Source organism: Hyphomicrobium sp., assembly GCF_036833075.1.
Classification (GTDB): Bacteria; Pseudomonadota; Alphaproteobacteria; order Rhizobiales; family Hyphomicrobiaceae; genus Hyphomicrobium_C.
On record NZ_DAITQL010000003.1, the window covers coordinates 1 to 53016 of the forward strand.

Here is a 53016-nt window from a genome sequence, read left to right on the forward strand (position 1 = left end):
GCACGCGCCGCCTGACTCAAACCAACCAGCCTCCGGCAAACCCGGGGCGGTTCAAACGAGAATTTCCTCAGGACGATGGGGTATTCGCTTGAGGAGGTGAAAGGGCGCCATCACCGGATGTTCGTTGAATCCGACTATGCGGAAGGACCGGAGTACGCCGCGTTCTGGGATGCACTGAGCCGTGGCGAGTTCCAGAGCGCGCAATACAGGCGCGTGGCGAAGGGCGGGCGCGAGGTCCACATCGAGGCGACGTACAACCCGATATTCGACAAGAGCGGGAAACCTTACATGGTGGTCAAGTTCGCCACCGACGTGACCACGAAGACCGTGAAGATGAAAGAGGCGCTGGATCGTCAGCAGGCGGTGATCAGCTTCAATCTCGACGGGACCGTCATCGAGGCCAACGAAAATTTCCTCGCGGCCGTGGGCTATTCGCTATCCGAGATCAAGGGCCAGCACCACCGGATGTTCGTCGATCCGGCTTTCGCGCAATCTGAAGACTACGCGGCGTTCTGGTCGGCGTTGAACCGTGGAGAGTACCAAGCAGGCGAATATAAGCGTTTCGGCAACGGCGGCCGAGAGATTTGGTTGCGGGCAAGCTACAACCCCGTCTACGGCAATGATGGCAAGCTGTTCCGCATCACCAAGTACGCAACCGACATCACCGAGGAAAAGGTCGACCGCGTCAAGCTGGGCGACATCGTCGCCTCCGTCACCACGGCGACGAACGAGCTGTCCACCAGCATTGCCGACATCGCGCAGAACATCGGAGCCACGCGCGATTCCGTGGATGTGGTGTCGCAGCAGACCGGCATTGCCGCCGCATCGGTGGGCGAGATGGAACAGGCGGCGGCAGGGATGAGCGGGATCACCGCCATCATCGACAAGATTTCGGGACAGATCAATCTGCTGGCCCTCAACGCAGCCATCGAGGCGGCACGCGCCGGAGATGCCGGACGCGGTTTCAGCGTGGTTGCCGACGAGGTCAAGAAGCTGGCGAGGCAGGTCAGCGAGTCCACCGGCAAGATCACGGCCGAAATCGGCAACTTGCAGTGCAAGAGCCGGGAGGTCTCCGTGTCGCTTTCTTCCATCGCGCAACTTGTTTCGGACCTGTCGCAGAACGCAAGCAGCGTGGCAGCGGCGACCGAAGAACAATCCACCGTGACGCAGGACATTTCGCGGAACATGATGTCTGTGCAGACTCTGTTGAACGCGCGTCGTTCGCTCACCTCCATCTGTGTCAGCTGATACACGGGCATGTCAGGGAGGTGCACGTAGCGTTGCGTGGTGCTGACCTGCGAATGACCAAGCGCGCGGCCGATGATTGGCAACGAGCCACCGACAGCCACGCTAATGTTTGCAAAAGGGTATGGTGCAGATCGTGAATGAACCGCCCCGTGATCTATCGCAGTTTCTTGAGGTCCGCCATGAATGACGCCATGCGGGACCGAAGCTCGGCAAGCTGGTTCTGGGAGCATTGTCCCAACTCTTCAGCCGCGCCCATCACTTGCTGGGAAGCGTCGTGGATGCGACCCATATGCCCGCCGATCACGCCGATGCGATCGGCAAGACCTGCGCCGCCGTCCTTTCCGTTGGCGAGGAGCACCTCGGAGATCTGATGGGTCGCGCCGGTGAGGTCCGATACCTTCTCCGCGATGCTTTCCGTTGATTTGGCGGTTTTCTCGGCGAGTTGCTTGATTTCGTTTGCCACCACAGCAAAACCGCGCCCGACGTCTCCGGCGCGAGCCGATTCAATCCCGGCATTGAGCGCCAGGAGGTTGGTCTGGGACGCGATGGTGCGGATGAGGCTCACCACATCGCCGATGGTGTGGCTGCTTTCCACGGCCGATGTAATGCGGTCTCGGGTGCTTTCCGCCGATTGGGCGATGCTGAGCGCCTCGCGCTTGGTCTCGTCGGCATAAGACACCATTTCGACGGCCGTCTGCTGCAGCATGGAGATGGCGGCATCCATCTCCCCGCTGACTTCGGTAAGCTTCTTTTCCAAGTCTTCCGCAAGGGCCGTGAAGGTTGCGATGCGCTGCGCTTCTTCCCCCATGGCGGTGTTGATGGCGACGGCGGTACGGCTGATGTCCCCCTGCATGCCCTGCGGGAGAATGCGCCTGAAGGAGCGGCCTTTGACGCTCGTCATGCTGGCGGCGGTTTCGCGCACGAAGGCATCCACGTGGTCGGTGTGATCGTTGACGGCGTTGGCGAGGTCCCGGAGTTCGGGTTGCGCTTGTGGCCGAACCAGCCGCACCTCGAAATTGCCCGTGCACAGACGGCGGCAGTCTGCGATGAGGCCGTGGAGGGTATTCAGGTGGCGTTCCGCGAACCATGCCATGCCGGCTACGCCCGCGATGCCGACGATCGTCCCCGCTGCGGCGAGGCCCGGCGCGACGGACGGCCACAGCGCGGCGCCTGCCATAAGACCCAGTCCGGCAAAGGACGCGCCTGCCCCAAGCCTATTTGCAGAGCGAAAAGATAAACTCGTCATAGTCCATTCCCTTGTGTTGGAGCATCGTCTGGAGGAAGGCCACGCCGGCCTCCGCTTTCTCCTTGGGGTTGGAGAACTTCGCCTCCGCGTCGCGCATGGATGCGTAGAGCGGCTCCACCACGTTTTTCCGTGCGTTTTCATCCACGACCCTGCGGTTGGAATGGTAGCCGATGATTTTTCCGTCGGCGTCGTAGGAGGGGGTTACGTGGGCGAAAACCCAATAGTGGTCGCCATTTTGGGAACGGTTCACGATGAAGGCGAACACTTCCTTGCCTTCACGCAGGGTGTCCCACAGCAGTCGGAACACTCCGTGCGGCATGTGAGGATGCCTGATCAGGCAATGCGGGGCGCCGATCACCTCTTTCTCGGGGTAGCCTGCGAGGCGCAGAAACACCTCGTTAGCGTAGTTGATGTGCCCCTTGAGGTCGGTCTTGCTGACGATCAGCTCGTTAACGCCGAACGGGCGTGCAACGCCTGTCAGGACCTGCATTGTGTCGCGGAAGTGCACGCGGGCCATCAGCGCGCTCCTCCTGAGCGCCCCGTTGCAGACGGTGCCGGGTTGCACAATGCGACTGTTTCCATGTACCCATGGTTTGGGATGCGCCGGCCACTGTCAATGAAACCCGCATCGGCCATGGAAGGGAGGGTGGCAGCGCCGCAACGTGTCGCGGATGAGCACCTTGCGGTCGGCGGTAGTCCTCAATTCCTGCGGCAACTCTCGAACAGCGCGAGGTTGGGACAGAAGGCCGGCTCCTCGCCCACGCTGCCGTCGCGCATCCATTGCAGGCATTCCTGCACGCATGAGCAGTGCAGGCATGTGACGCGGGCATCGGCGCAAGCCTGTCCCTTATCCTGCCGCACGAACTCCAGCGTATCGACATTGAGCCGTTCCATGAGCTGGGCCATGCGGGTGGCCCGTTGCTCGAGATGGCGGTCAGGCAACCGTTCCATCGCAACTCTCCCCTGGGCACTGCGCTTTCATGCGCATTCTGGTTTGGCGGGTATCGTCCCGCTTACGCTCACCCTTGCACGGCGGCGTCGCGGGGGCTTGATCGGTATCAATGCCGGTGAGACCTGCGGATACGGAGGGACGCGGTGTGCGCCGCAGCATGGCGTTGCTGCCGTGCGGCGCGCCAAGGCGCTACCTCTATTGCCCGTTGCCTATCTTCAGCACGGTCTTGGTGATGGTGTAGATGGCAGTTATGCGCTGGTATCAGTCCGCCGATTGACACTGAGCCTATCGGCGGGTCTGGCGCCGGTGGCTTGCGAAGTCCTTTCCTGTGAAGTCTGCGCTTGAGCGGGTGATGTCGGGCGGCATGGTCATGAAGGCGTGGGCAAGCCGATGGCCGTGCAGGTGAGGCGCCCTAAAGGGGTGCTTCCGCCACTCTCTAAGGTGGCTGGTATTGCCGCCTCGTCACGCGGCGTTTTCGATGACCTTCATGATGCGGAACGCTTGCCAGCCCTTCGGTCGCTTCAGGACTTGGCAACGGTACACGGCAGCTGTCGTCACCTTCTTGATGCCCGAGGCGTGAAGGGTTGATCCATGCACTAGGATTTGTTTGTCGCTGCCCACTTCGCGCAGGAAGCCATAGCGGCCGTTGAGATCCAGCCACTCAAACCTGCCGAGCGTCTCGAACACTTCGGCATCGTCGTCCATCGGGGTTCGACGAAGCACTTCACGTCGTGGCGTCGGGGATGCTGGTGATGCACTGTCCGCTTGCCTTGCCGCTGTCGTTCCGGCGAGCGATGGTTTGCTGCTTGCGATGGCGGCACCGCCGAGACCGCACATCAGCCCGAATAGTCCACGCCGCGATACGTTGACCACGTTCACACCTCCACCTTGCTTGCGTCAGACGTAGGCGGGGATTGTGGCGTTTTTCACGAGCGCTGCTGTCTCGCGGCGGAACTGCGCCCGGAGAAGTTTTGGGAAGCGGATGGTTCGGCCGGTTGCTTTGTCTCCGGGGGCCTCGTGAAGAAGGCATGAGCATAGGCTTGACGGCGCGGGGCGGGCGCGCGGCCATAGTCTGCCGGGTTTGTCGTGTGCAGCGCGGCGATGCATTCGAACGGCACGGTTTTGAGCGTTTCAGGTTCCGTGCCGATTTCGGCGGCGAGTTGCAAGAGAACTTGTTTGGCCCATCCGCGCATCGCCTCGTCAGGGAGGGGATAGGCTGTGGGTGCCGTGTCCATGTGGAATGACCACGCGATGCCATCGGCCGCCGGTTCAATCCAACACTCCACGCTGGCCTTGCCGCCGAGATAGACGCGGCGGTGGCCTTGGGCGTTCAGCGTGTGCGTGACGATCATGCGGCGATGATCGAACGGCCAGGGCGCGGTAGACAACCTCGGTTGATGATGCCTTGAGCGTTGCGATATCGCCGGATGCCGTTCAGGCAATGTGCTGTTGCATGGTTGCACGTCTAGCGGAGACCCCGCGCCTCGTCGGGTTGTTTCTTCGGAGCCGAGCCGTCGCGGGGGCCATACCCACCGGGGCGCGTCAGCGCGGCCCCCGCGCGGTCGGCGGAGAATTCAGCCCAATGGGGTGTTTCTTTGGTGAGAGCAGGAGCGACCTTGGATGGCTGGCCTTACTGCTTGGTGGCGAGTTTTCGCAGAAGCCGGGTGGACGCGGCTATCAGTCAGTAGCCCATGGCAAGGTGTTGGGCTTGGCGAACAAGCTCATCCATGGCCGCATCGGACGCTTTGTCAACGCGCTGTTTGTAGGCGAGTACGGCATCGATTGGGATGCGGCGGCGCGTGCCGACCATGCGATGAGGAAGTTCTCCGCTTTGGATCAGCTTGATTACAAACGGCCGAGACACGTTCAGTAGAACTGCCACCTGATGTGTGGTGAGCTCCGCATCGCCTTTCATCCTCGACGACGCGCGCGGCTGCACGGAAATGACCACATCCTGATTGAACGCGGTCAGGAAAGTGATGAGGCGGTCGATAGAGTATTCCCGGAAGTGGCCCTTGAACAGCCGGGACACTTCGGGTTGGGAGATGCCCATCACTTCGCCTGCACGGGTTTGACTGAGCTTGCGGGCCTGCGTCAGCCGGTAGAGCTCGGCGACAATCTGCGCCGTGAGCATGTGCGCGTTGGCGTCGGGCAGCTTGAGGTCGGCAAACACGTTGCCGCTTGACTGGCGGACTTTGGTTCTGGTGCGGCTCATGTGTGGGCCTCCTACTGTCCGATGACCTTGAATGGGAGTTGGCGCAGCACAGCCTCAATCGTCACCATCAGCTTGAAGGGCGAGATGGGCGAGGAGATGAACCCATATTGCTCATAGAAGGTTTTTGCCTGCTCATCGAGCGCATCGACGACGATGGCGCGCATGCCGATAACGTCTGATGCTTGGGCGACCCTGATAACCGCATCCTGCAGCAGGTGCTTGCCGATGCCTTGGCCCTGAACTGAGGCGTCCACGGCAAGGCGGCCGAGAAGGGCGACAGGAACCGGCTCGGGCATGTTGCGTCTGACACCTCCGATGGCATCGGCGTGGGCAATGGAACCGGCAGCAATGGCGTAATATGCAACCACCCGGCCGTCCACACACGCGACATAAGTCCGTGAGGCGCCGCGTTCTTGGTTGGCGAGGGCGTGACGCTTGAGCCAAGTATTGAGCGTTGCTTGGCCGCAGTCGAACGCATCGGTGCGATGTTCTGCGGTTAGGAGCGCGGGCGCTGTAAGCGTCATTTCGCCCAGGGTGCGCGGGTTGCGAACAGCTTTTTGAGTCCGGGATTATCGGCCGGTGACTTGTCCAGGGCAGCGGAGAAGGTGCGCCACGCCGCATCGTCGAGGTAGAATACGCTTTGATCGCGTAGGACGTCCTCAGCCCTCTGGCGGGCGGTTTCCATGACGAATTCCGAGCGCGATTTGCCGAGCCGGTCGGCAGCGGCGTCGATCACGTCAAGGTCGAGCGGCCGGGCACGGATTTGGAATTTTGCATCGCGGCTCATATCCGAGCGGTCCATTGGGTTAGCTTTCCTTATACTCACAGTATAGGGCGCTGTATGGACATTGTCCATACCTAAGCAGCGGCGTGCATGGTGGTGGTCAACCACCATAGCGCCGGTCGGCCAACGTGGCCGGGCTTCCAAACTGCCCAGCAATAGCGGTGTTCTGCGGCAAAGCCGCGTTCGATGCCGTTGGGCCAACACGTGAGGTCGTCCAAAATGTAGACGGCGGCTGGAGGGCGGCGCGTCCACTGGCGATGGCGCGCGGGATGAGCCAACGATGCGAGATTGAGCAGCATGGCGAGGGTGCCTCCGACCGGCGTTGTGAGCCGCAAGGCGTGCTGCACAAACGCGTCGGCAAAGGCCGCTATGTTTCGTCGCCGAACGGGATTTGCGCGATGTCGCGCGCCCCGTGAAGGATGCGCACGATGATCGTCTCGTCATCCGTGAGGCGGAAATAAATGCTGTAGTTGCCGAACACCGTGAGGCGCAGGCCGGGGCTAAGCGCTTCGCGGGAAACGCCCCCGTGTCCCAAGAGGGCAAGCTTGGCAAGTTCCGCATCGAGCGCGTCGGCGAACCGCTGCGCAGTGTCGTCGCCCGCTTCGCTGTCGATGTAGTCGATGATGTCGTCAAAATCGGCTTCCGCCTTATGGGTGAGGCGAAGCGACTTCGGGCCGAGGGGCGGCAGCTTGGTTGACATGCGCGCAGGCTAGGGGAGTCGCGGGGTTGGAGCGAGCGTGTTGCCGATTATTGCGGCAGCCCCGTTTGCGTTCACTAACGCACCTTCTTTGAGAGGCGACGTTTCGCGCGCTCCCCAAGCTGGCCCTGCTGGTAAGGGCGTGTCCGGCCTGCCTTGATGTCCGCGTCGCCCTCGGCGATGGCTTGGCGCAAAGCGGCGAGTTTCACCTGCTCTTGCTCAAGCAGGCGCAGTCCCGCGCGGACGACTTCGCTGGCATTGCCGTACTCCCCGGCTTCAATCTGGTTGGAGATGAAGGCGTCATCCTTCGAGGTCAGTGAGATGGTCTTTCGGTACTGCATGGTTACATTGTAGTGCGGTGCACGGTTTCGTGCAATATGTATGATGCTCGGTCAGCTAAGCGAACGACGACGCGGCAAGCCACCACAATGTAGGACGGCCGACATGACCCGGTCGCCAAATCGCCCAACAATACCGATGCTCCGCAGCAAATCCGCGTTCGATGCCGTTGGGCCAGCACGTCAGGTCGTCAAGCACATAAATCGACGCCGGAGGGCGGCGAACCCATTGGGCATGGCGCATGGGATGGGCCAGCGAGGCGAGGTTGAGCAGCATGGCAACGCTTCCGCCGGTGGGCTGGACGAGGCGGAGAGCATGGCGCACGAATGCATCCGCGAGTCCGCTGCCGTAGGGCGGATTGGTGACGATGTTGCGGGCGCGGCTTGTGGACTGGGCAAGGAAGTTGACGCCGCCGGTGCCGAAGCCGCGATCAATGAGATCGGTGGAGACCACCTGATAGCCGTGCGCGGTAAGCACTTTGCTGATGGCGCCTTGTCCGCAGGCCGGTTCCCAGATGGAGCCGCTGAAGCGTTCCACGGACAGCAGTGCGCGCATTCCCTCCGGCGGGGTCGGATAATAATCGTGCGGAGCGCGGAATGGTGAGGCGGTTCTGGTCATGATGCGATCACCGGCCAGCGTAGTCCTTCTTGTGCACGGGGGGGTGGTTGAGGCTTTGGAGGCGTTTTGGGCGTCGGAGAGGGGGTTGTTTCATTTTGCTTCCAAAACCGATTCCAGCGGCTTCCTGTGCGGGCTGGCGATGCGGAGAGGTAGAATCCGACGCTGCCGCATAGCTCAGCCAGCGCAATCGGCCACAGCGCGGTGGCGAGCAGCAGGGTCGCCATGTCGTATCCGGTCCATGCCGCCAGCAGCGTGATTTGCGGTGCCGGGTCGGCGGCGGGTGTCGCGGTGAGGATGGCGTCGGCTTCGCGAAGCGTTTTCTTTGCGAATGCATGGGAGCTGCACAGTGCGCGTTCGCGCGGTGTCTTCGGCAGGGCGCAGGCTGTGCTGGATTTGAACAGTGGGTTGGCTTCGAGTGTCTGCAACTCGGCGCCGGCGCGCTGGTGCGTTGCGGCAGCGCGCGTTCGGTTGCCGTCGTCGGATCTGAATTGTCCTTGTTCACTTGCCCGGTTGAACGCGACCTCGGACAGACCGCACCACAGCGAGTTCGCGAGCAGTGGCCAGAAGAGGAGAAACAGGAGGACGGCCGCGACCGGTTGCCCGGTTCGCCATGCGCGGCTTGCGCCAACGAGGCAGGCGCACTTCGCGATGTCCAACGCCGCGTTGAGGGCCGCGAACAGGATGGCGTATTGCAGAACGGCCGATGTCTTGAACCCATACGTTGCGTTGAGCGTGATGGTCACGGCCGCCGCGACGAGAGAGGCGAAGCGCAAAACCATCATCGCGGCATTCCCATGACCGGAAACTGTACGTGGCGGATCTCGCCGGTGATCCCGTTCTTGAGCAGTGCCCGGCCGCGCTGCAAATGGCGCGGGTCTGCGGGCAGGCTCTCCAACTGGCCGAAAAGCGCCGTGGCGTGGGCATCGATGGGCAGCTTGAAGCTGATGGTGTTGAGGCAATTCGCGCGAATGGTCGGCGGGATTTGTTCTGCAACCGGTTCCTGCGCGGTGACAAACAGGCGGATGCCCGTGGAGCGTCCTCGGCGCGCGACCATGGCCAGCTCATCCAGAAACCGCGCGTGGAGCTTGTTGTCGGGATGTTTCGCGTCGCCCGAAGGTTTGGCGGTGAACGTGGACATCTCATCAATGACTACGGCGACGAAGTTACCGGTGGCATTATCGATGTTACAGGCACGCTGATCGGCGTTGCGTGCGCGCATGAACTCGACCAGCTGTGTGGTGAGGTTCCAAAGATGCGGCTCCTCCCACAGCACGTGAACCTTCCCCGGCGCGATGCGCGCATACCGTTGCAGGGTGACGCCATCCTTGCCGTCCACCAGATAGACGGAAGAGAAGAAGCGGAGGTTAGCGAAGATGGATTGCAGGAGGATGTGGAGCGCGTTGCTTTTACCCGTGCCTGTCGCTCCGGCGAGGAGTGTCCCCGATGGCAGGTCGGCGAATGGCATGTGGACATGTCGTCGTGTCTTCACGTCCACACCGGCATAAAGATGTCCGGGTGCGAGGCTTCGGTTGTCGAATAGGAATGCGGCGGGAAGGGGTGTGCGCTGTTCCAGTTCGGCGACGCTCACGGTGTGGCGCATGAGTTCCCAATCGCCGCCGAGCCAATCGCGGATGGCGGGCAAATGGGTACGCCATGCGCCTTCTTCGCTCGGGCCATTCGGCGAAATGTAGACCAAGCGGCCGGATGCCGGGTTGGAGCCTTGCAGACAAAGGCGCGGGAACGCGTTGCCGAACGAGAGATTGAGGAACGGACCGAGAAGGTAGGGGCGCGCGTCCGGGCGTAGGGCCGCATAGTCGATGTGCTGGATGACCTTGCCTAGCGTTGTGGCGGAATGAAGGGCTTGCAGCAGGTGGTGGTAGCGGATCGGCGCGAGGCGCGCGGTCTCAGGATCGGTGGTGCGCAGTAGCTCCACCAATCCGGCGAGACGGTTTGGATCGAGATTGAAAAGAAGTCTCTCGAAGCGCGCCGTGTCGTGTGCCCGCCGGAGGATGTCGGCGTTTAGGATGAGCTGCTTGATGCCCGCGATCTCGTTTTGCAGCCGGTCGCACTCGCCAAGCAGCCCGCGGGCACGATGGCGTTGTTCCATCGTCCCTGTCATCGCCGGAACCTAACGAACGATTGCGTGACCGCCAGTTGGCGTTGGAGGTCGGCCTTCTCGGACCGCAGCGTGCGGACCCGGTTTTCCAGCCATTCGTTCAACTCCGGCCACGACCGGTAGCCGTCCTCGGCATCCAGCATGGCGAGCAAGCGCGCGTCGATGTCGTCCGTGCATGCCGCATGCGGCGGCAGCGGTGCCAGCATGTCCGGCCGGGGGAGCAGGTCTTGAGCGCGCGCGTGCTTCTTGTCTTGCAGCCAACGGAACATGACGGTCACTTTTTGCGGGTTGCGGATTCAATACGGTACGAAATGCCGGTTCCCTTCGCAGGCGTGATGGAAAGTACGGGCTTGTAGGTGTATCCGGCTGCTGCTGGCGGCAAGCTCGCCAGATAGCGGGCGACGGTGGGCGGCATGAACGACGGCTCGGAATCGTAGGACGGTGCCGTTGGAACTCGGGGCATGTCGATAAGTGCCGGTGGCATGGTGTCGGGCGAGAACGCGGGCTGCGGCCCGGCGTCCATGGTAAGACCGAGGCGGCGGCAGGCCGCAGCCAACTCGTTTTTGTCGGCGAGCGCCTGCGCGCTCCAGATGATGTAAAATCTTGGCGAGAGCGCGCGGCGCTTGAGGAGTTGCACGCTGTAGGCGACCGCCCCGGCAAACCCGGTGTCGAGGGCTTCCGTGGTGCTCTTGCCGTTGCTGAGGTCGAGCTGGATGGTGTCGTCCCGGCCGAGGGGATCGAAGCGGAGGATGAACCGTTCCTTGCCGATGTTGGCGCCGTTGACGCCGAGCACCATCAGCTCGGAGACGAGGCCCTCCGCAACGGCCTGCTGAATGTTGCGGATTTCGTTTTCGTCGGTGAGGCCCATGTTTTTGAGGAACTCACCTGCCACCGACACGCGCACGAGCGACTTCGGCACCGGCTGCAACGACAACTTGACCTTGGGCGTGGACATGGCGATTTGCTCCTAGCGGCGTGTGAACAGGTAATTGCGGATGCGGCTGCCGCTACGTTTGCGCGCGGCGCGCATAAGAACGGCTTCATCAATCGGCGCGCGTTGGGCCATGGCGGCGTCGATGACATGAGCAGAAGGCATGCCGTTGCCGAGCAGGTCGTCCAGGCGGGCAGCATCAAGGTCGAGGCGCAGCGCTTTCCAGAACGCCACCGGTTGGTTGGCGTGGCGCCGGATCAGCTTTTCAACGAGCGCGCGTTCCTGTGCCGTCTGCGGGTCCAATATGCGGAACGCGATATTGGCTTTCGTGACCCTGCAGGGGTCGTGCTCTACCCATGTGGCGCGCATGTCGCGCAGCAGGCTAGCCCGCAGCGGCTCGGCGTTGTTGATGGTGAAGATGAAGGCGAGGTTGGTCCCATCGGCGTTGCGGTAGACGTGCCGGTTGTCCGCGAGAAACTGCAATCGCTCGGTGAGCAGGTTGGTGTTGGAGGACACGCCGGTCTTGTCATCGCGGGCAACGATGGACAGATCAAAATCATCGAAGATGGCGAGGACGCGTTTTCTATGCTGGGCGGAATAGCCTTCGAACTCTTCCAGCATGGCGTTGAGGGTGCTGGTGGCGCCGCCTTCCACATCGGATGCAAACAAGCTGCATGAGACCGTTGCCACGTCGTAGCCGCACGACAGCGCCGCCTTGAGTGCGCCTTGCGATTTGCCCGCGCCCGGTGGCCCGGCAATCACCATGATGCGGGGGGCGACGTCGCGCGTGCTGGTGGCGATTTGCAAGGCGGCGAACTTGCGAATTTCGAGCGTGAGCGAAGGCACGTCGATATAATGGCGCACGGCGGCGTCATCGGCCGATCTGATCAATCCGGTGAGGCGCGTCTTAGCGGGAGGTACGGCGGCGAGGTCGGGAAATTTGGTGCTCATGGTCTGGCTCCTATTCCAATGTGCCTGCGTATTCGTCGGTTGAGACGTGCGTGACGGTGGTGTCGGCGTCCTTGTGCTGCGCGATGAAGGCGATCAGCTCGGCGAAAGCGGCGCGCTCGGTGGCCTGCTCCGCAGCGGTCATCGGTATTGGTGCAGACGTGTCGGCGTGCTGCTGTGGTGTCGTGTCCGCGTGAGGTGGTGTCGGTTCCGGCGGCCACACGGGCGGCGGCGGTTCGGTGCTCATTGCTTGTCTCCATGTATGTGTGGTGCCCGGCGGCTGTTGCCGCCGGGTGTTTCCGATCAGCCGATTTCGGGTGCAGGGAACGGCATCAGGTCTTGGCGGGCGTCCCACGAGATCTGTTGCCGCTTTTTGTTCAGGCGTGCCGACACCGGGAATCCGTACATCTCGCCGTTGTTCAGCGTTGGCATCCGGTAGTTCGGCGGAAGGGTGATGGACTCACGCGTCACCGTTCCGTCGCCGTGGGCGAGGAGCACCTTGAAGGAGTTGATCGGTTTAAGCGTGCCGGTTTGCGGATCGGTCCACTGGAAGGTGTCGATCTTTTCAAACGTGCCGAACAGAACGTGGCCTTGCAGGCGTGTGGACATGTCATTGCTCCTTTGTGTCCGTGCGTGGTTGTGGGGGCGTGCAGTCGTGAAGACACCGGCACGGGGGCGCCGGATGGTTGGTCGCGGTCATGGCCGCGAGAAAGTGTTGCGCGAGCTTGTGGGCCGCTGGTCGCTCGTTGAGCTGTGCGTGCACGATGCCGTGACGGACATGCGTGAGCGCGATGGGAATGCACACCGGCTTCAGGATCGCGGCGGCAGCCAGGTCGGCGTAAGCCGAAAGGTTTGTGGGGGCCGCAATTGCAAGATCAATCGCGCCTGAAGGTGTGTGATGGCGGAACGTGATGCCGTGCGTGATGCTTGTGGCGCCTGTGAGGTGTGCGGCATGGGCTGCGCCGGTCACGACCAGAAACACGGTCGCGTTGCCGTAGATCACGGGGTTCATACTGCCGTCCCCTCTGCGTTGGGGCGACGCGGCTTGCTGAACACGCCTGCCGTCCGGCACATGCGCCGTTTGTATAGCGCATTCGCGAGATGGGCCGCGACGAGCGGATCAACGCTGAAGCCGCCATTGTCACGTTCGAACAGTCGGTGAGGCGCCACCGCGTATTTGAGGCACTCGGTCAGGCTGGCGTGAGCCGCGTCGCTGTTCGGAATGGCCCTGATGTGGCAGATGGGCTTGTAATCGACGCGCAGCGCCGCGCGCCAAAGGTCAACAATGGCGCGCTGGCTGAGATAGATGGGCTTGGTGCGGTCGAAGTAACTGTCGCACAGCGCCGCGAGCGAATGGCTGTGCACACCAGCCTGCCAATTACCGTCTTCAGAGCGGATGGCGATTTCAATGCCGGTGACGTGGCCTTGCAGTGCGTTCCGCACGGCCTTCGCGCGGAAAAAGCGCGCCATGGCGGATTCTTGCAGGCGCAGCATGTCGGACACGGCCTCAATCGGCATGTTGCGCGACGTGAGCGTGAGCAGCGCAAAGCGCATGTCCGGGGAGGCGACGATCACGGCATCCAGAACGGCCGCGATGCGCTTGACGGTTTCCCAAGCGCGTTTGCGCGCGCAGGGTGGGCACAGGCCGCTTCGGCAGCGCCGTTTGTTTCGGTAGACGATGTGTGTGGCGTCTCCCGGTGGCGTAGCGATTTTCAGCGTGGTGCTGACTGCGCATTGGGTGATGCGCCGTGCCAGTGTCTGGATGCGGTTGTTGTCGGATGCGCTCGGGAATGGCGGGGCGCGATGGAGCGCGGCGCCGATGGCGTATGCGGCCGCGTGCTGCATTTTGTAGCGGCCGAACCGGCGGGAGATTGGCGAGCGTGTCATGTCATGTCTCCGGCATCGCCGGTGCTATGGCGGCGGTTCTGTGTGATGAACGCTTCGAGGTCGGCGAGGCGATAGGCGACACGCGCGCGTTTGCCGGAGCCGAGCTTGATGAAGGGAGGGCCTTCCCCGGTGCAGCGCAGGCGTTCCAGTGTCGGCGCGGAAAGCCGGAGGTATTGTGCGGCCTCCGAGGTGGTGAGCAGCGGGGAGGTGTTGGACATGGCGGGGTCGTTCGCAGCAAGCATGGCTTGTCTCCGTTGTAGAAGCGGGTGGATGGAACAGGTGTTCTGGGTGAAGAGAGGCTAACGTCTTCGCATGCCGCCGCCGAACGCGAGCAGTCGTCGGCCTTTAAGCGCCGTTTGAATGATCGCGAGCTTTTCGGGGCTGCAATGAATGCCGAGCGGCCCGGATTGGCTTAGGTTTGTCGGCCGTGCTCCGACCATGGCGGTCGCAAGTATGCGCTCGATCAGAAAATCATTTGGTCCACGTTCAAGCGGATTCCAGCTCTCCACCTTCGTAAGGTGGACGCGTTCCTTATGGTCGCTCAGTTGCCAAAGTCTTTTCCAACCGCCGCGGCGATCCGCGTGACCTAAAGGTCTCACCAGCGCCAGTACGGTTACGGATGAGCTGACGCTATCGTCATCGTGAAAGACATCGAGTTCAATTCCCCGAACGAAACCGGCTACTGTGCGTTGAAAGACCTTGCGGCGAGAAAAACTGTCCCATTGATTGAAGGTATCGTCGAGGCACTGGTCTGCGGACGAGAGCGGGTATTTGTGCCCCAAGAAGATCATGTAGTGAGCCGTCAGCGTGCATTCGTAGCTGGTCTCGATGTCATCGATGACCGTGTCAAAGAACGCGTTGGAAATCTTCTTCATGTTCTTGTGCATCCGCTCGTCTTGGCAGCGCGGACAAAGCAGGGATCGGCATCTGCGGTGGGCAAGTGCGTGTTTGTTGCCGGTTCCCGCTGTTGCCTGAGTGCGTTGCTGCCAGTTCTGGATGCACGCTTCCATCCGTTCGGCGGCGAGCTTTGCGGGAGCGCTGGCACGGTGCGCAGTAATGATGGCCCTATCGATCTGTACGGGGTCGTGACCGAAAAGTTCGTTTTTGAGGCGCATTGCTCAGTTTCTCTCTTCAGGAGCGACATCACCTGCGCGATGTCTTCCGTGCAGAGTGCACAAGGACAAGCGCAAGAAAAAGACCGGTGATTGCGGTGTTGTTTCTGGTTCGATGAAAAATTTGCGCCGGACTTGCTAGCGTCTCTAGTGAAGGGATGTGGCAGATTGCATTGCACGACCAACACGAGTGGCCAAAGGGCCGGATCAGTGACATGCCACGAAAGCTTTCCGAGATGCTGCACGTTCCTCATCACCCATCCTCCACGTCAAACAGCGACGGGGCTTTTGGATGACGTTGGCCATCTACTTCCTTGCGGCATCCGGGATGGTCGCGTGGGGCGTGATTGTTTGGCGCGCATACGCGAGCGTCTGTGACGGCTTGCGCAGGCTTCGATGGGCGCTCTGGGGCTATCGAAAGCGGCATAAGCGGGCGACATAGCCTGCACGACCACGGCCCGGCGCTCCGGATTTTGCCAGCGTCATGGAGCGCGCAAAACCGTAGCGGCGGCCCTTATCCTGATCCGAGAGGCTTGGGGTTCACATCCGGGCGGCTCGCTCCGCCGCCGCCCTCCTTCTCGCGGCCCTTGGGGGCCGCGTCGTCGTCGGCCGTCGCCGTCTCTCGCCGGGGCCACGATGTGACGTTACGGCGTACTATTGTATCAAGTGAAGGAACTTCAGCGAGCGACAGTGGCTATGACCTTTGCAAATCACTCCCGGCACTAGGTCTTCCGGCAGAACAGCACGGCGACGTTCTTGGGGCGGGTTTCATCGGAGATGCGCGGCGTGCCGTTGACACCATCATTGGTAGGACCTTTCACGGCAGTGCTGGTGGTGGAGCCGTTATCGTTCGCGGCCCTGTTAAACCGGTCAGAGCGCCCTCCCCCCCCGTTGCCGGTATGCGCATTGTGCCAGTGGCCTTGGAATGCATCATCCTGCGCATTTCCCGGCGCCCGCGTTCCGTCAGGGTCGTTGCCCGCGCCGTTATCTATACCGCGTAGGAAGCGCCCGCGCGCGGCGGTGTATTCGCTCCATCCCGCCGGGCAACTGGTCAGGTCGAAGGCCCACACCGCGCCGCTGGGCACGCCCATAGACACCGCCACCCATGCGGTGCCGTCGCAAAACTTGAGGGTGCTGGCGGAGGAGTCGAACACCACGGACCCGGTCCGCGTGGCATCCAACGCACTGGTGGGGCCGAACCCTGCCGTGCCGCTGGTGACGAACTGCACCACGCTGTCGGACGGCTTGCCCACCGGCGGGGGCGGGCAAGCTGCTTGGGCTGATACAGCCAAGCTCAAGAATGCAATGACAAGTGCAATCGCCTTCATGGCCTGCTGCATTCCTTGACGCTTACGGTGGCATACTGGCCCGCAACGAAATTCAACCATGCCTCGCGGTCCAACTTTTGTCGGTTTCCGCCCATGCTGCGGTTGAAGCCAGGAGTGCTGCTAAAATAAAAAAGAATGCTCGTGGTTGCTGCATGCACGCATCCTAGGGGATGCACTGGAATACATCGAGGTCTATGCACAAACCGAAGGCAAAAATGTAGTTCCAGATCCGTCAGTTCCTTTAAGCCGCTGGCATAGGTTTCAGTTTGCTGCTCGGTGCGATGCCCCTTTGATTGAAATCAATGCTTAGCGTCCGGCTTCGTGCGTGCCTGATTCAGCGGCACTGTCCCCTCAAGGCCGCCAAGCCGGACAATCCCCCAAAAGAACGATCCGGTTGCAGCCCCGAAGTCCCCCCCCTTCGGGGCTGCTTATCCTGCCGACGACCACCGGCGCCGCTCTCTTTGGGCACCGCGGACCCCAGTCACCGATATCCGCGCTCAACGCGCGTTCAACAAATCCTGAGCCGCCACCATGTGTGCATGGTTTGGAATGTGCTGGGCGTTGTCAATCAAACCAGCGTTGGCTTTGCGAAGGAAAGTGGCAGCGCCGCAACGTCCGGCCGGATGAGCGTCTTGCGTTCGGACTGAACCATCGTCGAAACGCCTCTGCCTCGCGCGCACGATGATTTTCAGAGGGTGGGGAAGTCCCGCGTGAGCCGCACGCATGTGAACGCTGTTAGAGCGCGGTTGGCTGATTGCCGTAACGACAACCAACCCGCACACCCTCACAGACAAAATCCAAAAAGGCAAAAAGTCTCGCGCGTGTGTTCTGAAAAGTCTGGAAGTGTTCTGGAGAGAATGTTCTGGAATGTTCTGTTCTATATAGAGGGCGCGACCAATTCTGCGTAAACCCGCGACCAATTCTGCGTAACAGGGGGCCTGAAGCGCGACCAATTCTGCGTAGGGGCGCGACCAATTCTGCGTAGGCACCCTGTTAAGTGCTTGAATGTTGGCGGGTGAGTTATTCACAAGGCGCGACCAATTCTGCGTAAGCAGTCACTTACCTTTGCGCATCGGCGGCAGAGCGAGGATGTCCGGGCCTGCCGGTGAAACCTCCATGCCGTTCTCAGACAGCCTCACAGGCAGTTTTGGGAACACATCCAACACGTCCTTCAGGTCATCGGCGAAACCGCGTTTAAAATCGCGCTGACGGCCGTAGTCGCCGCCGAACTGATCGGCCAGCGCGTTCCATGAAAGCGTGGTCGGTTCCTTGAGCCGGTGCAGGCGGTAGTTGAACCAGAAATACATGTCCAGTTTGCGGGCGGAACCGGCGAAGGCGCGCACGGCTTCCGCGCGGATCGGCAGCGCGTGCTTGGCGAGTGTGGTGTAGAAATCCATGCTGAACGTCAACGTGGACGGCCACAGCATCATTTGGTCGGGGCTGGTGGGCAGCCACACGTCGATGCGCGAGAACGGCATGCCCTGATATTCGACGGCGTGGCGGCCGTCCCACATACCGACGCTCAGCTTGCACGCGGCCAGCGCGTTGATCTGTTCCTTGAAGGCGTGGAGCGTTCCCTTCGCGCCGCCGGTTACAGGGAAACCCATGTCGCGGATGAAGCCGGTGAGGCTGTCGGCCACCTCGATGGTCGGGCCTTTCTGGCGGATGGCTTCCGAGCAGAGGTGCATCAGGAGCAGGCGGGCCTTGGGGCCGAAGGGTAACGGTTGCTCGACGCGGTTTCCGGTCTCCGGGTTGCGGAGTTTGCCCGCTTCCACGACCAGCGACATGCGGCCTTGCTTGCGTTCGTATTCGCGGACGGCCAGCGGTTGGCGGCTGTAAGGAAGGCCACACATGGCCAACACCGAATGGATGTGCCGCAGGTCTTCCGTGTCGGTGGGGGATTCTTCCAAATTGCGCCGCACGAGTTCGCGGCGGCGGGCATCGCGGGAGAGGTTGGCGAGTTTGTCGCGGTTGGCTTGCTTCTGCGCCAGTTCCATTTTCTTGAAAATGAACCCCGGCGTGTCACGCGTCGCCTCCAGCTCGGCACGCAGATCGGTGTCGCGGATCTCGGCGTCCAGCATCAGACGACGGCGCTTTTGTTGTACTTGCGGAACAGGTCGTTGAGGGCTTCTTCGCCCAAGTCTTGCACCTTGCGCTCCATGTCCAAACCCATCTGGAGCAGTTGCTTGTGGGCTTCACGGCTGATCCACACCGTTACGGTGCGGCGGTTCACGCGTGTTGAGGGCGTTGGGCGCGCTTTCCATGTGGGCTGCTGTGTAGTTTCGGCCATCGGCATGGGTGCCGGTTCGGCGGTTGCTTGCAAGCCCTTCATGGCTTCGCGGAGCTTGTTTTGTGGTTTCATGCTTTCACCCTTTCATGTTTTTGCGTCAGCACGTCTTCACGTTTTCATTGCAACCAGCTTGCGTGCATGTGTGAAGAGTTGTCGGACTTCTTGCGCGGATCGACCGGAAGGCTCGTACTCAACGACACCTTTGCCTTCGGTGAGCGATTTGATGAAGGCGACCCGGTTGCCGATGCGCGCGGGCGCGATAGGCAGGCCGTAATCGGCGAGGGCTTCGGCGGCCATCTCGGTGAGGGAACTGCCCGCCTTGCAGCCGTTGAGGACAAAGACGGCTGGGCGGCCGGACAACTTGGCGATGTTGACGCTGTCCGCCACCGCGTCGAGGTCGAGGCTGGATGGCTGGCACGGAATGAGGATGAGGTCGGCCGCTTTGGCAGCGGTGAGCGAGGCGCTTTCTGATTTCGGGGCCGTGTCGATGATGGCGAGGTCGGCGCCTCCATCGCGTGCTTGGGTAAGGAGGGCTGCGAGGTTGGGCGCGTGGCCGCTGATGATGACGGGGTTTTCGTCGTCGCGGAGGCGTGCCCATCGGGAGGCGCTTTGCTGCGGGTCGAGGTCGATGACCACTGTGGAAAGCTTGGCGTTGGCGGCGGCGATAGCCATATTGAGGGAAAGGGTGGTTTTGCCGGAACCGCCTTTTTGCGAGAGGAGTACGATTGTTTTCACATCCTCACGCTGGCACGTGGGCGCGCGGGACTGAAGATGTGGCTGCACGTGATTGCCTACGTCTTAGGCAGCGTCGTTGATTGATGGAGTGCCGCGATGTGCGGGAAGTTCACGCAGTTGGCGACGTGGGAAGAGGTGGTTGCCTTCTCCCAGCCGATGACGGTGCCCGCAGACAAGTCCGGCATCGTGGTGGCCACGCCGATGCGGTTCGCCAGCATCATGCGGTTGAACGCGCTCGGTCAACGCGAGATGGTATCCATGCGCTGGGGCTTTGCCGGGAAAGGCGATGCAACTCCGGGGCGGCCGAAGCACATGCATGCGCGCTGCGAAACCGTCGATGCCAAGCCGACGTTCGCCGAGGCGTTCGTGCGTGGCCGGGGTGTCTTGTTCACCCACACCTTCAACGAGGGCGAGGAACTACCCAGCGGCAAGACCAAGCAATGGGTCATCACCCCGAAGGACAATAAGCCCATCGCCATTGCGGTCATCTGCGAGGAATGGCGGAACAGCGCGGATGTGTTGCACACGTTCATTCAGGTGGCGACGCCCGCCAACACGCTCATCTCCCGCATTACGGATCGGATGCCTGCGATTTTGCGCGAGGAAGATTGGGCTTTGTGGCTGGGTGAAACAGATGCGCCTCTGGCAGAGGTCAAAGCGGTGTTGGGGCCGTTTGAAGACGAAGGGTGTTGGACGATGGTGGAGCAAACGTCAACGCGTAAACCGAAGTCTCCCGTAGGCAATCCGCAACAAAGCCTGTTCTAAGGGCGCTCGTCTTGTGAAGTATAGGCGAGTGCCAATCGGGGCAGGGGCAACGACCTTAAGGGCAGCGTCTTGCCAATTTTGTAAGCAGACGTGTGGTGTTCCGGCGAGGGCTCCATCATCCTATCCGCAAGAAAGTGCGCGGATGGATCAGGAGATTGACCGGGAGTTGGGAAAGCTGGCGAAGCAACTGATGGATTGTGCTGAAGCTGCGAAAGCAGACAACGAAGAACGGCTCATCCAATGCTTGAAGAGTTTGGGCGAAGATGTACGGAAACTGCACGATGCGCTGAAGGTTCGCCGCTTTTTTGAGGGCGGCAGCCGTTAGTCTGCACGTGCTGCCAATCGCGCGATTTCCGGCAGAAGGTCGGTGATGCGCACCGACACGTCGCCGTGGCGCACGGCCGGATGGTATTCAAAAGAGGCAAACGGCACCTTGTAGCGGTTCTCGGCAGCGCGTTGCAGGACGGTTGCGCGCAGGCGTTCAAGATTGTCCGTATCCTCTGGGTAAATGGGTTGCGGCTGGCCGAGATTAAAGGCGACCCTCGGGTCCAGACAGCCTTTAGCGACGTTACAACTCCGGCACGCGCGCACGACGTTGCTGCGGTGGTTGGAGCCACGACGCGAGCGAGGAATGAAGTGATCGCGGGTGAGGTGCTGCGGGCGGATGAACTTGCGGCAGTAGAAGCAATTGTCCGGCAACTTCATGTTCATCCTCCGCAACCGCGTCGGATGAATGAAAAGTGATAGGCACGTCCTAATTTGGACGTGACAGGCCGTCGCTGTGCGAAACTTCCGGGCATGTGGCATTGGCACCACAAGCGGTGGAAAGTGGCAGCAGCGTGCGGCACGGCCAAATCTGTCAGTGAAGAACCTTCCGACCAGACGCGTCCACGATTTTCGCGGTGCCGCCGTCAGAACGGATCTTCTGCACCGCTTCTATAGCGTCGAGGAGGTTGCGGTGGCGCGTAAAAACGGCCCCGCCGGGTCTCTGCTTGACCACCCAAAGCGAAGATCTGCTTTTCGCTGTGCGTCCCTGTGGCATCGTCACCTGCACGGAGGAGCCACCCGACGTGGCTTAGCAAGCCGAAAGGAATGCATTTAATTAACAGATTCTACCTAGGTGGTCTGGATTCGCCAAGTCGACTTTGGTGCAGTGCCGCAAACGGTGGGCGATATCGGATTCCGGATTAGCCATTGCTTGGTAGGGGCTGGTCTTGTGGCGTTTATGTGCCTGGCCCGGCTGTTCGCCTTTGCTTGGATCGGCTGGCGATGTAGCTGGGGCGAAGATGCGTGTAGCGTTGCAGCATCTTCCAGTCCTTGTGGCCGGAGACGGAGGCCACTTGCGGAATGTCCCAATCCGCTTCGAACAGGCGGCTGATGCCTTCGTGGCGCAGGTCGTGGAAGTGCAGGTCTTCAATTTGCAACTCAAGGCACGCGCGACGGAACGCAGCGCCCATGGAGCGTGAGCAGTAGGGGAAGATTGCGCCTTGCGATGATGCCCATTCCCGTTGCTCCTTAATAAGAGCCACGGCATCGAAGCCGGTGTCGGCGACAAGCGGGATGACCTGATCGTTGGTGGCCTTGGCGCGGGGATGCTTGCGCTGCCGGATGAGTACCGTAGCGGCTTCATCATTGAAGTCATCGAACAGGATGCGGGTGATCTCTTCCTGCCGCATGGCGGTGGCGACGGCGAACTTGATGATGCGTTCCATCGGGATGAGCGTTCTCGGCCGGAAGCGGAAGAACGCCAGAAGGCGGTTCAATTCGTCCTGCGTTGGGCGACGGTCGCGCTCGACGGAACTGCCGACCAAGCCAAGCCGCATCAAAGCAATGCGGGCGAGACGCAAGTCATCCGTCGGCACCTTGTGGCCGTAGACGGCGGACGCGTGCTCGAAGACGGTTTTGATGAAGCCGAGGTCGCCGGAGAGCGTGGAGGGGCCTGCTCCTTCTTTGGCACGGCGGCGGCCGAACTCGATGACACGTTCTCGGGTGAAGTGGGCGAGGCGCACCTTTCCCACGTCGCGGTCATCTTGAAGGCGGAGCAGGGCGTGCTCCTTGCTGCGCTGGGCGGCTTTGCCGACCTCGGCCATGTCGTCCAGATGCGTCTGGATGAGTTGGCCCACGGTGTCCGTTTTAACGGAATCCCGTGTGGTGGGCGTTTCGCCCCTGTCGGCCCGGCCGTGCTGCTCTGTGGCCCATCGCTCGGCTAGGGATTTTAGCCTAAAGGTCTTCGAAACCGATTTGCCGTGGTAGCGGAATTGGGCTCGCCAGTTGCCGGAGGGGAGTTTGACGATGGTTGCCATGTCTGTCTGTCCAATGCCCTATGGGACGCATCCGCAATGCAGGCTGTTCGTGCTCACGCCGTGCTCACGTGAGCAATTCGTGAGCACGGAAGCTGAAAACTGCTCACGGAAGGTGAGAACAACTGCGAACATTACTCACGCCCGTTCATGGTTTATACCTTGAAAACTATAGGAAAATCATTGGATTATCAATCCCATAGATTTTGCGTCGCCCCCATGATGGACTGGACGGACCGGCATTGCCGGACGTTCCATCGCCTCATGACGCGGAAGGCACGGCTCTACACGGAGATGGTGACGGCGGAGGCCGTGATCCACGGCGACCGAGCGCGCCTCCTCGGGTTCGACGGCGCCGAGCGGCCCCTGGCGCTGCAACTCGGCGGATCGGATCCGGCGCGGCTCGCCGAAGCGGCCGCCATCGGCGAAGCGGCCGGCTACGACGAGATCAATCTCAATATCGGGTGTCCATCGAGCCGCGTGCAGGAGGGGCGCTTCGGCGCCTGCCTGATGGCGGAGCCGGAGCTCGTGGCGGCGTGCGCCAGCGCGATGACGGCACGAGTCAGGATCCCCGTCACGGTCAAGTGCCGCATCGGCATCGACGACCAGGACAGCGAGGCGGACCTCTCGCGCTTCATCGCGACTGTTGCCGACGCGGGCATCAGCACCTTCATCGTGCATGCGCGCAAGGCGTGGCTCGAAGGGCTTTCTCCGAAGGAGAACCGGGAGGTCCCGTCGCTCGACTATGCGCGCGTCTACCGGCTCAAGGCGTCGCGGCCCGATCTCACCATCGTTCTCAACGGCGGCATCGAGACGCTCGCGGCGTCGGCGGACCATCTCGAGCATGTGGATGGCGTGATGCTTGGCCGCGCCGCGTATCAGACGCCCTACATCCTGGCCGGGATCGACCGGACGTTTTTCGCGGCGCATGAGCCCGAGCCAGCGCGCGGCGAGATCCTGAACCGTCTGGTGCCGTATGTGCGCGATCATCTCGCGCGCGGCGGGCGGCTCAACTCCGTGACGCGGCATATCCTCGGGCTCTACCACGGCCAGCCGCGCGCGCGGCAGTTCCGGCGTCATTTGTCCGAGCACGGCGTGGGCGAAGGACCGGGCCTCGATGTGCTGATGGAGGCGATCGCCATCGCCGAGCGCCGCGAGGACACCGCGATCCCCGCTTCCGCTGCGGCGGTCGGGGCGTAGGGGCCCGGCGCATGGATCCGGCACTGGCCAGCGGCGACCTTGTATGGCTCGCGCTCGCGCTCGTCGCCGCGGGGATCGCGACGGGCTTTCTCGCCGGGCTGCTCGGCATCGGCGGCGGCGGCGTGCTGGTACCGGTGCTGTACGAGACCTTCACGTTCCTCGGCGTGCCGGACGGCATCCGCATGCATCTGGTGCTCGGCACCTCGTTCGCGGTGATCGTGCCGACCGCGATCTCGTCGTTTCGCGGACATCTTCGGAAGGGTTTCGTCGAAACCGCGGTGCTGCGCCGCCTCGGGCCGTTCGTCGTCGCGGGCGTCCTCGTCGGCGCCGTGCTGGTGTCCAGCGTCTCGAGCGCGGCGCTCAAGGGGGTGTGGATCGTGTGCGGAGCCCTCCTGTCGGTCAAAATGGCGCTCGGGCGCGAGGACTGGCGGATCGCCGACGACGTTCCCAATAACGCTCCGGTCCGGCTCGCGGCGTTCTCGATCGGCCTCGTCTCGACGCTGATGAGCATCGGCGGAGGCATGTTCCTGGTGTCGCTCTTCACGCTCTGCGGCTGGCCGATCCTGAAAGCGGTGGCGACCTCGAGCGGGTTCGGGCCGCTGATCGCCGTCCCCGGGCTCATCGGCTACGTGTGGGCGGGCTGGGGCAATCCGGAGCTGCCGCCCCTCTCGCTCGGCTTCGTCAGCATGCTCGGTGCGGCGATCATCATCCCGTCGAGCGTGCTGGCGGCGCCGTTCGGCGTGCGCGTCGCGCACGGCCTCCCGCGGCGCAAGCTCGAGCTGGCGTTTGCCGCCTTCCTCGCGCTCGTCGCCTTGCGGCTGCTCGCCTCGATGCTCTGACGGGCGCGCGGAGGAGGGGCTCAGATCTTCTGATTGTATTCGCCGACCTCGGGGAACTTCGCGAGCCGGGTCTCGATGTCGCGGAACATGGCGATCTTGTTCGCCTCCGAGACCGGGCTTTCGACGACGATCACCAGCTCCGGCTTGTTGGAGGAGGCGCGCACGAGGCCCCAGGTTCCGTCCGCGAGCGTCACACGCACGCCGTTGACGGTGACGAGATCGCGGATCTTCTGATCCGCAACCGTGCCGCCGCTTCTGGCGAGCGCCTCGTACTCGGCCACGATCTTCTCGACGATGCCGTATTTCTTCTCGTCGTCGCAGTGGGGCGACATGGTCGGCGACTGGTAGGTCTTGGGGAGCGCGCGCCTGAGGTCGGCAAGGGTTTTCCCATGCGCCCGGTCGAGCATGTCGCAGACGGCGATGGCGGCGACGAGGCCGTCGTCGTAGCCGCGCCCGAGCGGCGGCTGGAAGAAGAAGTGCCCGCTCTTCTCGAAGCCGACCAGGGCCTTCTGCTCGAAGGTGTAGCGCTTCATGTAGGAATGGCCGGTCTTCCAGTAGAGCGTCCTGGCGCCGGCCGCCTGGAGGACGGGATCGGTCATGAAGAGGCCGGTGGATTTCACGTCGGCGACGAAGACCGGGTTCTTGTGAATGGCGGAGATGTCGCGGGCGAGCATGACGCCGACGGTGTCGGCGAAGATCTCGTGGCCCTCGTTGTCGACCACGCCGCAGCGGTCGCCGTCGCCGTCGAAGCCCAGGCCCACGTCGGCCTTGTGCGTCACCACCGCGTCGGCGATGGCGTGTAGCATCGTCATATCCTCGGGGTTCGGATTGTAGCGCGGGAAGCTGTGGTCGAGCTCCGCGTCGAGCGGCACCACCTCGCAGCCGATGGCCGCGAGCACTTGCGGCGCGAAGGCGCCGGCCGTGCCGTTGCCGCAGGCGGCGACCACCTTGAGCGGGTGCTTCAGACGCGGGCGGTTGGCGAGCGCCGCCATGTAGCGCTCGGCGAGGTCGGGCACGAAGATATAGCGCCCGCCCGATTGCGCTTCGAACGCGCCGTTGAGCACGATCTCTTTCAGCCGGCTCATCTCGTCGGGGCCGAAGGTCAAGGGGCGTGCGAGCCCCATCTTGATGCCGGTCCAGCCGTTGTCGTTGTGGGAGGCCGTGACCATGGCGACGCCTTCGACGTCGAGTTCGAACTGGGCGAAGTAGGCCATAGGCGAGAGCGCAAGCCCGATGTCGTGCACCTCGAAGCCGCCGGCCAGCAGGCCGGTGATCAGCGCCTGCTTCACCGCGCCCGAGTACCAGCGGTAGTCGTGGCCGACGACGATGCGTTTCGCCACCCCGCGCTCGGTGAACAGGGCGGCCATGCCGAGCCCCACGGCGTTGAGCCCCATCAGGTTGATCTCCTGCGGGAACAGCCAGCGCGCGTCGTATTCGCGGAAGCCCGTCGGCTTCACCAGCGGCAGCCGCTCGAAGTCGAGCGTATTGGGCTTCAGGTCGGCGCGGGGTTTGGGAAACATCGGGAGGCCTTCTCGTGAAGCGCGCCGGGCGAGCGGCGCGCGGTGTCGGCGGCAATGATGGCTGGCTGATGCAAAGGGAATGCGGCGAAATCGGGGGTGGAGCGAAAGCGTCCGTGCACGGCGCTCTTTATGCACCACTGCCGCAGCGTCCGCCACACGCCGCCAGCGCTACAATGCGCCGCGACCGAAATGGTTCAGGGATGAGCGTATCACTCGACCAGCGTCAGGCGTCCCTGGCTGATGTCCACGCGCTCGAGGCGGGAAAGAAAGCTCATGCCGAGCAGCGTCTTGTCGAGGCGGCCGCGCTCTGAGACGGCGGCGCGCACGTCGCGCACCGTGATGCCCCCGATGCTCACGCTGTCCAGCATGACAGGGGCGACGGCGGCCGGGCCGTTGGCGGTGTTGACCCGGGCGGTGAAGTCCGACCGCTTGAGCCTGAGGCCCGCGCGTTCCGCATCTTCATATGTCAATGCAACCATGGAGGCTCCGGTATCGACCATCACGTCGAGCGGGCGTCCGTTCACCTCGGCGGTGGCGTAATAGTGGCCATCGGCGAAGGCTTCGAGCTTCTCCACGCCGTTCGCGCGCTGCGCGGCGGAGAGGGGAGCGGCTTCGGCTGTCGCCGCCGGCCCGTCGGGGGTGTGAAGGCCGAGGGCGTCGCCCACGGCGGTGCGCAGGCTCTCGTAGTGGACGATGCCGGCGATGAGGATGGCGGCTGCAGCCCCCCAGCTCGCAAACTCGCCGAAGAGGGATCGCGTGCCGGAGGAAAGGGCCATGCTCGGAGTCCCGGTACGGCTTGCCCCGTCGCTGGGACGCGCCTGTCTGGTTTTTCGGCTCTCAGCCCCGCAGGGTCAGGAAATCGCCGGAAAACTCATAGGAGCGCAAACGCTTTAAGAAACTCATACCGAGTAGGTTCTCGTTGAGCGCACCCGGCTGGGCGACGAGCGCCTCCACGTCACGGACCTCGAGCGGCCCGACGGAGATCGATTTCAGGCGCACCGGAGCGGCGTAGGTGGTGCCGTTGGCGGTCGATACCGGCGTCGTGAAGGAGAGCGCGGCGGTGTCGATACCGACGCGCGCGGCGTCGGCCGGCTTCAGCACCACCGTCGAGGCGCCGGTGTCGACCAGCAGCGCCAGGCTCACGCCGTTGGCAGCGCCGCGGGCGACGAAATGGCCATTGTCCTGGCGGCGCAGGCGAACCGCCTGCTCGCCCGCGGGCGTCGTCTCCATGAGGATGGTATGGCCGGGCGGCAGCACCTCGCCCGCCACCCGGTTGACCACGGTGCGAAGCTCCTCGCGGTAGGTATAGCCGACCACCAGCGCCAGCCCGATCAGCATCCACACCGCCACGTGACGGACGGCGTCGCGCCGGCGGCCGTGATAGTCGCCGCTCAGCATCGCGAGGTAGAGGAGGCCGAGGGCCAGCAGGCCGATCACGTAGCCGATGTTGTCGCCGAGGACGCTGGAAAGCTGACTGCTGTCGCCGTCGCTCAGCATCCAGAAGAGCGCGATCAGGGCGGCGAGGACGGCGAGGAGGACTGCGAGCATGGTCGTTACGGCGTTTCCGGCTGCATTCTCGATCGGGCGCGGGGTGCGCGGGTCGCAAGCTCCGCCATGATCCGGCGGCGCTCGGCGTCCGTGTAGGAGGTCCAGCGGGCAATCTCATGGCGCGATCGGCGGCAACCTTCGCAGAGGCCGTCCGCGGGATCGATGACGCAGATCTTGATGCAGGGGGATTCCATCATTGGCAAATCTAGGGATTCCAGCCCCTTCGCTCAAGCGTGGCCGCCGCGTAAAGCTGGCCGGCGCGGGAGGTACGGTGGTCTCTATGCCGAACCTTCTTGGCGACGTGTCTGGGCCCCGCCCTACGGGGGGTTGTGAGGATACTATCCGGTTGCCCCGAATAGAACGTCATCCCGGCCTCATGGCGGAGCCATGCTCCGCATGGACGGCCGGGATCCGGGACACGCCGATTGCTCGCACCGGCCTTGTTCCCGCCCGGAAAGACGCTCAGGCCACGCGCGGGGGGCGTGTGGTCGGTGCGGGCGGTCTCGGCGTCACGCGCAGGTGCGGCTTGCGCGTCGAGGGCGGCGGCTGGCGATGGCGCTCGGCTCCGAGCGGCTGAAGCGGCGCCACGCTCGTGAGCACGCGCTGCGGAGGCAGCGTCACGCGGACCACGGTTCCCTTGCGCAGCTCGGAGGCGAGGTCGAACGTGCCGCCGTGCAGCTCGATCAGGTTCTGCACGATCGGCAGTCCGAGCCCCGTGCCGCCCTCGGCGGTCTCGTGGGCGAGCGAGCCCTGGCCGAACGCCTGCAGCACTTTTGGGATCTCGTCCTGCGGGATGCCAGGGCCCGTGTCGGCGACGGACAGCATCTGGCCGCCGTCCGCGGTCGGAGCCACCGTGACGGCGACGGCGCCGCCCCGGGGCGTGAACTTGATGGCGTTGGAAAGCAGGTTGAGGCAGATCTGGCGCATGGCCCGCACGTCGATCCAGACCTGGGGCAGATCCGGCGCAATCGACAGGTCGACGCGGAGGCCCTTGCCGGAGGCCCTCAGCATAAGAAGGCGCTCGCAGTCCTGCGCGATGTCGCCGAGGTGGGCGCGCTCCTCGACGAGCTCATAACGGCCGGCCTCGATGCGCGACAGGTCGAGGATCTCGTTGATGAGCTGCAGCAGGTGGCGGCCGCTTTCGTAGATGTCGTTGGCGTACTCACGATAGACGGGCGCGGAGTGCGGGCCGAACATCTCGTCCTTCATCACTTCCGAGAAGCCCATGATGGCGTTGAGCGGTGTTCTGAGCTCGTGGCTCATGGTGGCGAGGAAGCGCGATTTCGCCTTGCTGCCGGCTTCCGCGCGGCGGCGTGCTTCGTCCGAGAGCAGCCGCTCCTCGTCGAGCTCGGCGATCAGGATGTCCTTCTGGGCGCGGAACGCCAGCATCTGCAGCGTCGTCTGCTGCAGGCCCTTGGCCAGGAAGACGAAGTAGACGTGAACGCCGACCGCCATGGTGGTGAGCGCGTAGTAGAACGGCTCCTCGAGCATGATGAGGCGCGCCGAGACCGCGAGCGTCATGGGGATGGTGCCCACGTAGAGCAGGCTCATCACCGTCGACGTGAACGTCATGCGCACGGCGAGCAGCACAATCAGGGAGGCAAAGATGAAGACGTGGGAGGAGAACACGACCGACTGTGCGGCATGATCCTGGTCGAAGAAGCCCACGAGTGCGAACCCGGCCCAGACGAGCCCGGAGAACGCTTCGGCGAGGAAGAACTTCCGCCGCCACGGCCCGAGATCGTCGTCGGGGCGAACCTGGGCGATGAAGCGGCGGCACAGTTCGAGCAGCGTCACCTTCGACATGATGACGAGGATCAGCCACAGGCAGCCTTCGATCCACGGCGCCCAGAACATGGAGGCGAGCGCGAAGATCGCGGCCAGGGCCCAGATCGTTACCGATGCCGACAGCTCGTTGCGGGCGAAGACCGATATCAGCTCGTATTCGAACTCGGGCTTAATCTCGCTGCGCCGCTTCAACCGATCGCGCGCGGCGCGCACGTCTTCATCGCCGCGCTTGCGGGCGACGTGGCGCTCGCGCAGGTCTGCAAGGATTTTCTTTCGGGTCTCTTGGTCCATATGTCCGCCGTAGAGGCGATCACGACGGCCAATTCACTCCTCCCGGTTCCTGTTGAAACAGGGCCTTGCCGCATATCTTGCGAGGGTGATAGGTCGTGGGTTCTGCCACGGCTACTCTCCCCAGAATTCGCTAACGATGGGTTAGCCCCGGGACGGGACGCGCTGTTCCCTACGGAACAGGCGGACCGTGCATAAGGCTCGAAGGTGGGAGGGCGGGGGCGGCCAGCGCGGGAGCCGGACATGAAGCTCACAGTCATTGGATCGAGCGATGCCTTCGGCTCCGGCGGGCGGCTTCAGACCTGTTTTCACGTCGCCCTGACGCAGGGAAGCTTCCTCATCGACTGCGGCGCCACGTCGCTCACCGGTCTGTTTCGGCAAGGCATTGATCCTAATAGCATTTCTACAGTGTTCGTGTCGCATCTGCATGGCGACCACTTCGGTGGACTCGTCTGGTTCCTGATCCATGCGGTGCATGTCGCGGATCGGCGGGCGCCCTTGACCGTGGTCGGGCCGCTCGGCATTGCGGAGCGCTTCGACGCCGCCGCCGAAGCCCTGTTTCCCGGATCGACGAAAGCTGAACGGCGTTTCGAGCTGCGCTTCCGGACTTGGCGGGATTTCGAGCCGCTGGAGGAGGGGGGCGTGCGGGTGACGCCGTTCGTCGTCAGCCACCCGTCGGGGGCCACGCCTTACGCCCTCCGGTTTGAGGCCGGCGGCAAGGTGCTGGCATTCTCCGGCGACACGGAATGGGTCGAGGCGCTGGTCGCGGCCGCTCAGGGCGCGGACCTTTTCATCTGCGAGTGCTTCGCGTTCGAGCGCGCGGCGAGCTATCATCTCAACTGGCGGACAATCGAGGCCAACCTCCCGCGGCTCGGCGCCAGGCACGTGATGCTGACGCATCTGGGGCCTGAAGCGCTGGCCAACCGCGACGCGATCCGCCACCCCCAGGTGAGCCTCGCCGAGGACGGGCTGCAACGCGACGTCTGATCCACCGCGGCCAAAGGAGGGAAACGCCCGCGTGACACGTGCGCTCGACCGTCTGGTGCGCGAGGTCCGCCACTGCCGGCGCTGCGTTGATGCGCCGGACGGCGCGCCGCTTCCCCACGAGCCGCGCCCGGTTCTGCGCGTCTCGGCGACGGCGCGGCTGGCGGTCGTCGGACAGGCGCCGGGGACGCGAGTCCACGCCTCGGGCGTGCCGTTCAGCGATCCGTCGGGCGTGCGGCTTCGGGCGTGGATGGGCGTCGGCGATGCCGAGTTCTACGACGAGCAGCGGGTCGCCATCCTCCCGATGGGGTTCTGCTTTCCGGGCCTCGGCAAGACCGGCGGAGACCTGCCGCCGCGCAGGGAGTGCGCGCCCCTCTGGCGCCCGCGCCTGTTCGCCCTGCTGCCACAACTCGAGCTGGTGCTTCTGGTCGGGCTTTACGCCCAGCGCTGGCATCTCGGGGCCGACTGCGGGGCGACGCTCGGAGAGACGGTGCGCGATTACCGCCGCCTTCTCGCGCGGCCGGGCCCTCCGCGCTTCTTTCCGATGCCGCACCCCTCCTGGCGCAACAATGCATGGCTGAAGCGCAACCCCTGGTTCGAGGCGGACCTGCTGCCGGAACTCAGACGGGAAGTCGCCGCCCTTATTTGACCCGTTGGCGAAAAATAAACCAAAGTCCCCCCTTGACCGCGGGGGTGCAAAAAACTGACTTTATGCAATCGCGATAATTAGGAATTTCATTTCAGCGCGGTCGCTCATGCTCGACGACATGGACGTCAAGATCCTGGCCATCCTGCAGGAAGACTGCACGCGGCCCGTCGCCGAGATCGGCAAGGAGATCGGCCTCTCCACCACGCCCTGCTGGCGGCGCATCCAGAAGCTCGAGGAGCTGGGCGTCATCAAGCGGCGCGTCGCGGTGCTGGATCCTGTCAAGGTCAACGCGGGCGTCACCGTGTTCATCTCGATCAAGACCGACCAGCACAGCCTCGCCTGGCTCGAGCGCTTCCACAGCGCGGTCGCGGAGTTTCCCGAGGTGGTCGAGTTCTATCGCATGTCGGGCGACGTGGATTATCTCTTGCGCGTCGCGGTGCCGGACATCGCCGCATATGACGTGTTCTACAAGAAGCTCATCTCCAACGTTGAGATCGCGAAGGTCTCCTCGGCGTTCGCCATGGAGGAGATCAAGCACACGACAGCGCTGCCGCTCGAATTCGCGCGGCCGCCGACGGAGAAACGCAAGGGCGGCTAGGTCATGACCTAGACTCAACGTCACTCCGGCGAAGCCTGCCCCGGCGAAGGCCGGGGACCGGAGTCCAGCCACACTGCCGCACACCGAAACGACCGCGCTTCGGGCGCGCTTTTTAGTACGCGGCCCCGATCCCGGCGCGCCTCACGCGCGGGAGGCGGAGGGTGAGGGCAGGCGCGCGATCAGGCTCGAGGTGTCCCAGCGGCTGCCGCCCTGATCCTGCACCTCCGCATAAAAGCGGTCGACGATCTCCGTCACCGGCAGCGCCGCGCCGTTGCGCCGCGCCTCCGCGAGGCAGATGCCGAGGTCCTTGCGCATCCAGTCGACGGCGAAACCGAAGTCGAACCGGCGCGCGTGCATGGTCTGCCAGCGGTTCTCCATCTGCCACGACTGGGCCGCCCCCTTCGAGATGGTGTCGATGACGGCCGCCACGTCGAGACCGGCGTTCTCGGCGAAGGCGATGGCCTCCGAAAGCCCCTGCAGGAGGCCCGCGATGGCGATCTGGTTCACCATCTTGGCGAGCTGGCCCGATCCAGACGGACCCATGAGCCGCACCGCCCTGGCGAAGGCACGGATCGCGGGCTCGGCCGATCGGAACGCCTCCGCGTCCCCGCCGCACATGACGGTGAGCTGGCCCGCCTCGGCACCCGCCTGGCCGCCGGAGACCGGGGCGTCGATGAAGGCGAGCCCGCGCCGCGTGGCCTCTGCGGCAAGCTCGCGCGCGACGTCGGCGGACGCGGTGGTGTGGTCGATGAAGATCGCGCCCTCGCGCATGGCGTGGAACGCGCCGTCAGGTCCGAGCGTCATCTGTCGCAGATCGTCGTCGTTGCCGACGCAGCAGAATACGAGGTCCGCCCCCTCCGCCGCGGCGCGCGGGGTGGCTTTGGCCGTGCCCGCCCCGTACGCTGCGACCCAGGCCTCGGCCTTGGCCGCCGTGCGGTTGTAAACGGAGACGTCGTGTCCGCCTCGGGTCAAGAGATGCCCGGCCATGGGGTAGCCCATGACGCCGAGCCCGATCCATGCAACGTTTGCCATCCTCGAACCCTGTTCTTAGCCCGGCGGCCGTTGTATCGAATTTCGCTCGCGGCTCAAACCCCGAGCGGCGAGGCGAAGTCCCGAGGCGATCCCGATGGCTGACAGCACGGTTTCCGATACCGCAGTCACGTTCGACGACGTGATGCGCGCGGCCGAGGTCATCGAGGGCGCGGTGGTCCGCACGCCCTGCGACCGCAGCACGACGCTCTCCCGCGATCTCGGCGCGGAGATCTGGCTCAAGTTCGAGAACCTGCAGTTCACCTCCTCCTACAAGGAGCGCGGGGCATTGAACCGGCTCTCGGCGTTGACCCCGGCCGAGCGCGCGCGCGGCGTGATCGCCATGTCGGCCGGCAACCACGCCCAGGGCGTCTCGTATCACGCGGGCCGGCTCGGCATTCCGGCAACGATCGTGATGCCGGAGGGAACGCCAGCGGTGAAGGCCGAGAATACCAAGCGCTGGGGTGCGCACGTCATCCTCGAAGGAAAGACGCTCGAGGACGCAGCGCGCTTCGCGCGCGCCTACGGCGCGGAGCATGGGCTCGTATTCGTGCATCCGTTCGACGATCCGCTGGTCATCGCCGGGCAGGGAACGGTGGCACTCGAGATGCTCGCTCAGGTGCCGGCCATCGACACCCTGATCGTGCCGGTGGGCGGCGGCGGCCTCATCGCCGGCATGGCGGTGGCGGCCAAGACCCTGAAGCCCGACATCGAGATCGTCGGCGTCGAGGCGGCGCTTTATCCCTCGATGTACAACGTCATCAAGGGCACGCAGATGCCGGCGCGCGGCGACACGCTGGCCGAAGGCATCGCGGTGGCCGATCCCGGCTCGCTCACCGCCGCGATCATCGGCCGCCTCGTGGACGACATCGTGCTCGTCAGCGAGACCGATCTCGAGCGGGCGACGTTCGCGCTCCTGATGATCGAGAAGACGGTCGTCGAAGGCGCGGGCGCAGCGGGGCTTGCCGCCGTCATCGCCGACCGGCAGCGCTGGAAGGGGCGCACGCTGGGGCTTCCGCTGACGGGCGGCAACATCGACCCGCGCCTGCTCGCAAGCGTGCTGACGCGGGAGTTGGCCCGCGAGGGGCGGCTCTCGCGGCTCACGATCGATATTCCGGACCGGCCGGGCGAGCTGTCGCGCGTCTCGTCCGTGGTCGGCCAGGCGGGTGCCAACATCGTCGAGGTCTACCATCAGCGCGTGTTCACGGATTTGCCGGCGCGCGGCACGGAGCTCAACCTCGTGATCGAGACGCGCGACCGCTCGCATCTCGAAGGCGTGCTCGCGCAGCTCGAAGCCAAAGGTTACCGCGTGATCGTCAAGACCGCGCAGGCGCCCGGATAGGCCACGCCGGTGCTCTGCGGATGCGTGTCTGTATTCCGGCCTTCGCCGGCGCGGGCTGCGTGGGGTGACGTTGAGTTTGCGGCAACCGGCGTCCCAACAACAGACGTCATCCCGGCCTCATGGCGGAGCCATGCTCCGCGCATGGACGGCCGGGATCCAGACACGTCGGCAATGGCCGCTGCGGCTCCTGCGTCATGCGGCCTTCGACGGAACTTTCGCGAGCGTATCGCCAAGCAGCGTCAGGGCCTCGGCCAAAGCGCGCTCGCGGTTGGCGGCGCGCGATGGCTCCTGCGATCGGATTTCCGCATGACGAACCTGTCCGCCCCGGGTTGCGGCGGCGATGTGGATCAGGCCGACGGGATTGCCGTCCTCGTCCGGCTCCGGCCCGAGAACGCCCGTAACGGCAACCGCGACATCCGCGCCGCTGGCATCGAGGGCCCCGGTCGCCATGCACTCGGCCACCTCGCGGCTGACGGCGGTGTGCGCCGCGATCAACACGGCGGGGACACCGAGCAGCCGGGTCTTGCACGCCTTCGCGTAGGTCACGAAGCCGCCCTGGAAGCAGCTCCCCGCACCCGGTGCGTCGGCGAGCAGAGCGGCAAGCGTGCCCGCGGTGCAGGATTCGGCCGTCACGATCGCCAGCGCCTTCTCACCGGCATGCACCACGATCCGCGCGGCCAGTCTGTCGAGCCCGGATGACATGCTCACAGAACGGATGGACCCGCCCCGGCGTTCCCTGGGTCATGGAGCGAGGAGGCGTATCATGACGGTCGACTGGAGTGCGGTGTTTATTCCGAGCCTGGGCGTTCTCGAGGTCGTTGCCCGGGGCACGCTCATGTATCTCGCGTTGTTCGCCATCCTGCGCTTCATCGCGCGGCGTCAGGCGGGGCAGTTCGGGCCGGCGGACCTGCTCGTCATCGTGCTGATCGCGGATGCCGCACAGAACGGGCTCGGCAAGGACTACCAGTCCGTCACCGAGGGCATCGTGCTCGTGCTCACCATCGTGTTCTGGGAATACGTCATCGACTGGCTGGCATGGCGCTTCCCCGCGCTGAGGCCGGTGCTCACGGCGCCGTCGCTCAAGCTCATCGAGAATGGGCATCTCGTGCCAGACGCGCTGCGCGCCGAGATGCTGACGGAGGACGAGCTCATGAGCCAATTGCGCCAGAACGAGGTCGAGGACGTGCGCGAGGTGCGCCTCGCGCGCCTCGAAGGCGACGGACGCATCAGCGTGCTGAAGCGGAAGGTGTAGCCACTGTTTTGCCTTCCTGAACTCGTGGGTTGCGCAAGCTTCCACAAATACGACGCCGCAGGATCCTCGTGTGACGCGGATTAGCGCCCTTCGCGCCACCAGGCCATGGCCAGCAGGGCGAGGAGGGCGGCAAGGGCGAGGAGCCCGGTGAACATCGGCGTCAGATTCACGCCCTTGGTCACGAACGCCTCGCGGTCGCTGAGGCCCATCCAGCCGGAGCCCGCCAGCACGCGCGCCCCCGACATCAGCGTCACGCGCGGCACCGTCACACTGGAGCCCGCGCTCGCCGGGTCCGTGCGCGTCCAGAACACGCCGCCCCCCGTCTGCTCGATCAGGGGCTTGAGCTTCTGGTCTGTGGCGACCACCTCGCTCATCTCGCGCGGGTCCTCGACGCCGGCGTGGGCGACCGCGGTGAGCGGCCCCGACGTCGCCTGCGTCTCGGCTTTGTAGAGACCCGGCAGCGTCACATCGAGCGTCGTCTTCCAGACGCCCGGCCGCTCGCGCTCGAGCTTGATCTCCTGGCGCTCGCCGCCCGGTGCGGAGAGGACGACCGGCGCCACGGCATCCTCGAGCGTGCGCCGTTCGAGCGTGAGCTTGAGGCCACGCGCCGAGGCGATCAGGCGTTCCTCCTCGAGGTCGGGCTCCTTCATCAGCCAGTGCGAGAGACGGCGCAGGAGATCGGTATGCGGGCCGCCGCCGTCATAGCCGCGCGCCCACAGCCAGGCGTGGTCGGAGGTGAGCAGCGCCACGCGGCCCTTGCCCATGCGGTCGAGCACCAGCAGCGGCTTGTCCTCCGCGCCCTGCATGACGACGCGCCCGCGGTCGGGCCGGACCTCGGCCTGGCGGAACCAGTGGCCCCAGGTCGGGGGACGATCGGGGTTCGTCGTGTTGGCGCCTTGCAGCCCCTGCGTGACCGGATGGCGGAAGCCTTCCTCGGTGATCCGCGCGCGGAACGGCTCCTCGAGGACGCGCCCGGTGGGCGCAGCCGGAAGGATCGGCGAGAGCGGCGTGCGGTAGAGGCTGGTCATGCCCGCGTAATCGTTGCCGGCCGCGATCAGCACCGCTCCGCCGTGACCTTCCACGTAGCGGGCGATGTTGTCATAGTAGGCGAGCTGCAGGATGCCGCGATGCTCGTAGCGATCGAAGATGATCAGGTCGAAGTCGCGGATCTTGTCCGAGAACAGCTCCTTGGTCGGGAAGGCGATCAGCGAGAGCTGGTTGATCGGCGTGCCGTCCTGCTTCTCGGGCGGACGTAGAATGGTGAAGTGGACGAGGTCGACGGCGGCGTCCGATTTGAGGAGGTTGCGCCAGGTGCGTTCGCCCGCGTGCGGCTCGCCCGAGACGAGGAGCACGCGCAGGTTCTCGCGCACGCCCTCCGCGACGATGACGACGCGGTTGTTGGCGGCCGTCAGCTCGCCCGGCGCGGTCTCGAGCTCGACCTCGAGGATGTTGGTCCCGGCATGCGGAAACGGCATCTCGATGGCGACGCGCTCGTCGATGGCGGCCGTGCGCAGCTCGTCCGGACGGCCCTCGCGGCGCACGCGGAGCTGAACCGGCTTGCCGGAGCCTGCCCCCTTTCCCGTCTCGCGCACGGCGATCTCGATGTCGCGCGACTGGCCGACGAGACCGTAGCGCGGCGCCTCGATGGTCTCGATGCGCCGGTCGAACTCGTTCGGCGTGCCGGTGAGCAGGGCGTGGACGGGCGCGTCGAAGCCGAGCGCGGCGGTGGACTTCGGAATGTCGTGCACCTGCCCGTCGGTGATGAAGACGACGCCGGCGATGCGGTCGGGCGGCGTGTTCGTGAGCGCCGTGTTGAGCGCGGCGAAGAGCTGCGTGCCCTGCCCGGCGGCGGTGTCGCCCTTGGCGGAGACCGCCCACTTGACCTCGAGGTTCTCAATCTTGCCGAGGCGCGCCTCAAGCTCGCTGCGGATGGCGGCCTTCTGCTCGGGGCGCTTGTCGATCTGCTGGCTCGTCGACTCGTCGACGACCACGAGCGCAATGTTGGCGAGGCTCTCGCGCTCCTCCTGGCGGAGCGTGGGGTTGAGGAGGGCGGCGAGCAGGGCTGCGAGCGCCGCGCCGCGCCACAGGGCGCCGCGGCTCCTGCGGAAGACGAGCAGCGCTGCGAGCGCAAGCGCGACGATGCCGGCCGCCCACAGGAGCGGCGTCGGGACCAGCGGCGCAAATTCGATCGACCAGTTCATACGTTCGTCCTTGCGCGTCGCGCAATTCCCTGCCCCACGTCATGCCGGAGGCATGTCTTCGGCACGTCATGCCGGAGGCATGCCATCGGCATGTCATGTCGAAGACATGCCTCCGGTATGACGGGGGAGGAACATGTCGAGTGCGTCGCTCCCGACATCCAGACCTTGTTCCTCATCTTCATTGACCCAAGCGCTCGAGCAGCGCAGGGACGTGCACCTGATCGGCCTTGTAGTTGCCGGTCAGCGCGTGCATCACGATGTTGATGCCGGTGCGCAGCGACATCTCGCGCTGGCTCTCGCCGCCCGGCACCACCGGATAGAGCGGGCGGCCGGTGCTATCGAGCGCCCAGGCTGCCGCGAAATCGTTCGAGGTGATCATGATCGAGGTCACGCCGTCGGCGCGCCGCGCCCTGCGGCCGTCGCCGTCGCTCGCCTCCGTTGCCTCGACCCAGAGCTGCCCGCCATCCCACCGGCCCGGGAACGAGCGCAGCAGATAGAAGGATTTCGTCAGCACGTGGTCCTCGGGAACCGGCTCGAGGCGCGGCACGTCGAGCGCGCCAAGGACGCGCCTCAGCGCCGCGCCGTTGCGCCCGTCGAGGCTCGAGCCGCTCGGGACGCCGGACCCGTAGTCGCGCGTGTCGAAGATGATCATGCCGCCCTGCTTCATGTACGCGTCGACCTTGGCGAGCGTCGGTTGCGGCAGGGGCTTGGCGTTGTCGAGGATCGGCCAGTAGAGCACCGGATAGAAGGCGATCTCGTCCTTGATGATGTCGACGGCCATAGGATCGCCCGGCTCGACGGCGGTACGCACGGCGAGCACTCGCGAAAGGCCCTCGAGCCCGGCCTTGCTCGTGGCGTCCGCACTCGCATCGCCCGTCAGCACGTAGCCCAGCGTCACGTTGTCGGTGGCCTTCTGGGCCGTCATGCCGCCGGGCACCTGGGAGATGTCGTCGCGCGGATCGAGCCGCCGCGATTGCGCCTCGGCCGGGTGGGAGGCGAAGGCGCCGGCCGCGAGGCCGAGCGCGAGCAGCACGCCCGCGGCCGCGCGTCCGCCGGGCGCGCGCCGCATCCGCGACGTGATCGCGCCGAGCGCACCCATGAGGGCCAGCACGGCGACGATGTCGACGAAGATCAGCGCCAGCGCGCCGGTCAGCAGCGCGGGGGCGAGCGGCGTGGACGGCTGGGTCTCGTAGAGCATGCGAGCGGCTCCCGATCCGCGGGGAAGCGGCGCGAGGACGCTCTTCCGATCGAGGACGTTCAGCGCGTGCGGGCTGCCCTGGGCGCCATAGTATCCGGGCGGATGCACGAGGCTGGCCCTGGCGGTAGCGATGGCGCCGGCCGGTATGGCTTCCGCGGTCGGCGGCGGGGGGCCCAGGAGGCCGAAGCCGTTCAGCGTCTGCACCGGGGCGAACGCCTCCACGGGCTCGGCGCGCGCGCTGCTCGACGCGTCCGCCCGCGCTTCGCCTGCCGTCCCGCCGCCGGCGTTTTCGGTGGCGTCCTGGGGCGACAGGCTCCCGAGCGCCGTGATCCGGCGCAGCATCTCGACGAACAGGCCCGACATCGGGAGGTTCGACCAGTCAGAGTTGGCGGTGACGTGGAACAACACGATCTGGCCGTTGCCCCGCCCGGCGGCCGTGACCAGCGGTGTGCCGTCGGCGAGGCGCGCCCAGACCTTGACGGCGGGCGTGAGCTGCGCCGGGTCGGCAAGCACCTGTCGGCTGACCGCCACGTCCCCGGGGACGGTGAGGCCGGCGAAGATGCTGGTGTCGTCGAAGCGCGCGAGCGGCTGCGGGTTGGACCACGAAAGCGCGCCACCGAGCGTGCGTCCGCCCATCCGGAGCGCGACGGGCAGGAGGTCGTCGCCGCCGCTTTCGAGCCTGGGGCCGGCGAAGCGCACCAGCACGCCGCCGCGTTCGACCCATGCCCTGACTTTGTCCTTCACCTCTCCCGAGAGCGTGCCGATGTCGGCCAGCATAAGCACGCTCGCCTTCTCGTCGAGCACGGTGCCGATGCCCTTCGCGAGGTTGTGGTCCTTCGGCCGGATGATCTCCGCGTAGGGCTGGACGGCCTTCTCGAGATAGTAGAGCGGGGCGAGGAGCGGCTGCGCCTGCTCCTGGCTCTCGCCCGAGATCATGCCGACGCGCTGCCATTGCGAGCGCCCGTCGAGCAGGCTCACGGCGCCCGCCGAGCGCTCGGATGCGAGCCCGAGGCGGGTCACCTGGTTGCGAAGCTCGAGCGGCAGATCGAAGACGACCTCGGCCTCCGTCGCGCCGCTCGCGAGCGCGAAGGGCGCTTCTCCGAGCCGTTGGCCGCGGGCCGAGAAGGCATCGATGCGCCCGCTGCGGGCCGGGCCGCCCGTGCGCAGCACGGTGGCGGTCAGCTTGCCGTCCGCCCCGACGCCTGCGGCGAGGCCGAGCGGCTCGTCGCCGCCTGCGTCCTCGACCATGGCGAACGTGCCCTGGCCGGCGGCCTGCTCGAGCCCTTGCGCGAAGGCGGCCGCTTCGCCGTCGTGGTCGATGCCGTCGGCGAGCCAGAGGATGTTCGATGCGGCGACGTTGGCCGTCGACAGCGTCGCCGTCAGCGCCGCGAGCGTGCCCTTGCGGTCGGGCGCGAAGGGCTGGGGCTCGATGGCGCCGAGCGCCGATCTCGCGTCGCCCGGCGTTGTGAGGCTCAGGGTCCGCGATCGCGCCGCGGGCGCCGTCTCGGCGACGATGGCGGGACGGTTCTGGCGCTGCGCCTCGGCGAGGATCTCCTCGGCGAGCGCGGTGCGCCGCGTCCAGCCCGACGCCGCCGGCCAGCCGTTGTCGATCACGACGACGACCGGGCCGGTCCCGGTCATGACGCGGTCGCGGGCCGGGTTCAGCACCGGCTCGGAGAGGGCGAAAATCACGAGCGCCGCCGCGAGCAGGCGCACGAGCAGAAGCCACCACGGCGTCTTGGCCGGCGTCTTCTCCTCGTTCTCGAGGCCGACCAGGATGCGGGTCGCCGGGAATTCCACCTGCTTCGGCCGCGGCGGGACCGTTTTCAGAAGCCAATAGATGAGCGGCAAGGTGGCGAGCCCCGCAAGCAGCCACGGGTTGAGGAAAGCCAGGGCGCCGATGCTCATGGGGCGCCTCCCGCGTCGGTGGCACCCTGCCAGCGGTAGCCGTGCACGCGGCCTTCGAGGCGCATGACCAGGGTCAGCAGCGGCTCGGTCGGCGGGCGGTCGGTGTGATGGACGAGGAACGACCAGCCGAGCCGCACGGCGATGTCCTGCAACGCCTCGCGATGCGCCTGGAGGCGGGCCTGGTAGCGCGCGCGCAGGCTTTCGGCGCGGTCGGCAATCCAGCTCTCCCCGCCTTCCGAAGCCAGAAACTCGGTGCGCCCCTCGTAGGGAAGCGTCTCCTCGGCCGGGTCGAGCACCTGCACGAGATGTCCCGTGGCGCCGCCCGCAGCGAGCGTCTCGATGCTCGCACGCACCTCGTCGATGGGATCGAGAAAATCGCTGAACAGGATCACGCCTGAGAAGCGGCTGATGCGCGCCGGCGACGGCTTGCCGGAGGCGAGCTGCGGCGCGGTTGCGTGGGTGGCGATGGCTTCTGCGAGCCGTGTCGAGGCCCGCCGGCTCGTCGTCGGCAGCGTCAGCCCGAGAAGCCCGACGCGCTCGCCGCCGCGGACCAGAAGCTCGGCGGCCGCGAGCGTCAGCACGAGCGCGCGGTCATGCTTGGTGACGTTCGCGAGGTGGCTCCGGAACCGCATCGACGGCGAGAGGTCGGGCCACAGCCAGAGCGTATGCGCCGCCTCCCACTCGCGCTCGCGCACGTAGAGGTGGTCGGAGCTCGCGGAGCGGCGCCAGTCGATGAGCTGGGCGGAATCCATCGATTCGTAGGTGCGGAACTGCCAGAACGTTTCGCCCGGGCCGGCGCGGCGACGGCCGTGGATGCCGTGCGCCACCGTCTGCGCGATGCGGTCGGCTTCGATGAGCAGGTCCGGAAGCGTCTCGGCAAGCGCATGGGCGTCGCGCTCGAGCCGGAAGACGCGCCCGTCGCCGTCGTGGCCGGATGATCCCGGGACGTGGCCGCGGGGTGCCGCCATGCCCGTCACTCCGCCGCGTGTGCGAGGCGGGCGATCAGCGGCGCCAGCTCCATGCCTTCGGCACGGGCCGCGAAGGAAAGCGCCATGCGGTGCTTGAGGACAGGCTCGGCGAGCTCGATCACGTCGTCGATCGAGGGCGCGAGACGGCCGTCGACGAGCGCCTTGGCGCGCACGGCGAGCGTCAGGGCCTGGCTCGCGCGAGGGCCCGGGCCCCAGGCGACGAAGCGGTCTGTTTCCTCGCTCGCGCCGGTGCCGGGGCGGGCCGAGCGCACGAGCCGCAGAATGGCTTCGACAACCTTGTCCGGTACCGGGATCTGGCGCACGAGGCGCTGGATCGACGCCAGCTCCGCCGCCGTCAGCACGCTCTCGACGACCCGCTCGTCGGTGCCCGTGGTCGCGTACAGCATGCGCCGCTCGGCGGCGAGGTCCGGATAGGTGACGTCGATCTCGAGCAGGAAGCGGTCGAGCTGCGCTTCGGGGAGGGGATAGGTGCCTTCCTGCTCGAGCGGGTTCTGGGTCGCGAGCACGTGGAACGGCTGCGGCACGTCGTGGCGCGTGCCGGCAACCGTGACGTGATGCTCCTGCATGGCCTGCAGAAGCGCCGACTGGGTCTTGGGCGAGGCGCGGTTGATCTCGTCCGCCATCAGGAGCTGCGTGAAGATCGGGCCCTTGATGAAGCGGAACGAGCGCCGCTCGCCGGGCGCCTCCTCGAGCACCTCCGAGCCAATGATGTCGGACGGCATGAGGTCGGGCGTGAACTGGATGCGCTTGGCTTCGAGGCCGAGCACGCGGCCCAGCGTCTCGACGAGCAGCGTCTTGGCGAGGCCCGGCACGCCGATCAGGAGCGCATGCCCGCCGGACAGGATGGTAATCAGCGTCCGCTCGATGACGACATCCTGGCCGAAGATGACGGACGCGGCCGCCTTGTGCGCGCGCTTCATGCGATCGGCCGCCGCCTCGAGCCGGGGAACGATGGTTTCGTCGGTCTGGATCACGCTGCTCATGGACTGGCCGGCTCTCCCGTTTTCTTGGCTTCGCGCGAGGCGAAATGGGACGCACGGCTGCGCCGCCCGCCCGTAGATATCCCTGGAGGTTGTGATTGTGACCGGCTGGACGGGTCTCCGGTCAAGTTAAACCTCGGTAAGACGCCCCCGCTGTCCTGTCTTTTCAGGGTCTTGGCAGGATCCCCGCCGGGGGAGCGCCTCAAAACGGACAGCAGCGCGCGTCCGTTGGGGGCTTGACACGCGCGCACTGGACTCAATCTTCGATTCAGGATGCAAGTTCCCAGGATGGAAAGACTTGAAGACCTTCTCAAGGCCGCCGAAGGCCGAGGCGCCGCGCCGGTCGAGCTGTGGGACCCGCCCTATTGCGGCGATATCGGGCTTTCCGTCTCGCGCGACGGGCGCTGGCACTACCAGGGAAGCCCGATCCCGCGTCCGGCGCTCGTCAAGCTGTTCGCGCGCGTGCTGAGGCGGGACGCGGACGGGCGCTTCTATCTCGTGACACCGGCGGAGAAGGTCGACGTGGCGGTCGCCGACGCGCCGTTCCTGGCCGTCGAGATGCAGGGGCTCGGCAGCGGCCGCGGCCAGACCCTCCTGTTTCGGACCAATGTCGACGACGTCGTACGGTGTGGCCCCGACCATCCCCTGCGGTTCGCCGCGGCCGACCCCACGGGCGGGCTGAAGCCGTACCTGCACGTGCGCGGACGGCTTGAGGCGCTGGTGACGCGCGCGCTCGTCTACGATCTCGTGGAGCGGGCGGCGGAAGGTTCGGACGGCCACCTCGGCCTCTGGAGCGATGGCGCGTTCTTTCCGTTGCCGGGATGAGGACCGTGCGCCAGTCTGCCGGGCGTGCGCAGAATGTGCCTTGGGTACGCCGCTCGCAGCGGGCTCAGGGGCCGGCGGTCGAGGCTTTGGTGGGTGCGTCGGTCGCGGTAGGCTTGGTGTGCTTGTCAGCCGCGACCTTCGTCTTCTTCTCGCCGCCGTCCGCCTTGGCTTCCTCCCCGTCCGGCCCGTAGCGTTTGGCGCACTGGCGGTAGAGGAACTTGTTGATCGACTTGATCATCGGGCGGTGAAAGATGCCGAGCTTGTCCTCGAGCTGGGCTGCGGTCCAGATCGTCGATTTCACGTCGTCGGGTCCCTCGATGTTCTCGAGGTTAATCCAGACCTTGTCCGCCTTGCCGTCCTTGAAGGTGAGCTTCGGCGCCAGCCGCGCCTTGACCGGCTTGATCTCGCCGTCGCGCTCCAGGATGCAGTTCACCTCGTGGGCCGGAACGCGCACGGTGTGCTTCGGCTTGGTCAGCGCCGCGACGATGTCCTTCCGCTGGAGCCGGAGATCGACCGAGCAGCGCGCGTCGCCGAAGCTCCAGGAGACGCCCTTGTCCTTGCCGCCCTCGAGCGAGGACTTGGCCCAGGTCTTCTGCACGTCGCAGGCAAGGTCGCTGCCGACGGGCTCCTTGCCGAGAACCATGGTGCAGAGCCGCTTCTCGCAGGCCTTGAGGGCGGCCATCTCGCCCGGCGGCTCGTCGAGTGCGAGGGCGGGAGGCGCGGCGGCGAGCGCGAGCCAGCCGGCGGCCAGGCAAGCCAGAAGCCGGCTCTCGTCAGACCGGAACGCGGGTTTGGGCATGGTTCGCTCGTCCTCGCATCCCCGGGCGCAGGGAGACGCGCCGCCGGCCTTTGGTCCAAGGTCGTATGCGTCCTGACACCGGATTGAGCCCAGATTTAGGCTCCGCGCCGCTCTCATAGACCAAAGGTCCGTGTCCGGCAGGCTTGAAGCGCCGCAAGGCTTGAGCTACCAAGCATTGACAACGAAGCGCAAAACGGGAGGACCTTATGGGGGTCGATACTTCGGGCGGTCATCCGACCATGGACTACGCCGAGCACACCCGCACGTATGCGAATTTCATCGCCTGGACCAAGACCGGCATCATCTGCATGGTCGTTCTTCTGGCCGGCATGGCGTATTTCCTCGTCTAGTCTCCCTTCAGATCTGCGTATCCGGACGTCGGACGGCGCTGACATCGTAATTCTGGCGCCAACCGCCGTATTTGGAAGGCCGGCCGTCCTCGTGCGGGACGGCATCGCCGGGCGATCCGGTCGGCCCAGTGCGAGCGCGTCAACAGTGCGAGCGTGTCAACGGATGGTTCGATGGTTACGATTGCTGTAACGGCCGAGGGACCGGATGAGCCGCGCGTTGCCGTCTCGCCCGAGACGGTGAAGAAGCTCACGGCGCTGGGCGCCAAGGTGCGCGTTCAGTCCGGGGCAGGCGCCCGCGCGCGCTTCACGGACGATTCGCTGCGGACGGCGGGCGCCGACATCGCCGCCTCTGCCGGCGAGACGCTGGCGGGTGCCGACATTCTCCTCAAGGTGCGCCGGCCGTCGGCCGAAGAGATCGCCGCCTTGAAGCCCGGCGCGATCGTCGCCGCGATCCTCGATCCCTACGACAAAGCCGCCATGGAGCCGTTGGCTGGAACGGGCGCCAGCCTGTTCTCCATGGAGTTCATGCCGCGCATCAGCCGCGCGCAGTCGATGGACGTGCTGTCGAGCCAGGCGAACCTCGCCGGCTACAAGGCCGTCGTCGATGCGGCCTCGCTGTTCGGCCAGGCCCTGCCGATGATGATGACGGCCGCCGGCACGGTTCCCGCCGCGAAAGCCTTCATCATGGGCGTCGGGGTGGCGGGCCTGCAGGCCATCGCCACCGCCCGCCGCCTGGGCGCTGTCGTGTCCGCGACCGACGTTCGGCCGGCCACGAAGGAGCAGGTGCAGTCTCTCGGCGCCAAGTTCATCGCCGTCGAGGACGACGAGTTCAAGCAGGCGCAGACGGCGGCCGGCTACGCAAAGCCGATGTCGCCCGAGTATCAGGCCAAGCAGGCCGAGCTCGTCGCCAACCACATCAAGACCCAGGACATCGTCATCACGACCGCGCTCATCCCGGGGCGACCCGCGCCGAAGCTCATCACCGCCGCCATGCTCGCGGCGATGAAGCCCGGATCGGTGATCGTCGACCTTGCCGCGGAGCGCGGCGGGAACGTCGAAGGCGCGGTGCCCGGCCAGACGGTGGAGGTCTCGGGCGTCAAGATCGTCGCGCCGATCAACCTCGCGGGCTCGCTACCGGTCAACGCGTCGAGCCTCTACGCGAAGAACCTGTTCGCGTTCCTCGAGCTTTTCTTCGACAAGAAGGACAAGTCCTTCAAGGTCAATTGGGACGACGAGATCGTCAAGGGAACGCTGGTCGCCAAGGACGGCAGGATCGTGCATCCCAACCTCGCCCCGCAACCCGCCGCCTGAGGACAGAACCATGCAGACGAATGGATCTGAGACGTGTCTGGGCACCGGCCTTCGCCGGTCGGACGGTGGGTTTCGGCGCTCCGCCGGCAACCGGATCTGGGGCACAGTCGGGATTGCGGCGCTGCTTGCTCTGCTGCCGACGGCGGCGATGGCGGCGGCGGAGGGCATCGGAGGCGCGGTCGATCCCTCGATCTACCGCCTCATGGTGTTCGTGATGGCGATCTTCGTCGGCTACTACGTGGTGTGGAGCGTCACGCCCGCGCTGCATACGCCGCTCATGAGCGTCACCAACGCGATCAGCTCGGTGATCGTGGTCGGCGCGCTCCTGGCCGTCGGCGTCGATCTCGTGGCGGACGGCACGACGCTGGCGCGGATCTTCGGGTTCCTCGCGCTCGTGATGGCCTCGATCAACATCTTCGGCGGCTTCCTCGTCACGAGCCGCATGCTCGCCATGTACAAGAAAAAAGACAAGGCCGGGAAGTAGAGGGAACGCCGATGACCGCCAATATCGCCGCCACCCTCTATCTCGTCGCGGGTGTGCTGTTCATCCTCGCGCTGCGCGGGCTCTCGCATCCCGAGACGAGCCGCAAGGGCAACACCTACGGCATGGTCGGCATGGCGATCGCCATCGTGACGACGCTTGCGGTGTCCAGCCCCGGGAGTTGGGTGACCTGGGCGCTGATCATCGCCGGCCTCGGCACGGGTGCCGCGATCGGCGCCGTGATCGCCCGCAAGATCCCCATGACGCAGATGCCGGAGCTGGTGGCCGCGTTCCACTCGCTCGTCGGTCTCGCGGCGGTGTTCGTGGCGGCGGCGGCGCTCTATGCGCCGGAGGCGTTCGGCATCGGGCACCCGGGCAGCATCGCGGCCGCGAGCCTCGTCGAGATGGGCCTCGGCCTCGCGATCGGCGCCATCACCTTCACGGGCTCCGTCATCGCGTTCGCCAAGCTCTCGGGGCGCATGTCCGGGAAACCGATCATTCTGCCGTTCCGCCACATCGTCAACCTGGCGCTGTTCCTCGGCCTGGCATGGCTCATCTACCAGTTCTGCGTCTCGGGCGGCAGCGCGGGGCTGTTCTGGGCCATCACGCTCATCGCGCTTCTGTTCGGCGCGCTCATCATCATCCCCATCGGCGGCGCGGACATGCCGGTCGTCGTCTCGATGCTCAACTCGTACTCGGGCTGGGCGGCGGCGGGCATCGGCTTCACGCTCGGCAACATCGCGCTCATCATCACCGGCGCGCTGGTCGGCTCTTCGGGCGCGATCCTGAGCTACATCATGTGCAAGGGCATGAACCGCAGCTTCCTCTCGGTGATCGCGGGCGGCTTCGGAGGCGAGGCGGCAGGTCCCGGCGGCGGCGGCGAGCAGAAGCCGGTGAAGCTCGGGTCCGCCGAGGATGCGGCCTACGTCCTGAAGAACGCTTCCAAGGTCATCATCGTCCCCGGCTACGGCATGGCCGTCGCCCAGGCCCAGCACGCGCTACGCGAGATGGCGGATGCGATGAAGAAGGCGGGCGTGGAAGTGAAATATGCGATCCACCCGGTCGCGGGGCGCATGCCGGGCCACATGAACGTGCTGCTCGCCGAAGCCAACGTCCCATACGATGAGGTGTTCGAGCTCGAGGACATCAACTCCGAGTTCGCGCAGGCGGATGCGGTCTACGTCATCGGCGCCAACGACGTCGTGAACCCCGCCGCAGAGGACGACAAGTCCTCGCCCATCTACGGCATGCCCGTGCTGCAGGTGTGGAAGGCGGCGACGGTGTTCTTCAACAAGCGCTCGCTCGCGTCGGGTTACGCCGGCATCGACAACCCGGTGTTCTATCGCGATAATACGGTGATGGTGCTCGGCGATGCCAAGAAGATGACCGAGGAGATCGCCAAGGCGATGGCGCACTAGGTTGCGTACTCATGACCTGGGCTGTCTTGTTCCAGCGCCTTCGCGCATGTCCGGGGTGACCACATGAAGATCGGCTATCGGCAACTGCTCGACGAGGCCAACGCCAGGATCACGACGCTCGATGCAGGCGCGGTGCGGGCGCTGTTCGATCGCGGCGAGATCCAGCTCGTCGATCTGCGCGACCGGCGCGAGCTCGAGCGGGAGGGGAGGATCCCCGGCGCGTTCCATTGCCCGCGCGGAATGCTGGAATTCTGGATCGATCCCGAGAGCCCGTATCACAAGCCGATCTTCGCCGAGCCGCGCCGCTTCGTGTTCTACTGCGCGAGCGGGTGGCGCTCCGCGCTCGCGGCCAGGACGGCGCAGGATATGGGGCTGCCGTCGGTCGCGCACCTGGGCGGCGGGTTCACGGCATGGCGCGAGGCCGGCCATCCGGTCGAAGCCGTGGGCCAGACCTGAAAACCAGTGCCGCGCCGGGCGCTGGCGCCGACGGCAGGCCGTAAGCGGCCGAACCATGAGCCTGCTCGATCCGCACGGAACCTCTCCCGCGGCGGCGCGGTTATCCTCTTGCAAGAGGGATCGGACACACTCTAGCCTTCGTATCTGCAAGTCGAGGTTTGAAGGGCGGTATCGGCTCGAAAGGATCGACATGAGGGTTTGGGCGCTCTTCGTCGCGATTGCTCTGCTCGCCGGCCGGCCGGCGGCAGCGGATGAGCTCCAGGTGCAGCCCGTCATCGGCGACAGTCCGATGCGGTGCTACGATTACCGCGGCGCGCTCGTGCGGACACTCATGACCACCGACCTCGGCGACGTGGGTCGCGCCTCGATCATCGCGCGCATGCCGATCATCTCGCTCGATTCCGACCGGATGCGGTCGCTGCCCGGCAAGATGCAGGTGTTCTTCTACATGCACGAGTGCGCCCATCACGTGCTGGGGCACATGCTCCGCCCGACGCTTGAAAGCGAGCGCGAAGCGGATTGCTGGTCGGTCAACTACGGGCGTTGGTCCGGCCTGCTCACGCGCAAGGACATCGAGGGGTTCGCGCCCTATCTCGTGCGCAGCAACGGCTCTGCGCGCGGGCACCTGCCGGGCCGCGAGCGGCTGGCCTTTCTTCTTACGTGCTTCGACAAGCCGGAGAGCGAGCCCTTGGCCTTCATGGCCAAGGAGCGCGACGCCGCCCAGTCCCAGCGCTAAGTCGTGACCCGTTCGACCCGGTCCGTCCGAAGCATCGCGGTTCCAATTCGGTTAAAAGCAAACGCGCTCTGAGCAGAGCCCGCCCGCCGTGATAGGAATTCCGGGAGGCGAGGCGGCGTGGAGCGCGGAACGTGAAGCTGATCCTCAGGCTGGCTTTGGGAGCGGCGTTGGCGATGGGACTGCTGGCAGGGATCGTGTCCGTTCTGCAGCGCCATCTCATGTACTTTCCGGACACGGCCTACGTCACGCCCGCTCAGGCGGGGCTTGCCGGCGTCACCGAGCATGTTCTCGAGACGCCGGACGGCGCGCGCGTCATTGCGTGGTACGGCAAGGCCAGACCCGGCGAGCCGACGATCCTCTACTTCCACGGCAACGCGGGCTCGCTCGAGACGCGCAGCGAGAGGATCCGGAAATACATGGCGCGCGGGCTCGGCGTGTTCATGATGACGTACCGCGGCTTCGGCGGCAGCAGCGGGCAGCCCTCGGAGGCCGCCAACGTCGCCGACGCCGTGCTGGCCTTCACGACGCTCACCGGCTTGGGCGTCGATCCTCTGGACGTGATCGTCTATGGAGAGTCGCTCGGCACGGGCGTTGCCGTGCAGGTGGCCGGCGAGAAGCGCGTGGCCGGGCTCGTGCTCGATGCGCCCTACACCTCGATGGTCGATCTCGCCGCCCTGCATCATCCGCTCATCCCCGGCCGCTGGTTCATGACGGATCGTTACGAGACGCGCCGGCACATCGCCAAGATCAGCGCGCCGCTGCTCGTGCTGCACGGCGAAGAGGACACCATCGTCCCGGTTGCGATGGGCCGCGAGGTTTTTGCGCGCGCGCCCGAGCCGAAGACGCTGAAGACGTTCCCGGGTGCGGGCCACGACGATCATGCGAGGTTCGGCTCGTACGATGCGCTCTACGGCTGGATCGCGGCGTTGCGCGCGGACGGCCAGCGCCGGCAGGGGTAGGGGCGGATCGGATCGGCGCGGGTGAGCCCGGCGCCGGACAAACGAAATCGCCGCCGGTCGGCCGGCGGCGATTGCAATCTCGTTTGACGAGCGTGGGGTCGGGGCTCAGCGCGCGCCGAAGCCGCCACCGCTGCTGCCGGTACCGTTGTTGCCGCCGAAGCCGCCACCCGACGGACGACCGCCTGCGCCGCCACGGCCCGCGCCCTTGGCGCCGGCGCCGCGCGGAGCGGCCGGCTTGCCGGGCAGAAGACCTTCACGCTGCAGCTTCTTGCGTGCGAGCTTGCGGGCGCGGCGCACGGCCTCGGCCTTCTCGCGGGCTTTCTTCTCGGAGGGCTTCTCGAAATAGTTCCGCAGCTTCATCTCGCGGAAAATACCCTCGCGCTGCATCTTCTTTTTGAGCGCCTTGAGGGCCTGATCGACGTTGTTGTCGCGAACGAGTACCTGCAAGCGGTGACCTCTGGGTTCTGAATTTGCTGAAAAAAGTACAACCCGAAGCGCCGGAGGAAGACCGCCGGCACGTCGAGCGATTTCGGATTTGGCCGGCTTTTATCAAACACCGCGCCTCTTGTCCACCGGCGAGCGGCGCTGTTTGTGCGGCTTTTGGGGAGGGAGCGCCGCCGCCAGAGGCCATGATCGTGTCGGGCCCTATCGTCCGAAGCGCGGCTCACGGGGTCTCATCGAAACCAAGAGCACGGTCCGATTCGACCGAGCCCAACCGCCCTAGCTCCGCGGCTTCAGGCGGTTGACGTGGCCCATCTTGCGGCCGGGGCGGGCGTCGGGCTTGCCGTAGAGGTGCAGCGCAGTGGCGGGCTCGGCGGCCAGCGCCGTCCAGCGATCCGCGTCGGCGCCGATGAGGTTGGTCATCACCACGTCGGAATGGCGGTCGGTCGAGCCGAGCGGCCAGCCCGCCACGGCACGGATGTGGTTCTCGAACTGGCTGACGAGGCAGGCGTCCATGGTCCAATGGCCGGAGTTGTGCACGCGGGGCGCGATCTCGTTCACGACCAGCGGCTCGGCGGCCTCCGGCACGTAGAACATCTCGACGCCGAGCACGCCGACGTAGCCGAGGGCGGTGGCGATGGCGCCGGCGATCTCGCGGGCGCGCGCAGCGTCGCGGGCGGAGAGCGGCGAGGGGACGGTCGACGTGTCGAGGATGCCGTCCTTATGTGTGTTGAGCGGGATGTCATAGACGCGCGTCTCGCCCTGGAGCGCGCGGACGACGAGGACCGAGACCTCGTAGGCGAAGGGCACGAGGCCCTCGAGCACCGAGGGCGCGCGTTGCAGCGACGTGAAGGCCGGCTTGAGCTCGCCCGCGCTCCGGATACGGATCTGGCCTTTGCCATCGTAGCCGAGGTGTCGCGTCTTCAGGATCCCGGCGTCGCCGATGGCGCGGACCGCGGCTTCGAGAGAGGCATCGTCGTGGATGGGCGCGAAGGGAGCGACGGGGATGCCGAGGCCGCTGATAAAGGTCTTTTCCTCGAGCCGGTCCTGCGCCACAGCGAGGGCTTTCGGGCCCGGACGCACCGGCACGACCGCTTCCGCCGCATGAGCGGCCGCCAGCGGGACGTTCTCGAACTCGTAGGTGACGACATCGACGCCATTAGCGAAAGCGCGGACCCTCTCGACGTCCTCGAACGGGCCGATGGTGGAGGCGGCCGAGACATCGCACGCACCGCCCGGGACATCCGAGTAGATATGACACTTGAGACCGAGCCGGGCTGCGGCGAGGGACAGCATGCGGCCCAGTTGGCCGCCGCCCAGGATGCCGATCGTCGATCCGGGGGGAAGGGCGGTCATCGGGCCTCGGTCAGTCGTTCTTGGGTTCGTCGTTGACGGCGGCCGTCTGCCGCTCGCGGTAGGCGGCGAGGCGCGCGGCGAGGCCAGCATCCGACAGTGCCAGGATCTGTGCCGCGAAGAGCCCCGCATTCGTCGCGCCGGCGTCTCCGATGGCGAGCGTGCCGACGGGAATGCCGGCCGGCATCTGCACGATCGAATAGAGGCTGTCCATGCCCTTGAGGCCCTTGGTCTGGATCGGCACGCCGAGCACCGGGAGAGCGGTCATGGAGGCCGTCATCCCCGGAAGGTGCGCCGCGCCGCCGGCTCCGGCGATGATGACCTTGAGGCCGCGCTCCCTGGCCGACTTCGCGTAGGCGACGAGGCGGTCGGGGGTGCGGTGGGCCGAGACGATCTTCGCCTCATAGGCCACGCCTAGCTCGTCAAGGACGGCGGCCGCCTGCTTCATGGTCGGCCAGTCGGACTGGCTTCCCATGATGATCCCCACTTCCGCTCCGCGTTTGGTCATCGGCTCATCCGTAAGGGGCCGCATCCGCGACCGTCGGGAAAACGGGCGATTTAGAGGAGGTTGGGCCTGGGCGCAAGGCGAAAAGGCCCGGTTTTGCGGGCCAACCCACCGGTCTTTGACGCCAGGGTTTCCGTTTCGCCGCTGAAACCCAATGCAGCCACAACTTTGGGCAAGTCTCAAGGACAAGAGGGATCTGCAAACCGGTGTTGAAACGGGCTGTTCCGAAGGCGGCGGGCCGTCGCGGGGCAGCTCGAATCGCCTAGTGTTTCCCGAACCTTGAGCTTTCGGAGATTCCCGATGGGCCGCTTTCTGGTGCTGGCGCTCTCATTGACCGCCCTCGGTCTTGCCGGGATGGCGCGTGCCGAGACCCTGGCTCCCGAGACCTCGGCGCTGCAGGAGACGCCGCAAGCAACCGCCGACGATCAAACGCCGGCAGAAGCAAGCACCGCACGTGCACCCGAGGCTGTCGCGCCGCCGGCCGCTGGCCCGGAGACGCCGCTCGGGATCGCGATCAAAGCGCGGCTCGAGGCCATTCCCCAAGACGGCTCGGACCAG

63 protein-coding genes and 1 pseudogene (1 of these 64 only partly in view) are annotated in these 53016 nt (G+C 65.4%); 20 read left to right on the plus strand and 44 right to left on the minus strand.

Translation table 11 applies throughout. The annotated features are described in order from the left end of the window. Positions 1 to 66: 66 nt before the first annotated feature. Both V7082_RS01640 and V7082_RS01645 read left to right on the plus strand, forming a co-directional pair. A pseudogene (locus V7082_RS01640) lies at positions 67 to 312 on the plus strand (PAS domain-containing protein); the annotation flags it as partial. 21 nt (positions 313 to 333) lie between these two features. Then, positions 334 to 1248: a methyl-accepting chemotaxis protein gene (locus V7082_RS01645; protein WP_334145970.1), complete on the plus strand. Its 915-nt coding sequence runs from the start codon at positions 334 to 336 to the stop codon at positions 1246 to 1248. A gap of 154 nt (positions 1249 to 1402) precedes the next feature. On the opposite strand, the gene V7082_RS01650 is transcribed toward V7082_RS01645, so the two are convergent. The 27 genes from V7082_RS01650 to parA all read right to left on the minus strand — a co-directional run bounded on the left by V7082_RS01650 (position 1403) and on the right by parA (position 19494). Next, the gene (locus tag V7082_RS01650) at positions 1403 to 2494 is read right to left on the minus strand and encodes a methyl-accepting chemotaxis protein (protein WP_442909741.1); all 1092 of its coding nucleotides are present in this window, start codon (positions 2492 to 2494) and stop codon (positions 1403 to 1405) included. Further along, entirely contained in the window at positions 2463 to 3011 is a 549-nt protein-coding gene (locus tag V7082_RS01655; RefSeq protein ID WP_334145774.1) for a PAS domain-containing protein, read from the minus strand. The genes V7082_RS01650 and V7082_RS01655 overlap by 32 nt, the downstream gene beginning before the upstream one ends. A 182-nt stretch (positions 3012 to 3193) precedes the next feature. Further along, positions 3194 to 3445 (minus strand): DUF6455 family protein, encoded by a 252-nt coding sequence (locus tag V7082_RS01660; RefSeq protein ID WP_334145775.1) that lies wholly within the window; start codon positions 3443 to 3445, stop codon positions 3194 to 3196. Positions 3446 to 3908: 463 nt separating this feature from the next. Next, positions 3909 to 4325 (minus strand): hypothetical protein, encoded by a 417-nt coding sequence (locus V7082_RS01665; RefSeq protein ID WP_334145777.1) that lies wholly within the window; start codon positions 4323 to 4325, stop codon positions 3909 to 3911. Positions 4326 to 4372: 47 nt separating this feature from the next. Next, positions 4373 to 4798 carry a hypothetical protein gene (locus V7082_RS01670; RefSeq protein WP_334145778.1) on the minus strand — a complete coding sequence of 142 codons (426 nt, stop codon included), beginning with the start codon at positions 4796 to 4798 and terminating at the stop codon, positions 4373 to 4375. A gap of 329 nt (positions 4799 to 5127) precedes the next feature. Continuing rightward, entirely contained in the window at positions 5128 to 5661 is a 534-nt protein-coding gene (locus V7082_RS01675) for an XRE family transcriptional regulator (RefSeq protein ID WP_334145780.1), read from the minus strand. An 11-nt stretch (positions 5662 to 5672) separates the two neighbouring features. Then, positions 5673 to 6185, minus strand: a complete 513-nt coding sequence (locus V7082_RS01680; protein ID WP_334145782.1) for a GNAT family N-acetyltransferase — start codon at positions 6183 to 6185, stop codon at positions 5673 to 5675. Then, positions 6182 to 6463 carry a type II toxin-antitoxin system TacA family antitoxin gene (locus tag V7082_RS01685; protein WP_334145783.1) on the minus strand — a complete coding sequence of 94 codons (282 nt, stop codon included), beginning with the start codon at positions 6461 to 6463 and terminating at the stop codon, positions 6182 to 6184. The genes V7082_RS01680 and V7082_RS01685 overlap by 4 nt, the downstream gene beginning before the upstream one ends. Positions 6464 to 6519: 56 nt before the next feature. After that, positions 6520 to 6744: a hypothetical protein gene (locus tag V7082_RS01690; RefSeq protein WP_334145784.1), complete on the minus strand. Its 225-nt coding sequence runs from the start codon at positions 6742 to 6744 to the stop codon at positions 6520 to 6522. 68 nt (positions 6745 to 6812) lie between these two features. Next, positions 6813 to 7145 (minus strand): type II toxin-antitoxin system RelE/ParE family toxin, encoded by a 333-nt coding sequence (locus tag V7082_RS01695; RefSeq protein WP_334145786.1) that lies wholly within the window; start codon positions 7143 to 7145, stop codon positions 6813 to 6815. A 74-nt stretch (positions 7146 to 7219) separates the two neighbouring features. Continuing rightward, positions 7220 to 7483, minus strand: coding sequence for a type II toxin-antitoxin system ParD family antitoxin (locus V7082_RS01700; protein WP_334145788.1), 264 nt, complete (start codon positions 7481 to 7483; stop codon positions 7220 to 7222). A 55-nt stretch (positions 7484 to 7538) separates the two neighbouring features. Further along, positions 7539 to 8099, minus strand: a complete 561-nt coding sequence (locus V7082_RS01705; protein WP_334145789.1) for a hypothetical protein — start codon at positions 8097 to 8099, stop codon at positions 7539 to 7541. Further along, a complete protein-coding gene (locus V7082_RS01710; RefSeq protein ID WP_334145791.1) occupies positions 8096 to 8842 on the minus strand; it encodes a hypothetical protein in 747 nt (248 codons plus the stop codon). Before V7082_RS01710 ends, V7082_RS01705 begins: the two co-directional genes overlap by 4 nt. Before the next feature lie 35 nt (positions 8843 to 8877). Continuing rightward, complete coding sequence (locus tag V7082_RS01715) at positions 8878 to 10206, minus strand: FtsK/SpoIIIE domain-containing protein (RefSeq protein ID WP_334145793.1); 1329 nt, start codon at positions 10204 to 10206, stop codon at positions 8878 to 8880. 8 nt (positions 10207 to 10214) lie between these two features. Beyond that, positions 10215 to 10484 (minus strand): hypothetical protein, encoded by a 270-nt coding sequence (locus V7082_RS01720; RefSeq protein WP_334145795.1) that lies wholly within the window; start codon positions 10482 to 10484, stop codon positions 10215 to 10217. A 5-nt stretch (positions 10485 to 10489) separates the two neighbouring features. Next, positions 10490 to 11170: a hypothetical protein gene (locus V7082_RS01725; protein ID WP_273217872.1), complete on the minus strand. Its 681-nt coding sequence runs from the start codon at positions 11168 to 11170 to the stop codon at positions 10490 to 10492. A gap of 12 nt (positions 11171 to 11182) precedes the next feature. Next, entirely contained in the window at positions 11183 to 12097 is a 915-nt protein-coding gene (locus V7082_RS01730; protein ID WP_334145797.1) for an AAA family ATPase, read from the minus strand. Positions 12098 to 12107: 10 nt separating this feature from the next. Continuing rightward, positions 12108 to 12341 (minus strand): hypothetical protein, encoded by a 234-nt coding sequence (locus tag V7082_RS01735; RefSeq protein ID WP_334145798.1) that lies wholly within the window; start codon positions 12339 to 12341, stop codon positions 12108 to 12110. Between the two features lie 56 nt (positions 12342 to 12397). After that, on the minus strand, positions 12398 to 12703 hold the full coding sequence (locus V7082_RS01740) for a hypothetical protein (RefSeq protein ID WP_334145800.1): 306 nt from the start codon (positions 12701 to 12703) through the stop codon (positions 12398 to 12400). Between the two features lies 1 nt (position 12704). Then, the gene (locus V7082_RS01745; protein WP_334145802.1) at positions 12705 to 13106 is read right to left on the minus strand and encodes a hypothetical protein; all 402 of its coding nucleotides are present in this window, start codon (positions 13104 to 13106) and stop codon (positions 12705 to 12707) included. Beyond that, complete coding sequence (locus V7082_RS01750) at positions 13103 to 13981, minus strand: protein rep (RefSeq protein WP_334145803.1); 879 nt, start codon at positions 13979 to 13981, stop codon at positions 13103 to 13105. Before V7082_RS01750 ends, V7082_RS01745 begins: the two co-directional genes overlap by 4 nt. Next, a complete protein-coding gene (locus tag V7082_RS01755; protein WP_273217858.1) occupies positions 13978 to 14223 on the minus strand; it encodes a helix-turn-helix transcriptional regulator in 246 nt (81 codons plus the stop codon). The genes V7082_RS01750 and V7082_RS01755 overlap by 4 nt, the downstream gene beginning before the upstream one ends. Before the next feature lie 57 nt (positions 14224 to 14280). Continuing rightward, on the minus strand, positions 14281 to 15096 hold the full coding sequence (locus tag V7082_RS01760) for a hypothetical protein (RefSeq protein ID WP_334145806.1): 816 nt from the start codon (positions 15094 to 15096) through the stop codon (positions 14281 to 14283). Positions 15097 to 15815: 719 nt separating this feature from the next. Continuing rightward, a complete protein-coding gene (locus tag V7082_RS01765) occupies positions 15816 to 16421 on the minus strand; it encodes a hypothetical protein (protein ID WP_334145807.1) in 606 nt (201 codons plus the stop codon). A 1055-nt stretch (positions 16422 to 17476) separates the two neighbouring features. After that, on the minus strand, positions 17477 to 18502 hold the full coding sequence (locus tag V7082_RS01770) for a replication protein RepA (RefSeq protein ID WP_334145809.1): 1026 nt from the start codon (positions 18500 to 18502) through the stop codon (positions 17477 to 17479). Then, positions 18502 to 18783, minus strand: a complete 282-nt coding sequence (locus tag V7082_RS01775; RefSeq protein ID WP_334145810.1) for a ribbon-helix-helix domain-containing protein — start codon at positions 18781 to 18783, stop codon at positions 18502 to 18504. Before V7082_RS01775 ends, V7082_RS01770 begins: the two co-directional genes overlap by 1 nt. A 36-nt stretch (positions 18784 to 18819) precedes the next feature. Then, positions 18820 to 19494: a ParA family partition ATPase gene (gene parA / locus V7082_RS01780; RefSeq protein WP_334145813.1), complete on the minus strand. Its 675-nt coding sequence runs from the start codon at positions 19492 to 19494 to the stop codon at positions 18820 to 18822. Between the two features lie 48 nt (positions 19495 to 19542). On the opposite strand from parA, the gene V7082_RS01785 reads away from it, so the two are divergent. Both V7082_RS01785 and V7082_RS01790 read left to right on the plus strand, forming a co-directional pair. Next, positions 19543 to 20211 carry an SOS response-associated peptidase gene (locus tag V7082_RS01785; RefSeq protein WP_334145815.1) on the plus strand — a complete coding sequence of 223 codons (669 nt, stop codon included), beginning with the start codon at positions 19543 to 19545 and terminating at the stop codon, positions 20209 to 20211. 142 nt (positions 20212 to 20353) lie between these two features. Further along, positions 20354 to 20536, plus strand: coding sequence for a hypothetical protein (locus V7082_RS01790; RefSeq protein WP_334145816.1), 183 nt, complete (start codon positions 20354 to 20356; stop codon positions 20534 to 20536). Here V7082_RS01790 and V7082_RS01795 read toward each other — a convergent pair. After that, positions 20533 to 20916, minus strand: coding sequence for an HNH endonuclease (locus V7082_RS01795; RefSeq protein WP_334145818.1), 384 nt, complete (start codon positions 20914 to 20916; stop codon positions 20533 to 20535). The two genes, V7082_RS01790 and V7082_RS01795, sit on opposite strands and share 4 nt — an antisense overlap. A gap of 518 nt (positions 20917 to 21434) precedes the next feature. Further along, entirely contained in the window at positions 21435 to 22514 is a 1080-nt protein-coding gene (locus V7082_RS01800) for a site-specific integrase (RefSeq protein ID WP_334145819.1), read from the minus strand. Positions 22515 to 22694: 180 nt separating this feature from the next. Between V7082_RS01800 and dusA the strand changes: the two genes are divergently transcribed. Continuing rightward, positions 22695 to 23711, plus strand: a complete 1017-nt coding sequence (gene dusA / locus V7082_RS01805; protein WP_442909742.1) for a tRNA dihydrouridine(20/20a) synthase DusA — start codon at positions 22695 to 22697, stop codon at positions 23709 to 23711. Between the two features lie 11 nt (positions 23712 to 23722). Continuing rightward, complete coding sequence (locus V7082_RS01810; protein WP_334145822.1) at positions 23723 to 24550, plus strand: sulfite exporter TauE/SafE family protein; 828 nt, start codon at positions 23723 to 23725, stop codon at positions 24548 to 24550. A gap of 20 nt (positions 24551 to 24570) precedes the next feature. Here the strand turns inward: V7082_RS01810 and V7082_RS01815 are convergent, their stop codons facing one another. The 5 genes from V7082_RS01815 to V7082_RS01835 form a co-directional block, all read right to left on the minus strand. Further along, complete coding sequence (locus V7082_RS01815; RefSeq protein WP_334145823.1) at positions 24571 to 26070, minus strand: phosphomannomutase/phosphoglucomutase; 1500 nt, start codon at positions 26068 to 26070, stop codon at positions 24571 to 24573. A gap of 209 nt (positions 26071 to 26279) precedes the next feature. Beyond that, positions 26280 to 26846, minus strand: a complete 567-nt coding sequence (locus tag V7082_RS01820) for a retropepsin-like aspartic protease family protein (RefSeq protein WP_334145824.1) — start codon at positions 26844 to 26846, stop codon at positions 26280 to 26282. Positions 26847 to 26907: 61 nt separating this feature from the next. Further along, on the minus strand, positions 26908 to 27618 hold the full coding sequence (locus tag V7082_RS01825) for a retropepsin-like aspartic protease family protein (RefSeq protein WP_334145825.1): 711 nt from the start codon (positions 27616 to 27618) through the stop codon (positions 26908 to 26910). Positions 27619 to 27623: 5 nt separating this feature from the next. Continuing rightward, positions 27624 to 27815: a DUF1289 domain-containing protein gene (locus V7082_RS01830; RefSeq protein ID WP_334145827.1), complete on the minus strand. Its 192-nt coding sequence runs from the start codon at positions 27813 to 27815 to the stop codon at positions 27624 to 27626. A gap of 265 nt (positions 27816 to 28080) precedes the next feature. Further along, the gene (locus V7082_RS01835) at positions 28081 to 29697 is read right to left on the minus strand and encodes a sensor histidine kinase (protein ID WP_334145828.1); all 1617 of its coding nucleotides are present in this window, start codon (positions 29695 to 29697) and stop codon (positions 28081 to 28083) included. 240 nt (positions 29698 to 29937) lie between these two features. On the opposite strand from V7082_RS01835, the gene V7082_RS01840 reads away from it, so the two are divergent. The 3 genes from V7082_RS01840 to V7082_RS01850 all read left to right on the plus strand — a co-directional run bounded on the left by V7082_RS01840 (position 29938) and on the right by V7082_RS01850 (position 31925). Next, on the plus strand, positions 29938 to 30681 hold the full coding sequence (locus V7082_RS01840; protein ID WP_334145829.1) for an MBL fold metallo-hydrolase: 744 nt from the start codon (positions 29938 to 29940) through the stop codon (positions 30679 to 30681). A 31-nt stretch (positions 30682 to 30712) separates the two neighbouring features. After that, entirely contained in the window at positions 30713 to 31327 is a 615-nt protein-coding gene (locus V7082_RS01845; protein ID WP_334145830.1) for a uracil-DNA glycosylase family protein, read from the plus strand. A gap of 106 nt (positions 31328 to 31433) precedes the next feature. Beyond that, complete coding sequence (locus tag V7082_RS01850; protein ID WP_334145832.1) at positions 31434 to 31925, plus strand: Lrp/AsnC family transcriptional regulator; 492 nt, start codon at positions 31434 to 31436, stop codon at positions 31923 to 31925. Positions 31926 to 32066: 141 nt separating this feature from the next. Here V7082_RS01850 and V7082_RS01855 read toward each other — a convergent pair whose 3' ends face one another. Next, positions 32067 to 32957 carry an NAD(P)-dependent oxidoreductase gene (locus V7082_RS01855; protein ID WP_334145834.1) on the minus strand — a complete coding sequence of 297 codons (891 nt, stop codon included), beginning with the start codon at positions 32955 to 32957 and terminating at the stop codon, positions 32067 to 32069. A 94-nt stretch (positions 32958 to 33051) separates the two neighbouring features. Between V7082_RS01855 and V7082_RS01860 the strand changes: the two genes are divergently transcribed. Next, on the plus strand, positions 33052 to 34296 hold the full coding sequence (locus V7082_RS01860) for a threonine ammonia-lyase (protein ID WP_334145835.1): 1245 nt from the start codon (positions 33052 to 33054) through the stop codon (positions 34294 to 34296). Positions 34297 to 34488: 192 nt separating this feature from the next. Here V7082_RS01860 and V7082_RS01865 read toward each other — a convergent pair whose 3' ends face one another. After that, positions 34489 to 34998 carry a CinA family protein gene (locus tag V7082_RS01865; RefSeq protein ID WP_334145972.1) on the minus strand — a complete coding sequence of 170 codons (510 nt, stop codon included), beginning with the start codon at positions 34996 to 34998 and terminating at the stop codon, positions 34489 to 34491. Positions 34999 to 35059: 61 nt separating this feature from the next. Between V7082_RS01865 and V7082_RS01870 the strand changes: the two genes are divergently transcribed. Continuing rightward, the gene (locus V7082_RS01870; protein WP_334145837.1) at positions 35060 to 35548 is read left to right on the plus strand and encodes a DUF421 domain-containing protein; all 489 of its coding nucleotides are present in this window, start codon (positions 35060 to 35062) and stop codon (positions 35546 to 35548) included. 80 nt (positions 35549 to 35628) lie between these two features. Here V7082_RS01870 and V7082_RS01875 read toward each other — a convergent pair whose 3' ends face one another. From V7082_RS01875 to V7082_RS01890, 4 genes are all read right to left on the minus strand, one after another. Continuing rightward, on the minus strand, positions 35629 to 37749 hold the full coding sequence (locus V7082_RS01875; protein WP_334145838.1) for a hypothetical protein: 2121 nt from the start codon (positions 37747 to 37749) through the stop codon (positions 35629 to 35631). A 178-nt stretch (positions 37750 to 37927) separates the two neighbouring features. Continuing rightward, positions 37928 to 40855, minus strand: coding sequence for a DUF4159 domain-containing protein (locus V7082_RS01880; RefSeq protein WP_334145839.1), 2928 nt, complete (start codon positions 40853 to 40855; stop codon positions 37928 to 37930). After that, a complete protein-coding gene (locus V7082_RS01885) occupies positions 40852 to 41823 on the minus strand; it encodes a DUF58 domain-containing protein (RefSeq protein WP_334145841.1) in 972 nt (323 codons plus the stop codon). The genes V7082_RS01880 and V7082_RS01885 overlap by 4 nt, the downstream gene beginning before the upstream one ends. Before the next feature lie 5 nt (positions 41824 to 41828). Then, entirely contained in the window at positions 41829 to 42827 is a 999-nt protein-coding gene (locus V7082_RS01890) for an AAA family ATPase (RefSeq protein WP_334145842.1), read from the minus strand. Between the two features lie 285 nt (positions 42828 to 43112). Between V7082_RS01890 and V7082_RS01895 the strand changes: the two genes are divergently transcribed. Then, positions 43113 to 43649 (plus strand): DUF1285 domain-containing protein, encoded by a 537-nt coding sequence (locus V7082_RS01895; protein WP_334145844.1) that lies wholly within the window; start codon positions 43113 to 43115, stop codon positions 43647 to 43649. A gap of 64 nt (positions 43650 to 43713) precedes the next feature. Here the strand turns inward: V7082_RS01895 and V7082_RS01900 are convergent, their stop codons facing one another. Further along, positions 43714 to 44448 (minus strand): hypothetical protein, encoded by a 735-nt coding sequence (locus V7082_RS01900; protein WP_334145845.1) that lies wholly within the window; start codon positions 44446 to 44448, stop codon positions 43714 to 43716. 206 nt (positions 44449 to 44654) lie between these two features. Between V7082_RS01900 and V7082_RS01905 the strand changes: the two genes are divergently transcribed. The 7 genes from V7082_RS01905 (at position 44655) to V7082_RS01935 (ending at position 50159) form a co-directional block, all read left to right on the plus strand. After that, entirely contained in the window at positions 44655 to 44798 is a 144-nt protein-coding gene (locus V7082_RS01905; RefSeq protein ID WP_334145846.1) for an aa3-type cytochrome c oxidase subunit IV, read from the plus strand. A 171-nt stretch (positions 44799 to 44969) separates the two neighbouring features. After that, complete coding sequence (locus V7082_RS01910; protein ID WP_334145848.1) at positions 44970 to 46109, plus strand: Re/Si-specific NAD(P)(+) transhydrogenase subunit alpha; 1140 nt, start codon at positions 44970 to 44972, stop codon at positions 46107 to 46109. Positions 46110 to 46119: 10 nt separating this feature from the next. After that, positions 46120 to 46593, plus strand: coding sequence for a proton-translocating transhydrogenase family protein (locus V7082_RS01915; protein WP_334145850.1), 474 nt, complete (start codon positions 46120 to 46122; stop codon positions 46591 to 46593). Positions 46594 to 46604: 11 nt separating this feature from the next. Continuing rightward, entirely contained in the window at positions 46605 to 48008 is a 1404-nt protein-coding gene (locus V7082_RS01920) for an NAD(P)(+) transhydrogenase (Re/Si-specific) subunit beta (RefSeq protein WP_334145852.1), read from the plus strand. A 63-nt stretch (positions 48009 to 48071) separates the two neighbouring features. Then, positions 48072 to 48464 carry a rhodanese-like domain-containing protein gene (locus V7082_RS01925; RefSeq protein ID WP_334145854.1) on the plus strand — a complete coding sequence of 131 codons (393 nt, stop codon included), beginning with the start codon at positions 48072 to 48074 and terminating at the stop codon, positions 48462 to 48464. A gap of 190 nt (positions 48465 to 48654) precedes the next feature. Next, positions 48655 to 49200, plus strand: a complete 546-nt coding sequence (locus V7082_RS01930; protein WP_334145855.1) for a hypothetical protein — start codon at positions 48655 to 48657, stop codon at positions 49198 to 49200. A gap of 131 nt (positions 49201 to 49331) precedes the next feature. Beyond that, the gene (locus V7082_RS01935; protein ID WP_334145857.1) at positions 49332 to 50159 is read left to right on the plus strand and encodes an alpha/beta hydrolase; all 828 of its coding nucleotides are present in this window, start codon (positions 49332 to 49334) and stop codon (positions 50157 to 50159) included. Between the two features lie 105 nt (positions 50160 to 50264). On the opposite strand, the gene rpsU is transcribed toward V7082_RS01935, so the two are convergent. From rpsU to purE, 3 genes are all read right to left on the minus strand, one after another. After that, a complete protein-coding gene (gene rpsU, locus V7082_RS01940) occupies positions 50265 to 50606 on the minus strand; it encodes a 30S ribosomal protein S21 (protein ID WP_334145858.1) in 342 nt (113 codons plus the stop codon). 273 nt (positions 50607 to 50879) lie between these two features. After that, positions 50880 to 51956 (minus strand): 5-(carboxyamino)imidazole ribonucleotide synthase, encoded by a 1077-nt coding sequence (locus V7082_RS01945; RefSeq protein WP_334145860.1) that lies wholly within the window; start codon positions 51954 to 51956, stop codon positions 50880 to 50882. A gap of 10 nt (positions 51957 to 51966) precedes the next feature. After that, positions 51967 to 52461, minus strand: a complete 495-nt coding sequence (purE, locus tag V7082_RS01950; protein WP_334145862.1) for a 5-(carboxyamino)imidazole ribonucleotide mutase — start codon at positions 52459 to 52461, stop codon at positions 51967 to 51969. A gap of 297 nt (positions 52462 to 52758) precedes the next feature. On the opposite strand from purE, the gene V7082_RS01955 reads away from it, so the two are divergent. Continuing rightward, positions 52759 to 53016, plus strand: partial view of a L,D-transpeptidase family protein gene (locus V7082_RS01955; protein WP_334145863.1) — the beginning only. 1374 nt of this gene lie beyond the right edge of the window; 258 of the gene's 1632 nt are visible here — the first part of the coding sequence; its start codon is at positions 52759 to 52761; the stop codon falls past the right edge of the window.

Excerpts from the sequence above, each read along its gene's own strand:
- V7082_RS01770 (WP_334145809.1), bottom strand. The coding sequence starts at position 18,502 with ATGCTGGACGCCGAGATCCGCGACACCGATCTGCGTGCCGAGCTGGAG.
- V7082_RS01765 (WP_334145807.1), bottom strand. The coding sequence starts at position 16,421 with ATGAAGGCGATTGCACTTGTCATTGCATTCTTGAGCTTGGCTGTATCA.
- V7082_RS01925 (WP_334145854.1), top strand. The coding sequence starts at position 48,072 with ATGAAGATCGGCTATCGGCAACTGCTCGACGAGGCCAACGCCAGGATC.
- V7082_RS01655 (WP_334145774.1), bottom strand. The coding sequence starts at position 3,011 with ATGGCCCGCGTGCACTTCCGCGACACAATGCAGGTCCTGACAGGCGTT.
- V7082_RS01885 (WP_334145841.1), bottom strand. The coding sequence starts at position 41,823 with ATGGCGGCACCCCGCGGCCACGTCCCGGGATCATCCGGCCACGACGGC.
- V7082_RS01825 (WP_334145825.1), bottom strand. The coding sequence starts at position 27,618 with ATGCTCGCAGTCCTCCTCGCCGTCCTCGCCGCCCTGATCGCGCTCTTC.
- V7082_RS01700 (WP_334145788.1), bottom strand. The coding sequence starts at position 7,483 with ATGCAGTACCGAAAGACCATCTCACTGACCTCGAAGGATGACGCCTTC.
- V7082_RS01855 (WP_334145834.1), bottom strand. The coding sequence starts at position 32,957 with ATGGCAAACGTTGCATGGATCGGGCTCGGCGTCATGGGCTACCCCATG.
- V7082_RS01920 (WP_334145852.1), top strand. The coding sequence starts at position 46,605 with ATGACCGCCAATATCGCCGCCACCCTCTATCTCGTCGCGGGTGTGCTG.
- V7082_RS01695 (WP_334145786.1), bottom strand. The coding sequence starts at position 7,145 with ATGTCAACCAAGCTGCCGCCCCTCGGCCCGAAGTCGCTTCGCCTCACC.
- V7082_RS01675 (WP_334145780.1), bottom strand. The coding sequence starts at position 5,661 with ATGAGCCGCACCAGAACCAAAGTCCGCCAGTCAAGCGGCAACGTGTTT.
- V7082_RS01650 (WP_442909741.1), bottom strand. The coding sequence starts at position 2,494 with ATGACGAGTTTATCTTTTCGCTCTGCAAATAGGCTTGGGGCAGGCGCG.
- V7082_RS01900 (WP_334145845.1), bottom strand. The coding sequence starts at position 44,448 with ATGCCCAAACCCGCGTTCCGGTCTGACGAGAGCCGGCTTCTGGCTTGC.
- V7082_RS01725 (WP_273217872.1), bottom strand. The coding sequence starts at position 11,170 with ATGTCCACGCCCAAGGTCAAGTTGTCGTTGCAGCCGGTGCCGAAGTCG.
- V7082_RS01680 (WP_334145782.1), bottom strand. The coding sequence starts at position 6,185 with ATGACGCTTACAGCGCCCGCGCTCCTAACCGCAGAACATCGCACCGAT.
- V7082_RS01785 (WP_334145815.1), top strand. The coding sequence starts at position 19,543 with ATGTGCGGGAAGTTCACGCAGTTGGCGACGTGGGAAGAGGTGGTTGCC.
- V7082_RS01860 (WP_334145835.1), top strand. The coding sequence starts at position 33,052 with ATGGCTGACAGCACGGTTTCCGATACCGCAGTCACGTTCGACGACGTG.
- V7082_RS01915 (WP_334145850.1), top strand. The coding sequence starts at position 46,120 with ATGCAGACGAATGGATCTGAGACGTGTCTGGGCACCGGCCTTCGCCGG.
- V7082_RS01880 (WP_334145839.1), bottom strand. The coding sequence starts at position 40,855 with ATGAGCATCGGCGCCCTGGCTTTCCTCAACCCGTGGCTGCTTGCGGGG.
- V7082_RS01745 (WP_334145802.1), bottom strand. The coding sequence starts at position 13,106 with ATGAACCCCGTGATCTACGGCAACGCGACCGTGTTTCTGGTCGTGACC.
- V7082_RS01815 (WP_334145823.1), bottom strand. The coding sequence starts at position 26,070 with ATGTTTCCCAAACCCCGCGCCGACCTGAAGCCCAATACGCTCGACTTC.
- V7082_RS01850 (WP_334145832.1), top strand. The coding sequence starts at position 31,434 with ATGCTCGACGACATGGACGTCAAGATCCTGGCCATCCTGCAGGAAGAC.
- V7082_RS01810 (WP_334145822.1), top strand. The coding sequence starts at position 23,723 with ATGGATCCGGCACTGGCCAGCGGCGACCTTGTATGGCTCGCGCTCGCG.
- V7082_RS01755 (WP_273217858.1), bottom strand. The coding sequence starts at position 14,223 with ATGCTTGCTGCGAACGACCCCGCCATGTCCAACACCTCCCCGCTGCTC.
- V7082_RS01760 (WP_334145806.1), bottom strand. The coding sequence starts at position 15,096 with ATGCGCCTCAAAAACGAACTTTTCGGTCACGACCCCGTACAGATCGAT.
- V7082_RS01730 (WP_334145797.1), bottom strand. The coding sequence starts at position 12,097 with ATGAGCACCAAATTTCCCGACCTCGCCGCCGTACCTCCCGCTAAGACG.
- V7082_RS01875 (WP_334145838.1), bottom strand. The coding sequence starts at position 37,749 with ATGAACTGGTCGATCGAATTTGCGCCGCTGGTCCCGACGCCGCTCCTG.
- V7082_RS01795 (WP_334145818.1), bottom strand. The coding sequence starts at position 20,916 with ATGAAGTTGCCGGACAATTGCTTCTACTGCCGCAAGTTCATCCGCCCG.
- V7082_RS01715 (WP_334145793.1), bottom strand. The coding sequence starts at position 10,206 with ATGGAACAACGCCATCGTGCCCGCGGGCTGCTTGGCGAGTGCGACCGG.
- V7082_RS01910 (WP_334145848.1), top strand. The coding sequence starts at position 44,970 with ATGGTTACGATTGCTGTAACGGCCGAGGGACCGGATGAGCCGCGCGTT.
- V7082_RS01790 (WP_334145816.1), top strand. The coding sequence starts at position 20,354 with ATGGATCAGGAGATTGACCGGGAGTTGGGAAAGCTGGCGAAGCAACTG.
- V7082_RS01930 (WP_334145855.1), top strand. The coding sequence starts at position 48,655 with ATGAGGGTTTGGGCGCTCTTCGTCGCGATTGCTCTGCTCGCCGGCCGG.
- V7082_RS01775 (WP_334145810.1), bottom strand. The coding sequence starts at position 18,783 with ATGAAACCACAAAACAAGCTCCGCGAAGCCATGAAGGGCTTGCAAGCA.
- V7082_RS01830 (WP_334145827.1), bottom strand. The coding sequence starts at position 27,815 with ATGATGGAATCCCCCTGCATCAAGATCTGCGTCATCGATCCCGCGGAC.
- V7082_RS01735 (WP_334145798.1), bottom strand. The coding sequence starts at position 12,341 with ATGAGCACCGAACCGCCGCCGCCCGTGTGGCCGCCGGAACCGACACCA.
- V7082_RS01895 (WP_334145844.1), top strand. The coding sequence starts at position 43,113 with ATGGAAAGACTTGAAGACCTTCTCAAGGCCGCCGAAGGCCGAGGCGCC.
- purE (WP_334145862.1), bottom strand. The coding sequence starts at position 52,461 with ATGACCAAACGCGGAGCGGAAGTGGGGATCATCATGGGAAGCCAGTCC.
- V7082_RS01740 (WP_334145800.1), bottom strand. The coding sequence starts at position 12,703 with ATGTCCACACGCCTGCAAGGCCACGTTCTGTTCGGCACGTTTGAAAAG.
- V7082_RS01840 (WP_334145829.1), top strand. The coding sequence starts at position 29,938 with ATGAAGCTCACAGTCATTGGATCGAGCGATGCCTTCGGCTCCGGCGGG.
- V7082_RS01800 (WP_334145819.1), bottom strand. The coding sequence starts at position 22,514 with ATGGCAACCATCGTCAAACTCCCCTCCGGCAACTGGCGAGCCCAATTC.
- V7082_RS01685 (WP_334145783.1), bottom strand. The coding sequence starts at position 6,463 with ATGGACCGCTCGGATATGAGCCGCGATGCAAAATTCCAAATCCGTGCC.
- V7082_RS01945 (WP_334145860.1), bottom strand. The coding sequence starts at position 51,956 with ATGACCGCCCTTCCCCCCGGATCGACGATCGGCATCCTGGGCGGCGGC.
- V7082_RS01690 (WP_334145784.1), bottom strand. The coding sequence starts at position 6,744 with ATGCTGCTCAATCTCGCATCGTTGGCTCATCCCGCGCGCCATCGCCAG.
- V7082_RS01835 (WP_334145828.1), bottom strand. The coding sequence starts at position 29,697 with ATGGACCAAGAGACCCGAAAGAAAATCCTTGCAGACCTGCGCGAGCGC.
- V7082_RS01870 (WP_334145837.1), top strand. The coding sequence starts at position 35,060 with ATGACGGTCGACTGGAGTGCGGTGTTTATTCCGAGCCTGGGCGTTCTC.
- V7082_RS01820 (WP_334145824.1), bottom strand. The coding sequence starts at position 26,846 with ATGGCCCTTTCCTCCGGCACGCGATCCCTCTTCGGCGAGTTTGCGAGC.
- V7082_RS01865 (WP_334145972.1), bottom strand. The coding sequence starts at position 34,998 with ATGTCATCCGGGCTCGACAGACTGGCCGCGCGGATCGTGGTGCATGCC.
- V7082_RS01645 (WP_334145970.1), top strand. The coding sequence starts at position 334 with ATGAAAGAGGCGCTGGATCGTCAGCAGGCGGTGATCAGCTTCAATCTC.
- V7082_RS01905 (WP_334145846.1), top strand. The coding sequence starts at position 44,655 with ATGGGGGTCGATACTTCGGGCGGTCATCCGACCATGGACTACGCCGAG.
- V7082_RS01750 (WP_334145803.1), bottom strand. The coding sequence starts at position 13,981 with ATGACACGCTCGCCAATCTCCCGCCGGTTCGGCCGCTACAAAATGCAG.
- V7082_RS01670 (WP_334145778.1), bottom strand. The coding sequence starts at position 4,798 with ATGATCGTCACGCACACGCTGAACGCCCAAGGCCACCGCCGCGTCTAT.
- V7082_RS01720 (WP_334145795.1), bottom strand. The coding sequence starts at position 10,484 with ATGTTCCGTTGGCTGCAAGACAAGAAGCACGCGCGCGCTCAAGACCTG.
- V7082_RS01660 (WP_334145775.1), bottom strand. The coding sequence starts at position 3,445 with ATGGAACGGTTGCCTGACCGCCATCTCGAGCAACGGGCCACCCGCATG.
- V7082_RS01890 (WP_334145842.1), bottom strand. The coding sequence starts at position 42,827 with ATGAGCAGCGTGATCCAGACCGACGAAACCATCGTTCCCCGGCTCGAG.
- V7082_RS01705 (WP_334145789.1), bottom strand. The coding sequence starts at position 8,099 with ATGACCAGAACCGCCTCACCATTCCGCGCTCCGCACGATTATTATCCG.